Origin of the sequence: Geomicrobium sp. JCM 19039, from assembly GCF_000698145.1 — a bacterium.
Taxonomy (GTDB): Bacteria; Bacillota; Bacilli; order Bacillales; family Marinococcaceae; genus Geomicrobium_A.
On record NZ_BAXB01000029.1, the window covers coordinates 1 to 40592 of the forward strand.

41 protein-coding genes, 5 pseudogenes and 1 riboswitch are annotated in these 40592 nt (G+C 46.0%); of the genes and pseudogenes, 13 read left to right on the forward strand and 33 right to left on the reverse strand.

Annotation, left to right across the window (positions count from 1 at the left end; translation table 11 throughout):
• Window positions 1-458 precede the first annotated feature (458 nt).
• From JCM19039_RS18755 to JCM19039_RS18775, 5 genes and pseudogenes are all read right to left on the reverse strand, one after another.
• A complete protein-coding gene (locus tag JCM19039_RS18755; protein WP_238545143.1) occupies window positions 459-1250 on the reverse strand; it encodes an extradiol ring-cleavage dioxygenase in 792 nt (263 codons plus the stop codon).
• A complete protein-coding gene (locus JCM19039_RS18760) occupies window positions 1251-1454 on the reverse strand; it encodes a 4-oxalocrotonate tautomerase (protein WP_042430135.1) in 204 nt (67 codons plus the stop codon).
• A gap of 10 nt (window positions 1455-1464) precedes the next feature.
• A pseudogene (locus tag JCM19039_RS18765) lies at window positions 1465-2252 on the reverse strand (2-keto-4-pentenoate hydratase).
• Window positions 2253-2264: 12 nt separating this feature from the next.
• Complete coding sequence (locus JCM19039_RS18770) at window positions 2265-3041, reverse strand: 2-keto-4-pentenoate hydratase (protein WP_042430138.1); 777 nt, start codon at window positions 3039-3041, stop codon at window positions 2265-2267.
• A gap of 16 nt (window positions 3042-3057) precedes the next feature.
• A pseudogene (locus JCM19039_RS18775) lies at window positions 3058-4527 on the reverse strand (aldehyde dehydrogenase).
• 179 nt (window positions 4528-4706) lie between these two features.
• On the opposite strand from JCM19039_RS18775, the gene JCM19039_RS18780 reads away from it, so the two are divergent.
• The 3 genes from JCM19039_RS18780 to JCM19039_RS25965 are packed head-to-tail and all read left to right on the forward strand — an operon-like array spanning window position 4707 to window position 6440.
• Entirely contained in the window at window positions 4707-5495 is a 789-nt protein-coding gene (locus JCM19039_RS18780; protein WP_042403427.1) for an IclR family transcriptional regulator, read from the forward strand.
• A gap of 25 nt (window positions 5496-5520) precedes the next feature.
• Window positions 5521-5919, forward strand: a complete 399-nt coding sequence (locus tag JCM19039_RS25960; protein WP_052398940.1) for a hypothetical protein — start codon at window positions 5521-5523, stop codon at window positions 5917-5919.
• Window positions 5916-6440 carry an amidohydrolase family protein gene (locus JCM19039_RS25965; protein WP_052398941.1) on the forward strand — a complete coding sequence of 175 codons (525 nt, stop codon included), beginning with the start codon at window positions 5916-5918 and terminating at the stop codon, window positions 6438-6440. Before JCM19039_RS25960 ends, JCM19039_RS25965 begins: the two co-directional genes overlap by 4 nt.
• A gap of 48 nt (window positions 6441-6488) precedes the next feature.
• Here the strand turns inward: JCM19039_RS25965 and JCM19039_RS18790 are convergent, their stop codons facing one another.
• The 7 genes and pseudogenes from JCM19039_RS18790 to JCM19039_RS18820 form a co-directional block, all read right to left on the reverse strand.
• Entirely contained in the window at window positions 6489-7700 is a 1212-nt protein-coding gene (locus JCM19039_RS18790) for a 4-hydroxybenzoate 3-monooxygenase (RefSeq protein WP_042430144.1), read from the reverse strand.
• Between the two features lie 30 nt (window positions 7701-7730).
• Complete coding sequence (locus JCM19039_RS18795; protein WP_042430146.1) at window positions 7731-9191, reverse strand: aldehyde dehydrogenase family protein; 1461 nt, start codon at window positions 9189-9191, stop codon at window positions 7731-7733.
• 28 nt (window positions 9192-9219) lie between these two features.
• Window positions 9220-10523, reverse strand: a pseudogene (locus tag JCM19039_RS18800) (TRAP transporter large permease).
• On the reverse strand, window positions 10513-11016 hold the full coding sequence (locus JCM19039_RS18805; protein WP_052398942.1) for a TRAP transporter small permease subunit: 504 nt from the start codon (window positions 11014-11016) through the stop codon (window positions 10513-10515). The pseudogene JCM19039_RS18800 and the gene JCM19039_RS18805 overlap by 11 nt, the downstream one beginning before the upstream one ends.
• Before the next feature lies 1 nt (window position 11017).
• On the reverse strand, window positions 11018-11248 hold the full coding sequence (locus JCM19039_RS18810; protein ID WP_042430152.1) for a hypothetical protein: 231 nt from the start codon (window positions 11246-11248) through the stop codon (window positions 11018-11020).
• Complete coding sequence (locus JCM19039_RS18815; RefSeq protein ID WP_238545147.1) at window positions 11239-12060, reverse strand: TRAP transporter substrate-binding protein; 822 nt, start codon at window positions 12058-12060, stop codon at window positions 11239-11241. The genes JCM19039_RS18810 and JCM19039_RS18815 overlap by 10 nt, the downstream gene beginning before the upstream one ends.
• Before the next feature lie 102 nt (window positions 12061-12162).
• Window positions 12163-13899 carry a thiamine pyrophosphate-requiring protein gene (locus JCM19039_RS18820; RefSeq protein WP_042430156.1) on the reverse strand — a complete coding sequence of 579 codons (1737 nt, stop codon included), beginning with the start codon at window positions 13897-13899 and terminating at the stop codon, window positions 12163-12165.
• Between the two features lie 110 nt (window positions 13900-14009).
• Between JCM19039_RS18820 and JCM19039_RS23405 the strand changes: the two genes are divergently transcribed.
• Together JCM19039_RS23405 and JCM19039_RS18825 are read left to right on the forward strand one after the other, a co-directional pair.
• Window positions 14010-14402, forward strand: coding sequence for a LysR family transcriptional regulator (locus JCM19039_RS23405; protein WP_081834623.1), 393 nt, complete (start codon window positions 14010-14012; stop codon window positions 14400-14402).
• Window positions 14309-14890: a LysR family transcriptional regulator substrate-binding protein gene (locus tag JCM19039_RS18825; RefSeq protein ID WP_081834624.1), complete on the forward strand. Its 582-nt coding sequence runs from the start codon at window positions 14309-14311 to the stop codon at window positions 14888-14890. The genes JCM19039_RS23405 and JCM19039_RS18825 overlap by 94 nt, the downstream gene beginning before the upstream one ends.
• A gap of 929 nt (window positions 14891-15819) precedes the next feature.
• On the opposite strand, the gene JCM19039_RS18830 is transcribed toward JCM19039_RS18825, so the two are convergent.
• Window positions 15820-16818, reverse strand: coding sequence for an NADP-dependent oxidoreductase (locus JCM19039_RS18830; protein ID WP_042430157.1), 999 nt, complete (start codon window positions 16816-16818; stop codon window positions 15820-15822).
• A 1000-nt stretch (window positions 16819-17818) separates the two neighbouring features.
• Here JCM19039_RS18830 and JCM19039_RS18835 point away from each other — a divergent pair.
• Complete coding sequence (locus tag JCM19039_RS18835; protein ID WP_042430159.1) at window positions 17819-18235, forward strand: hypothetical protein; 417 nt, start codon at window positions 17819-17821, stop codon at window positions 18233-18235.
• Window positions 18236-18570: 335 nt separating this feature from the next.
• Here the strand turns inward: JCM19039_RS18835 and JCM19039_RS25970 are convergent, their stop codons facing one another.
• From JCM19039_RS25970 to JCM19039_RS22600, 10 genes are all read right to left on the reverse strand, one after another.
• Window positions 18571-19299 carry a hypothetical protein gene (locus tag JCM19039_RS25970; protein ID WP_238545144.1) on the reverse strand — a complete coding sequence of 243 codons (729 nt, stop codon included), beginning with the start codon at window positions 19297-19299 and terminating at the stop codon, window positions 18571-18573.
• Window positions 19300-19423: 124 nt separating this feature from the next.
• Complete coding sequence (locus tag JCM19039_RS25975; RefSeq protein ID WP_238545145.1) at window positions 19424-19798, reverse strand: hypothetical protein; 375 nt, start codon at window positions 19796-19798, stop codon at window positions 19424-19426.
• A gap of 21 nt (window positions 19799-19819) precedes the next feature.
• A complete protein-coding gene (murF, locus tag JCM19039_RS18850) occupies window positions 19820-20962 on the reverse strand; it encodes a UDP-N-acetylmuramoyl-tripeptide--D-alanyl-D-alanine ligase (RefSeq protein ID WP_307190302.1) in 1143 nt (380 codons plus the stop codon).
• Window positions 20866-21417 carry a hypothetical protein gene (locus tag JCM19039_RS25980; RefSeq protein WP_052398944.1) on the reverse strand — a complete coding sequence of 184 codons (552 nt, stop codon included), beginning with the start codon at window positions 21415-21417 and terminating at the stop codon, window positions 20866-20868. Before JCM19039_RS25980 ends, murF begins: the two co-directional genes overlap by 97 nt.
• 4 nt (window positions 21418-21421) lie before the next feature.
• Window positions 21422-21553 (reverse strand): alpha/beta fold hydrolase, encoded by a 132-nt coding sequence (locus JCM19039_RS26745; protein WP_255343704.1) that lies wholly within the window; start codon window positions 21551-21553, stop codon window positions 21422-21424.
• Complete coding sequence (locus JCM19039_RS18855) at window positions 21541-22191, reverse strand: alpha/beta fold hydrolase (RefSeq protein ID WP_238545146.1); 651 nt, start codon at window positions 22189-22191, stop codon at window positions 21541-21543. The genes JCM19039_RS26745 and JCM19039_RS18855 overlap by 13 nt, the downstream gene beginning before the upstream one ends.
• 231 nt (window positions 22192-22422) lie before the next feature.
• Window positions 22423-23142 carry a GntR family transcriptional regulator gene (locus JCM19039_RS18860; protein ID WP_042430163.1) on the reverse strand — a complete coding sequence of 240 codons (720 nt, stop codon included), beginning with the start codon at window positions 23140-23142 and terminating at the stop codon, window positions 22423-22425.
• Window positions 23142-23888 carry a glucosamine-6-phosphate deaminase gene (gene nagB / locus JCM19039_RS18865; RefSeq protein ID WP_042430165.1) on the reverse strand — a complete coding sequence of 249 codons (747 nt, stop codon included), beginning with the start codon at window positions 23886-23888 and terminating at the stop codon, window positions 23142-23144. Before nagB ends, JCM19039_RS18860 begins: the two co-directional genes overlap by 1 nt.
• On the reverse strand, window positions 23885-24274 hold the full coding sequence (locus JCM19039_RS22595) for an amidohydrolase family protein (protein WP_193744298.1): 390 nt from the start codon (window positions 24272-24274) through the stop codon (window positions 23885-23887). Before JCM19039_RS22595 ends, nagB begins: the two co-directional genes overlap by 4 nt.
• A gap of 44 nt (window positions 24275-24318) precedes the next feature.
• A complete protein-coding gene (locus JCM19039_RS22600) occupies window positions 24319-25053 on the reverse strand; it encodes an amidohydrolase family protein (RefSeq protein ID WP_052398946.1) in 735 nt (244 codons plus the stop codon).
• A gap of 126 nt (window positions 25054-25179) precedes the next feature.
• Here JCM19039_RS22600 and JCM19039_RS18875 point away from each other — a divergent pair, with 126 nt between their 5' ends.
• The 3 genes from JCM19039_RS18875 to JCM19039_RS26755 all read left to right on the forward strand — a co-directional run bounded on the left by JCM19039_RS18875 (window position 25180) and on the right by JCM19039_RS26755 (window position 28169).
• Entirely contained in the window at window positions 25180-25458 is a 279-nt protein-coding gene (locus JCM19039_RS18875; protein WP_042430166.1) for a hypothetical protein, read from the forward strand.
• Window positions 25459-26796: 1338 nt separating this feature from the next.
• Complete coding sequence (locus tag JCM19039_RS26750; protein ID WP_052398947.1) at window positions 26797-27585, forward strand: MFS transporter; 789 nt, start codon at window positions 26797-26799, stop codon at window positions 27583-27585.
• Window positions 27585-28169, forward strand: coding sequence for an MFS transporter (locus JCM19039_RS26755; RefSeq protein ID WP_052398948.1), 585 nt, complete (start codon window positions 27585-27587; stop codon window positions 28167-28169). Before JCM19039_RS26750 ends, JCM19039_RS26755 begins: the two co-directional genes overlap by 1 nt.
• On the opposite strand, the gene JCM19039_RS18885 is transcribed toward JCM19039_RS26755, so the two are convergent.
• Both JCM19039_RS18885 and thiD read right to left on the reverse strand, forming a co-directional pair.
• A complete protein-coding gene (locus tag JCM19039_RS18885) occupies window positions 28150-29301 on the reverse strand; it encodes a DNA glycosylase AlkZ-like family protein (protein WP_042430168.1) in 1152 nt (383 codons plus the stop codon). The two genes, JCM19039_RS26755 and JCM19039_RS18885, sit on opposite strands and share 20 nt — an antisense overlap.
• Complete coding sequence (thiD, locus tag JCM19039_RS18890) at window positions 29279-30106, reverse strand: bifunctional hydroxymethylpyrimidine kinase/phosphomethylpyrimidine kinase (protein ID WP_042430169.1); 828 nt, start codon at window positions 30104-30106, stop codon at window positions 29279-29281. The genes JCM19039_RS18885 and thiD overlap by 23 nt, the downstream gene beginning before the upstream one ends.
• A 74-nt stretch (window positions 30107-30180) precedes the next feature.
• Window positions 30181-30282, reverse strand: a riboswitch (TPP riboswitch).
• 89 nt (window positions 30283-30371) lie between these two features.
• Between thiD and cls the strand changes: the two genes are divergently transcribed.
• The gene (cls, locus tag JCM19039_RS18895) at window positions 30372-31820 is read left to right on the forward strand and encodes a cardiolipin synthase (RefSeq protein WP_042430170.1); all 1449 of its coding nucleotides are present in this window, start codon (window positions 30372-30374) and stop codon (window positions 31818-31820) included.
• Between the two features lie 9 nt (window positions 31821-31829).
• On the opposite strand, the gene JCM19039_RS18900 is transcribed toward cls, so the two are convergent.
• From JCM19039_RS18900 to JCM19039_RS18920, 4 genes are all read right to left on the reverse strand, one after another.
• Window positions 31830-33068, reverse strand: coding sequence for a DNA polymerase IV (locus JCM19039_RS18900; RefSeq protein WP_042430172.1), 1239 nt, complete (start codon window positions 33066-33068; stop codon window positions 31830-31832).
• An 856-nt stretch (window positions 33069-33924) separates the two neighbouring features.
• Window positions 33925-34524: an ABC transporter permease subunit gene (locus tag JCM19039_RS18910; RefSeq protein ID WP_042430176.1), complete on the reverse strand. Its 600-nt coding sequence runs from the start codon at window positions 34522-34524 to the stop codon at window positions 33925-33927.
• Window positions 34524-35042: a hypothetical protein gene (locus tag JCM19039_RS18915; RefSeq protein WP_042430179.1), complete on the reverse strand. Its 519-nt coding sequence runs from the start codon at window positions 35040-35042 to the stop codon at window positions 34524-34526. Before JCM19039_RS18915 ends, JCM19039_RS18910 begins: the two co-directional genes overlap by 1 nt.
• Complete coding sequence (locus tag JCM19039_RS18920; RefSeq protein ID WP_042430185.1) at window positions 35039-35788, reverse strand: ATP-binding cassette domain-containing protein; 750 nt, start codon at window positions 35786-35788, stop codon at window positions 35039-35041. Before JCM19039_RS18920 ends, JCM19039_RS18915 begins: the two co-directional genes overlap by 4 nt.
• Before the next feature lie 138 nt (window positions 35789-35926).
• Between JCM19039_RS18920 and JCM19039_RS18925 the strand changes: the two genes are divergently transcribed.
• Both JCM19039_RS18925 and JCM19039_RS18930 read left to right on the forward strand, forming a co-directional pair.
• A complete protein-coding gene (locus JCM19039_RS18925) occupies window positions 35927-36634 on the forward strand; it encodes a LytTR family DNA-binding domain-containing protein (protein WP_042430188.1) in 708 nt (235 codons plus the stop codon).
• Between the two features lie 10 nt (window positions 36635-36644).
• Window positions 36645-37355: a GHKL domain-containing protein gene (locus JCM19039_RS18930; RefSeq protein ID WP_042430191.1), complete on the forward strand. Its 711-nt coding sequence runs from the start codon at window positions 36645-36647 to the stop codon at window positions 37353-37355.
• Window positions 37356-37498: 143 nt separating this feature from the next.
• On the opposite strand, the gene JCM19039_RS26760 is transcribed toward JCM19039_RS18930, so the two are convergent.
• The 4 genes and pseudogenes from JCM19039_RS26760 to JCM19039_RS18945 form a co-directional block, all read right to left on the reverse strand.
• Entirely contained in the window at window positions 37499-37867 is a 369-nt protein-coding gene (locus JCM19039_RS26760; protein ID WP_255343706.1) for a glycine betaine ABC transporter substrate-binding protein, read from the reverse strand.
• A complete protein-coding gene (locus JCM19039_RS26765; RefSeq protein WP_255343707.1) occupies window positions 37864-38391 on the reverse strand; it encodes a glycine betaine ABC transporter substrate-binding protein in 528 nt (175 codons plus the stop codon). The genes JCM19039_RS26760 and JCM19039_RS26765 overlap by 4 nt, the downstream gene beginning before the upstream one ends.
• 22 nt (window positions 38392-38413) lie before the next feature.
• Window positions 38414-39060: pseudogene (locus JCM19039_RS18940) on the reverse strand (ABC transporter permease).
• Window positions 39060-40192, reverse strand: a pseudogene (locus tag JCM19039_RS18945) (ABC transporter ATP-binding protein). Before JCM19039_RS18945 ends, JCM19039_RS18940 begins: the two co-directional pseudogenes overlap by 1 nt.
• A 173-nt stretch (window positions 40193-40365) precedes the next feature.
• Here JCM19039_RS18945 and JCM19039_RS24000 point away from each other — a divergent pair.
• Window positions 40366-40592, forward strand: a 227-nt coding sequence (locus JCM19039_RS24000; RefSeq protein WP_152550283.1) for a hypothetical protein, incomplete at its 3' end; no start/stop codon positions are given.

A 40592-nucleotide genomic window follows, 5' to 3' on the forward strand; every position in this document is an offset into this window, starting at 1 on the left:
AAACAAACTGCGCAGGAGTTTGGTGATTTCGGCGCTAAAATCGGTGGAAAGCGCAAACTTGCGCGCAGATGGGGGAAACTTGCGCGTAGAATGTCACCTAGCACCGCGCTCCCCCTCCCACCCAACAGTGCAAGTCAAGAAAATGTTACGTTCATTCTATATAGATCGTTTTTCACGACTTTCGACATCGGAGATGAGGAGGGTAGCTTGATTTTGGGATTTTCTAGGAGATTGGCGATCTAGGTCGCCCCCCTACCCCGTACGATCTAGATCCCTCGATAAAACAGCTTTCCTACTTACGCTCGGGGCGAGGATACGGAGTGGGGGTGCCTTCTGTGGCAATCGGCGTTATTCATGATCGCTTTAAAAATCGCCTTGCCCCAATTATGCGATTGGGACAAGGCGATTTTTTTCAAATGCGTTACGTTCGTTATACTCTCGTGGCGCTCTTTTCTTTTTCAAAGGTGATGATGCGTTGCCACTACCTGAAGACTGAGCGTAGCTTTGAAGTCAGGCTTATACTCTTCGTCAATGATGCCGAGCATCATCGCTAAGTGTCGGCCACCCCCTTCGACGCCTGCGGTGTTTGCGTATTGTGGGAGCATCGTTTGCATAGATTGCAAGTCACGTTGCATCGTGTAATCGATAAATTGTTTATCCAACGCTTGCTCAGAGATGGTCGGCATGTTAATGCGCCCTCTCACGAGGTTGTGGGCAAGTGCTCCACTGAAGATGAATACGGTCTTCTTTCCAGATTCATCAATAACCGAGCGAATGACTTCTCCCCATTGCCTCGTTTCATCCAATCCAGCCGCTTCGGCAATGGACAAACTAATGACGGGTACGTCAAGCTTCGGCAACAAGTAGCGCAGCGGCACAACCGTGCCATAATCCCAGACGTACGTCGGGTCGTCGACTGCAGTAACAGGGATCCGTGCACTTTTCCCAGCACGAACCATCTCGTTTGCAATCTCTCGATCACCCTTATATTCATACGCCACATCTGAAATGATGTCCGGGCATTCAAAAGCGGTTAAAATCCCCTTATGCTCAGGTGCAACGTCTACATAATGGTTGAATGTTGAGATCCAATGGCAAGACACGATGCAAATGAGTTCAGGATTGATCTCTTCGATATCTTTTGCAATCTGATCCATTTCCTTAACGAGATTCTCTTGGAATGGAGGAATGTTTTCTCGATGGCAAATGCTAGGTACGTGAGCCGCGAGCACACCTAATTCAACTGACATCTAGTTCGCCTCCTTGGATTTCTTCTTGGCCACACTTTCACCCGCAATGCCCCAATGTGTCGTCGGCATCTCATTGACGAGAACCCGAACGTTTTCAATCGGAGACCCGAGTGTTTCGGCCGTTGTTTTCGTTAGTTCATGAATGAGCTTTTCGATTTTTTCTTCACTGCGCCCTTCCATGATCGATACTTGAATCAATGGCATATGATCCCTCCTAGTCTATGAAAGAGAACTTTACTTCACCTAGTTGATCAATGGATACACCAATTTGATCTCCGGTTTCGGCTAAGATGGCTTCAGTAATTGCCCTGATAGTATGATTTGGCCTTTTTTCAATTTCTCGCCTTTTTTCGCTAGCATGTTCACAAGCATAGCGATGGCATTCGCAGGATGACCTAATACCGCGGCGCCTGCTCCTCCTGCTTTCACTTCGTCATTGATCGTAATGGTTGCTCCTAGAAGATCAAGTTCCAAGTCTTGTTGATTCGGGACACGCTCCCCAAATACAACCTTTGATGACGATGCGTTATCCGCAATCACATCCGGAAGGGTGAATTCAAAATTTTTGTAGCGACTGTCGATAATTTCTACCGCAGGAATGAACGCGGCTGTCGCTCGCATAACGTCTGCAGCAGGTACACCTGGTCCTTCAATATCTTCTCCAAGTTCAAAGGCGATTTCTGCTTCGACTTTTGGATGGATGAGTTCTTTCATCGAGACTTCACTCTTGTTGTCATGAACCATATTGGAGAATACATACCCGTAAATCGGCTCGTCAACGTTCATTTGCGTCAATTTCGCCTTACTCGTCAGTCCCATTTTAGGACCGACAATGGTGAGTCCTTTGTCAAGTTTCATTTGTACAAGTTGTTCTTGTACAAGATAGGCCTCTTCAATCGTTAAATCAGGTGCCATCTCTTTTGTTACTTTTACTGTATCTTGAACATTCTCTTCACATGCCAACAGATGGCTTGCTAGATCTTTTTGTAAAGTTGTCGTCATCGTATGATCCTCCTAAGATTTCGCAAAGCGAACGTTTACCTCGCCTAGATGCGCTAGTTTCGCAGTGAAATGATCACCTGGAGCTGCTTCAACGGCCGCGGATAGGGCGCCCGATAAAATCGTTTCCCCAGCTTTTAGCTCTTCGCCATACTCTGAAAGTTTGTTTGCAAGCCAGGCAACACACGTTGCGGGGTCGCCCATTGCCAGTGCGCCGACACCCGTTCCAACAATTTCGCCATTTTTGTAGAGCACCATGCCTACAGATTTGGCATCCACATCACGTGGTGCTGTCACTTTATTGCCGAGCACATACAGACCCGAAGAAGCGTTATCCGCGATCGTGTCAGGAAGGGTAATCTTCCAATCTTTGATCCGGCTGTCGACAATTTCGATGGAAGGAACGAGATAATCTGTCGCTTCAATCACATCGGCTGCTGTAACATTTGGACCTTGCAAGTTTCGCTTCAGTACGAACGCAATTTCTGCTTCAACTTTCGGTTGCATCGTTTGATTGGTTTCGACTACACCATCATTTTGAATGAGCATATCTGAGAACAACACACCGTAATCTGGCTCATTCACACCGAGAAGCTGTTGCATTGGCTTGGAGGTAAGACCGATCTTGCGACCAGTCTGTCTCGTTTCTTTTGAATCTTTTAACTGAAGAAACTCGGTTTGAATTTGATACGCATCCTCAACCGTTAAGCCTTCATGAGTCGCGGTTAGAGGTGGGATCGACACTCTCGATGTGGCTGCTTGATGCAGATCCTTAGCAATTTGTGCATGCATGTTGACCCGTTCCTCTCTATAATTTAATCGTTACGTTCTTTAACTCTGAGTAGAATTCAAAGCTATGAATACCACCTTCACGACCGACACCACTTTGCTTCATGCCACCAAAAGGCGTTCGTAGGTCACGTAAGAACCACGTGTTCACCCAAATAATTCCAGCTTCCACAGCATCGGCAACCCGGTGGGCACGTCTTAAGTCATTCGTCCAAATGCTCGCCGCCAAACCGTAATGCGTATCATTCACTTGACCGATGACCTCATCTTCAAGATCAAATGGAATGACCGTCACGACCGGTCCGAAGATCTCTTCTCTTACACAACGTGAGCTACGGTCTAGACCGGTAATGATCGTCGGATTGATGTAATACCTTTATCCATTCCTTCAGTCACTTGCCCACCTGTCAAAAACTCGCCGCCTTCTTCTTTTGCAAGTTCGATATAAGAGAGCACACGCTCATAGTGCTCTTTCGAGATCATTGCACCGAGGTTCACGTCCGCGTCAAACGGATTACCGACTTTAAGCTCTTTCGTTTTCGCAGCGAACTTCTCTAAAAACTCATCGTACGCTCCGCGCTCCACATAAATTCTTGAACCACATAAACAAACTTGGCCTTGGTTAATGAAGCTTGATTTAATCGTTGTCTCCACGACTTCATCAAGATCAGAATCTGCAAAAATAATGTTCGGGTTCTTTCCACCAAGTTCATAGGACAACTTCTTCAACGTTGGTGCAGCTGCTTTCATAATTGCTGTTCCCGTTGATGTTTCCCCAGTGAACGTAATCGCATCGACATCTTCATGTGCCGAAATTGCTTCCCCTGCTGATCCTGGACCAAACCCATGAACGACGTTAACGACACCGTCTGGAACACCTGCTTCTTTGCAAATTTCTGCAAGTACTGTCGCGGTCATTGGCGTCCACTCTGCAGGCTTCATTACGGTTGTATTTCCTGCTGCAAGACAAGGCGCGAGCTTCCACGTCAATAACAGGAGTGGCAAGTTCCACGTTGATCATTCCGATCACACCGACTGGCTTACGCAAAGCATAATGCAACGCTTCCTGGTCTTGTTGGTAAGCTTCAGTCCCGAGCGTCGTCATATAATCTGCAAAAAAGTGGAAGTTGTACGCTGCACGCGGAATATCTATCTTATTCGCTAACCATAACGGTTTTCCTGTATCAAGCGCTTCCAATTTCGCCAATTCTTCTTGTCGTTCTAGAATTAAATCACCGATACGTCTTAAAATTGCTGAGCGCTCATTGGTGGTCATCTCTTTCCAACGACCATTTAACGCTCTTCTTGCTGATTGTACGGCTAGGTCTACATCTTCTTTCGTACCTTCGGCTACCGTGCCAATGACTTCTTCTGTTGCTGAATCTATATTGTTGAAAGTTTTGTTGGAAACGGACGGTTGATACTTGCCATTAATAAATAGCTGACAATCAATTCCTTGTACTTTTACATCTGTTGACGTTGTACTCATGTGATAACCTCCTAGTTATTCTCTTCTTACTTCGTAGGTTACGTTATAAAAGTACCTTATAAAACATCTTTGTTCTTTCTATGCGGAACTATTTTTAATTTTTTTGAATTTCTTGCCTTTATTCTTTAAACTTCTATGCTATAGTCTAGTTACAATTACTCGAGGAAGGAGTTCACCCGATGGAAACGGTTATAAATAAAAAGCGAGATTACACACTTTCTTCTGTGCGCAACGCGTTGCGTATTATGCATTGCTTTTCCATGGATGAGCCAGAACTTAAACTTACTGACATTTCGAAACGTTTGAATCTTGGGAAGAGTACCGTGAGTCGGATGATGGCCACATTGCAGCAAGAAGGATTTATTGAAAAAAATCCAGACAACCAACGCTTTCGTCTCGGATTGTCGATCCTCTCTCTTGCGAGCGTATGTACGTCAACGTATGACATCCATCAAGAGGCAGGACCTGTTTTGCATGAATTGACCGAGCGGACGCAAGAGACCTCTCATCTCGCGATTTTGGACCAGCATGAGGTGATCTATTTGCAAAAGGTCGAAAGCAAACATCAAGTCCGAGCGTTCACCCATATCGGAAAGAGAAACCCGGCCTATTGCACAAGCTCAGGAAAAATCTTGCTCGCGTATCACGATCATGAAGAACGTCTATTACAAGCTGTTGAAGGTGACGGTTTTGTCGCCCATACAAAAAATACAATCACAACAGTTGATGAACTCCGCGACGAGCTTCGTGATGTCCGCGCTAAAGGCTACGCAATTAGTTTGGAGGAACTGTCTGAAGGCGTTGCTACAATCGCTGCGCCGATTCGAGATTATACAGGCAAAGTGATTGCTTCAGTCAATCTCATCGGACCGGTTCAACGTGTGAACCAATATACGATTCATACGCATACACGCAGAGTGGTTGACGCCGGCAAACAGATTAGTCGAAAACTAGGATTTAGACAATAACCATTACATTTAGGAGCTGTCCGTCATGATTGATTCTCATACACATTTTATACCAGAACAAGTACAACAATGGATTGAAGAGAACAAAACACTCATCAATGCGAAGTGGATCAAAAAAAACGAACAAACAACCTTACTTTCCATTAACGACAAATGGGCATTTCCATTAAATGAAAATTTCACACGCACACAGTCGTTTACAGCGGCGTACTCATCCTTTCGTAAAGCACTCGTTTCCCCTGTACCTCAACTGTTTCTTTATGATCAACCCGTTGATGTGACGAGTGAGCTTGTTCAAGTGTACAACGACGCGCTCGTTCATTTAAAAGCGAAAGATGCCACGTTCGAAGGATTGGCTACGTTATCTTTACAGTCACCTGAGCAAGCGGCCAAAGAATTGGAACAAGCGATCCAACAAGGTTGAAGGGAGCCATTGTCGGCCCAGGGTTTGGGGAACGAACGTTGGCTGACTCTTTCTTTGATCCATTGTTCGAAGCGGCGAATGCAACTCAAGCTGTTCTGTTCGTTCACCCCCTTCTGCATAGCGATCCACGTCTTAACCATTCAAAACTGCCGAACCTCATCGGCGTGCCGTGGGAAACGACCATTGCTGCTGCGAACCTTATTGTGCAAGGCGTTCTTGACCGCTATCCGAACATCACCTTTCTATTGGCTCACGGTGGTGGGTTTCTTCCTTACCAAATCGGGAGAATGTCCAAAGGGTTCCAATCATGGGAAAATGAATTCGCAAAGCTCCAGCGAACACCACTTGAATATGCGGCTTCCTTCTATTATGACAGCGTCCTTTGGGATGAGCGCACATTAGACTATTTGCTCGAAATTGCCGGAAAAAACCAAGTGATCCCTGGTTCAGACTTTCCGTTTGAATTGAATGATTGGAAAATCGATCAACATAAATTAAATCAAACACCAAGTTTCCTTTAACAAAAGCTGGGTTGTTACGCACATAACATGCATAACAACCCTTTTTAGTTATGAATATTGCGGAGCTAGCGCGCGACCCCATTCAATCGGCAAACCTGTATAGTTTTCCGCTAATGAGCGTTTCGCGGCTTCCGATGATACTAAATAATGAAATTCACTCTCTTGAATTTTTCGTTCAAACTTCGTCTTTTTCACGTCTGTATGAAGAAGGGTCGTCATGAACGATGAGAAACGTTGAGCTTTCCAAATTCTTTGCAAAGCGATTTCTTCATAACGATCCAATAAATTTTCACTGCCATTGTGATACCGCTCTTTTAAACCTTCGGCAAGAATTTGGATATCACTAATCGCTAGATTCAAGCCCTTTGCACCGGTAGGAGGAACGATGTGCGCAGCATCACCAGCAAGGAACAAATTGCCTTTGCGCATCGTCTCGCACACATAACTTCTCATGGAAACGATGTTTTTCGAAACGATTGGACCATCCTTTAATTCTTTTCCGTCACCAATATCTGAACGCTTCTTCAGTTCTGTCCAAATCCGATCATCTGACCAAAGATTGATGTCGTCTTTTCGATCCACTTGCAAATAAAAACGTTGCAGTGTAGGCGTGCGGGTACTTAATAGCGCAAACCCATTTTCATGATTCGCATACACCAGTTCATCACTTGCGACCTCTGTTTCGGCTAGAACGCCTAGCCAACCGTAATCATACAGCTTCTCATACTCTGAACAGTCCGACTCGGTTACCGTTTCACGGCACGGTCCGTGAAAACCATCACACCCTGCAATATAGTCACACGTAATGGTTTCTTCTGAAGCACCCTTTTCCGGAGTGTATGTTACGTACGGTTCATTTGAATGAATGGCGTGGGTTTTCACTTCATCGACTTCAAAATGAATCGCTGCCCCATCTTCAATCCGCGCTTTGAGCAGATCTTTCAATACTTCGTGCTGCGGATAAACAACGACCTTCTTCCCACCCGTCAACGACGGAAAGTCAATGCGTTCGCGTTTTTGACCGAACTGTAGATAAATGCCTTCATGCTCAAATCCTTCATGCTCAATTCGGGTACCCACACCGGTTTCTTTCAATAAATCAACGGTCCCTTGTTCTAAAACGCCCGCTCTGACCGTCTCCTCAATTTCTTTGCGTGATCGTTTTTCCAATATGATGGAGTCAATTCCATTTTGAGATAATAAATGTGAGAGCATTAACCCTGCCGGGCCCGCACCAATAATGACAACATTCGTATGCATCCTTCTACACTCCTATCTTTTTTATCTGTTTTAGAATGGATATTTACGCGTTTCTTCTTGAACGGTGACCCATTTTGGGTTTGTGTACTCTTCAACAACCCATGGGTTTCCAAATCTCCCAAGGCCACTTGCTTTGTTCCCACCAAACGGTACATTTGGGGCATCGTTCACTGTTTGATCGTTAATGTGGGTCATCCCCGCATCCAGTTCTAGTGCAAGTGTTTCTGCTCGTTCAAAATCACTCGTAAAGATGGCTGAACTTAAGCCGTACGACGTATCGTTTGCCAAAGAAATCGCCTCTTCATCAGACTTGGCGCGAATCATCGTAGCAACAGGGCCGAACACTTCGCTTTGGGCGAGTTCAGAGTCGTTTTGAACGTCAGTAAACACATAAGGAGTGATGACATTTCCAATCTGCTCTCCTTCTAAAGCGAGTGTAGCTCCTTCTTTTTTCCCTTGTTCAATAAGTGCATTCACTTTCTTTAACTGATCTTTATTAATGATTGGCCCGATAATCGTCTCAGGGTTCGTTTGGTCACCGTATGGAATCTTTTTCGCCCGCTCGACAAACTTCTCAACAAACGAATCGTAGACCGCGTCGTGAATGATCATACGGTTAATGATCATGCAAATCTGTCCTTGGTGAATGAACTTCCCAAAAATTGCGGCATTCACTGCTTGGTCAACATCTGCATCTTCGAGAACGACGAATGGGCTATTTCCACCTAGTTCTAATGCGACTTTTTTCAAATTGCGTCCAGCCGTTTCGCCAATTTTCTTACCTACTGCCGTTGAACCGGTGAAGCTAACCAACTCAGCAAGGGGATGGTCAATCATCCCGTTCCCTATTTCCTCGATATCTGTGAGCAACATGTTAAAAACACCTTTAGGTAATCCAGCATAATCAAACGCTTTTGCAATCATAACACCACCGCTAAAAGCAACTTGAATATCCGGCTTGTGAACAACCGTATTTCCAAGGGCAATTGCTGGAATGATGCTTCTCATCGACAAATTCATTGGGAAATTAAACGGTGAAATGGACGCCACAACACCGAGAGGTGTCCGGTATATTTTGCTCTTTTTTCCCGGTACATGATTAGACACTTCGTGCACATGCTCCAATTCGTGTACATAGTTTAATGACTCTTCGAGAATTTCCATCGTGAGGCCGAATTCTACATTCGCTTTTAAGACAGAACCTCCGGTATCCTTGGAAAGCATAAGTACAATTTCGTCTTTATTGTCTTTGAAGTATTCAATTGCCTTTTCGATGTATGCTTTTCGTTCGTCTGCTGGCGTTTTGGCCCAAGATTTTTGTGCATGTTTCGCCGCCTCAAAAGCTTGCTCTAGTTGTTGTTTTGTTGCTAGTGGAATGCTAGCAATCACTTCATCGTTATAAGGGTTTACGTTATCAAACGAGCGGTCACTACCCCCGACTATCCATTCTCCGTTCGTGTAAGTTTTCGCATACTGTTCGTAATTTTCCATTGGCTAATCCCGCCTCTCTTTTCATTAGCTACTGCATTAGATTCGGTAGTGTAAGTACTATTTGTGGGAACATAACGAGAACCGCTGTAAATATAACCATCGCAATTAACATCGGTACGACACCTCGGAAGATTGTTTGCACAGGAATATCGCGAACGACACCGTTAATGACAAACACGCTAATTCCAAGCGGTGGTGTGATGACACCCATGTTAAAGACCATCACCATAATGATGCCAAACCAAACCCCGTCAAACCCAAGTCCCGTCACGATTGGATACACAATCGGCAACGTCAAAACGAGGATCGCAATACCTTCAAGAAATAACCCGAGCAAGAAATAGACAACGAGCAATATCGCGATAATGACAAATGGGGAAACGTCTAGTCCGGTTACGAATGACGTTGCCGCTGCAGGGATTTGACTCATTGCTAGAAACTGACTAAACAAGCCCGCGCCAATCAAAATTAAGAAAATCATCGCCGTTAATCGTAACGTCTCATCAACAGACTCTAGCAATTTTTTAAAGTTTAACTTTCTTGTAAGTAAAGCGACAACGAGTGCACTAATGGCCCCAACGCCACCAGCTTCGGTCGGCGTAAAGAACCCCATATAGATCCCGCCCATACTAATGAGGAAAATAATCGCAAACGGCCAGATTTCTGAAAGTGAGAGAAACTTTTCTTTCCAGCTCACCTCATGGTCCGTACTCGGAGCAAGTTCTGGTTTTCTTTTCACTTGAATGTAGACGACTGCCATAAACGTAATTGTGAGCAGAAGCCCCGGTACGACGCCCGCGATGAGTAATTCACCGACCGGCTCCATCGTTAAGATGCCATATAATATGAGAATGACACTTGGCGGAATTAGAACACCGAGCGTCCCGCCTGCTGCGACACATGCGGAGGCTAACCCCGGATGATACTTATACGATTTCATTTCAGGGATGGCGACTTTTGCGAGTGTTGCGGTTGTCGCATTCACCGAACCGGAAATGGAGGAGAAGATCGCCGATGCGCCGATCGTCGCCATGCCAAGCCCGCCGTTCACTTTCCCGCCCCAATTGTTTACTGCTTTGAAAAGTCTTTCGCCAAACCACTATAGGAAAGAAACATTCCCATCAAAATAAACATCGGCATCACACTTAAGCCGTAGTTGCTTGCCGTACCGAATGCACTCATGCCTAATTGCGCTAGGGCAACATCCAAGTCGAGTAACTGCCAAAATCCGAAGAATCCGACAAGAAGTAGCGAAACCCCTACCGGTACGCGCAACAATAACAAGACGAACAAACCAACGATGGCAATCACACCAATAAACTCAGGACTCATCTTGACCGACCACCTCTCGGACAGATTTCAAGAAATCAAGAACGATGGTGAGCACAAATATCGCAAGTCCTATGCCCCCGGTAATAATAAAGACAGATACCTTCAACCCTAGATCCCCCGTAACTGTAGAAGAAATTTGCACAGAGTACGTGAACGTCTTCCACGTCATCAACGCTAAAATGACGAGCATCACGCCGTAAGTAATGAGTGATAACCATGCTTGAAATCGTCTCGGGAAACGCTCCACGAGAAAATCTATAGAAATATGTCCTTTTTTCACTTGCGTAAACCCAAGGCTCAAAAATACGATCAATGCTAGTGCCATATACGTTAACTCATGTGCACCAGTAATCGGTTGCCAAAAGAACCTGCCTACAACATCTAAAAACGTGAGCGTCATCATCGCAAGCAGGATCACGCCTGCGATGATCGCTGCAAATTTATTAATTTGTAATACTACGGTTTCAAAACTAGAAATTGTCCGGTTGAGCACCTTACTCTGCCCCCTCATCTCTTAAACGAATCGCATCATCAAGAATTCCTTGACCATCATATCCGTCCGCTTCCATATCTTCGACCCATGCTTCATAGAGCGGAAGCACTGGTTCTTCCCAGACACCCATTTCCTCTTCTGGTATGGTATAAATCTCAACACCCGCTTCCTCTGCGGCAATAAAGCCTTCAACTCCATCATGGTCATACACTTCAGCCGCTTTCATCGCCATGTTTTCTCCCATAATTTCGTCGAGCGAGTCCTGATCTTCAGCTGACAGTTCATCCATGTTCCAGGGTTAATGACGACAAACAAACTGCTCGTGTAGAAGTTCCCTTCCGTAATGTATCCGGTTACATCTGCAAGCTGAAAGTTTGTCACAACCGAGGCCGGTGCCAACGCACCATCAATGACCCCACGCTGCATGCCTTCATATACATCACCCATCGGCATAGACACTGGAATGGCACCGTACGCCTCCAGAATATCCCGAGCCGCCGGGGACGGTGTCCGTATTTTTAACCCTTTAAGGTCTTCAGGTGAATGGATGGGTGTATCGGTCGTAAAAATCTGCGCAGGATCATTTTTGAAAAGCCAACCTACCCGCGCCCCTTCATGCTCAGCTTCGATTTCAGGGTACTTTTCATACAGTGACCACAAAATCTCTGTTCCTTTTGTACCATCCTCACCCATGAATGGAAGTTCAGTGACACCGGTTACAGGAAACCGCCCTGGCGTATAGCCGTGCAGGGCAATGGACATATCAGCCACACCATTGACAACTAAGTCATAATGATGATCCGCTTTCGACAACGCATTGCCCGCGTACAACGTGCCCGTCACCCTGCCGTCGGTAGCTTCTTCTACTTCTTCAATAAATGGATAAAACACATCCGTATGCTGCGGGTGAGGACCTGGCATAAATGATGAAAACGCAAGATCAACCTCATTCACCGTCTCCCCACTCGTTTCTGCTGTTTGACAGCCAGCTAACAAAACAAGTGATGCAAAACTAGAAATAGCTAGTAAGCGGTTACATTTCATACCCTTCACCTGAATGCCCCCTTTCTTCGTTGATTTTAGTGTAGCGAAGTCTTGTACAACATCAAACACTATTGTTCCCCTATGCGCAACAATCTGAATTTTTTAACGTCCCGTCACACGCACATCGACAACGGCTGACCTTCCACCCTTCACAACGTTAATCGCTTCAGTTAATGCTTGGCTTAGTTCGTCTGCATCGTTGACACATACCGCATAGGCGCCTCCAGCTGCTTCTGCAACTCCTGATAAATTGGAACTCGGGTCGAACATCGTCCAGAATTGATTTGTTTCATGAGCAACACCTTCAGGATGAACACCTAATGTGGAGAACTTCGGTGCATTCCACTGTTCATTGTTGAAAATAACCGTCAAAAACGGCGCGTCATACTTTCTCGACATCCAATGCACTGGCGTTGGATTGCTAAATACATACGAACCATCTCCAGTTAAGCTCACGACGAGACGGTTTGGTGAAGCAAGTTTCGCACCGACTGCCGCACCACCGTTCCAACCTAAAGAACTGGCGCCTAGGCTATAGTACGACCCAGGGAGTGAACGTGGAATATGCTGATTCACAGTCGTAAAGTTGGTAATCGCTTCACTCATGACGATGGCATCGTCATCTAGAGCTTCGCGCAGCTTTGCTGATAAGAGTTCAGGTGTAATTCTTCCATCATTTGAAACGACTTCTTTTTGTTTCCAAGTCTCGCGCGTTGTCTCATGGTGTTTCATAACGGCTTCATGTCGAGCAGTGATTCTATCATAGTTTAATTCTATCCGTGCAATTTGCTCATTCAACTGCTTTAAGAATACAAGACTGTCCGCTTTGATAAATTCATTGGACGGAAAATACCATAAAGGTGTCGTTTCCTTTAGCGGATCCATATCAATATAATAAATATCAGCTTCTTTTTGAGGACGGTTCGTTAAAGGAATCCACGGTACGTCGCTATCAATAACGAGAATCACATCCGCTGTCGTAACATAAGGGTCTTCAAAACTTTCATTCCAACGATAACCTACGTGTAGCGGGTGCTCTGCTGGAAAATTCATACGACTCGGTGCAGATTCAAGAACAGGAATGCTAAGCGCTTCTGCTAGTTTCACGAGTTCATGCACTGACTCTTCTTGTCGACCAATATAAGAAGTTACAATAAGCGGCCGTTCTGCGGCCGTTAATTTCTCTATTATGTCATTGAGCTTTTCTTTAGCGACTGCTTGGGGAGCGAGTCCCTTCCACTTTGAATGATTAAGGCTCACCGGTTCGCTTGATTCTTCTAATACTTCTCTCGCCGCTGTTAGGTAGACTGGACCTTGCGGATCACTCACAGCCAACTGCTTCGCACGGTGCATCACTTGTTTAATATTTTTCCCAGTGCGAATTTCGTAAGCGTGCTTTGCATAGTTTCGCACAATCCCTGACTGATCATGGGCATCTTGGAGCCAATGAATGTATTCATTGCGGCTACCAGGCAACTCGCCTTCTTGTGTAAGCGGTGACATTCCCGCAAAAATAATGACCGGTATTCTTCCTTTAGCTGCATTATGTACGGCTCCACCAAGATTTTGTGTCCCGCAATCCACATGTATAATGACGGCTTGTGGCTCACCTGTCACTTGGGCGTACCCATGAGCGGCACTGAGTGCCACCATCTCATGCTGACAGATAATGACTTCAGGCATTGAGATGCCTTGTTGCTTAAAATGAGCAAGACTTTCAATAATGGCTGGATGATCGCTTCCAAAGTTTCCAAAAATATAGGAAACACCCATCTCTTTGAACGCTTCGAGCATTGCATCCGCACTCGTATATAATTTTTCTGTTTTCGTAATTTCCATCGTGGAATCTCCTCCTTACGTTTGTGTTCAGAATTGTATCACAGCTATACAAACTTTTATAATATAATTATAATAATCAAATATATTAATAACATATAGGATGGGATAATATGGAAATTAGGCACGTCCGCTATTTCGTCACTGTCGTCCAAGAAGGCCAAATTACGACCGCTGCACAAAAACTCAACATGGCGCAACCGCCCCTTAGTCAACAAATCCGACGTTTAGAAAAAGAATTGGGCACACAACTGCTCGTCCGTGTCGGGAAAAAATTTCTGCCAACAGAGGCAGGGGAACTATTGTACGAGCGGGGCATTGAACTGCTCAAAGAATTCGATGACGTCGTCGACATCGTCAAAGATACAGGCGAAGGATTACGAGGTACACTTCAAATTGGGTGCGTAAAATCATGCTTCATCATTTACCAGCGACCATTCGCTCCTTTCATGAACAGTGGCCAAATGTACATATTCAGATCCTGTCAGGAGATCCTTTTCAGTTAGCCGCTTCCATACATGATCGAGAGATCGACGTCGCTCTCGTCCGTTCTCCTCATCCACAAGACCAGCTACATTTCACCTCATTGGATGAAGAAGAACCCTTTTATTTTATCACAGCAAAGCATCAATGGATTGCGACAAACAGACAAACCGTGACAATGAAAGAAATTGCCGGATTGCCGCTTTTCGCCCTGCATCGCGTAAAAGGCATTGGCATATATGAGCTCGTACACGAAGCCTTCAAACATCACGGACTCACTCCAAATTACATTTGCGAATCCCCCGATGCGACAACATTACTCACGCTCGTCGAAAGTGGATTAGGCGGAATCATGCTTCCAGAAGCTGTCTTGTCCACATTTTCAAAAGAGAACTTCTCCATCTACCGAATTACAGATTGCCATGTGACGACCACCACCGCATTAATCACCCCGAAAGATCGCCACATCTCCCGGGCCGCGCAACACTTTAAAGACCTTTTAGTGCAGTGAGTTAGGTTGAAGCGATGGGGGCAGAAAACGGTCTATATGATTACTTACCAATATATGACAATAGTGCGCGGCGAAAGAAAGTCACTCACCCTTCACATTCAAATGACAATTATGCAGTCGCATGAGTCATGCCGATGCGAGTTCGGTTTATCTTCGGAACCTCGGGAGCCGATGGTTGCTAGCTCTTGAGGTTTATTTGGGTAAACAGGGGGGAGTTCGGTGGAGAAACGAACGTTCATAGATTGGCTAGTCTGAGGTAAACTGCGGTGTTCTAAAGCGATTTAGATCGTTTGGGGCGTGGTCTAGATAAGTTGACCGAAAGAATTTCTTCAAGAACTAATGGTACGCTTAGAAAAGTGGAAACTGTGCTCGAGTTGCGACCGAACTGTTCTGGAGTTGGGGGAAATCGTAGGATAAGCGATCTATTCTCATAAACGAGGGAACAGAATGAGCAAACTCGGGAACTGATTACAAGGTACCTGTACATCCTCGCCCTGAAGTACCCACAAGACGTCGGCGCGAGCCGCGCCGAACCGAGTACGGTTTCGTTTCGGCCCCGGCCGGGCCGACGTGTCGTTGGCACTACAGCTTGGAATCTGCGCGCAAGTTGGAACAAACTGCGCAGAAGTTTGGTGATATCAGCGCTAAAATCGGTGAAAAGCGCAAACTTGCGCGCAGAATGGCACCCAGCACCACGCTACCCTCCAACCCAACAGTGCAAGTCAAGAGAATGTTACGTTCATTCTATATAGAACGCGAATCTCCTAGGTATTACCAAAAATGATGCAACGTAATGTTCGGGTGAGCAATCTCCACCTCAACCTCGGATGAAAACAGATGCAAACTTCTTTGTATTTTTACATGTCCAGGCTCCCCTAATCTAAAAAACGGATGTCCATGATTGGACATCCGTTAGATGGTCAACTTTACTACTTGGCCACTTTGACGAGTTGTTTCCCGATGTTCTCGCCTTCAAAGAGACCGAGGAAGGCGCGGGGTACGTTTTCGAAACCTTCATGAATGGTCTCTTCAAACTGGATATCCCCGTTTTTTAGCCCTTCGGCTAGTGCTTGGTAAGCTTCTTTATATTTGTCAGCGAAGTCAGCAACGAGGAATCCTTGCATCTTCACTCTCGACTTAATTAGGAAGGGTTGGACACGAGGTCCGAAGTTTTCTTCTTTTTTTGTGTTGTTGTAGGCGGATATAGCACCGCAAACGGGTACTCTGGCAAAGGGGTTTAATCTTGGCCAGATATGATCACTGATTTCTCCACCGACATTTTCAAAGTAGACGTCAATGCCATCTGGACATTGTTCATCGAGCGCGTGCTCCAAGTTGTCTTCTTTATAATTGATGGTCGCATCAAAACCGATGGAGCTTAGGTAGTCTTGCTTCTTTTTGGAACCGGTAATGCCAATGACGCGAGCGCCTTTTTTCTTGGCTAATTGGCCAGCTACAGAGCCGACTGCCCCAGCAGCACCAGAGATGACGACGGTTTCGCCAGATTTGGGTGCGCCGATTTCATACATGCCAAAATAGGCGGTGAGTCCTGGCATCCCGAGCACGCCAAGGGCATGTGAAGCAGGGGCGCCGGCAAGTTGTAGCTTGCGTACATTCTTTCCTGCTGTTGTGTTGTATTCTGCCCAATCGAGGGAACCTGTGACGACGTCACCTTCGGCTAACCCTTCTGACTTTGACTCCACGACTTCAGCTACGATGCCACCGTTAAGCGGTTCGTCAACTTGAAAAGGTTCAACGTAAGACTTGGCTGACGACATTCTTCCACGCATATATGGATCGACGGAAAGATACAGTGTTTTGAGTAACACTTCTCCGTCCTTTGGCTTTGGAACGTCCGCTTCATGAAAATAAAATGTATCTTCGGTTGGAACACCAACCGGTCGTTCTTTTAGTCGTATTTGTTTCATTGTGAGCACCTCCGTCCAATCACTATTCCTTCAAATACGTAAGTTTAAACCATACCTACTTGTTGGGTTATGCTTGGATGCTTCTTGTCATACATTTTGTAATGCAATAGTATAAAAAGTAATAAAAGATGTACGGTGATCTCGCTAAACTTACCACATATTAATATCTATATAAGTTGAACGGAAAAATTCACTGAATGCGATGACCGAGATCGATCTATACAGGCAAACGCCTACCGATTGTCTGTTGAGGTGCATCTCACTTCGACAACGTCGTTGCCGATCGTTGTTCATCACTGGAAAGGTTGCGGGCTACACGGAAAACGTTTGCCGAAGGGTAAAAAGTCATGACCTAGGGTCACCACCTTCCACAACCATGTGAAGACCTCTTACTTATGTGACAATCCATCCCTCAAACCGGGCACTTTTGGTCCTCAACGGTCACATATATCGCGATTTGTGACCGTTGACTCCGTTTATGTGCGCATCCACATTTAAAACGATGACTTTCCTTTCCAAATTGTCACAAATATGAACTTATGAGGCATTTGGGCTTCTTTTTCTACACCCTAGCCAGTAGGCAGAAAGTTAACCGCGTCGCCTTATGCTCTGGAGTGTCAAGAAAACACGGTGGCTGTCTTTTGGCCACCGATGTTGCACTTGTGCTCTGGAGTGCATAGAAAACACGGTGAGCGTACTTTGGCCACCGATGTTGCACTTGTGCTCTGGAGTGCATAGAAAACACGGTGGGCGTACTTTGACCATCGATGTTGCACTTGTGCTCTGGAGTACAATCATCCGCATGAAGTGGAAAGCAAAAGATACTGCGCAATTAGGAAAATGTTAAGTTCATTTTATATCGTTCTGAATATAACTGAATTAAGGGAATGTTTTAATAATGCTAATTGGTAGAAAGCCCATGGTTTTTATACTCAGTATGTCCCTTTTATTAATCTTGATAGTAGGTTACTTTGTCGTAACACACCAGGATGAACCATCCTTGTCTGAATTAAATGTAGACATCTACAATGTTGAACAAACTGATGAGGGAACGTACACGTTTAATGTATTAATAAAGAATGAAACAAACTTCACAATTCATAGACCTAGTTTAATTTTGTTTGAGGAAAAGATTCTAACTGAACCCTCAGGGAGTTCACATCGTGTTGGAAATAAGACCTGGGCAAGCTCTACAGTGAGTCAAAGCGATTTAATTCAGCATACGACAGAGCTTAAGTCAGATGAATTTGACATTATTAATCATGGTCAAACCATCAAGCCTGAGTTCTCATATTCCTTAGAAGAAGAGGATAGCGACGAGCTTTATATCCTATTTACATTTGAGTCTTTTAGCCATCCACATACAGGGGAAGAGTTCAACACCATCTATTTAAAGGAAGAATATGTGAAACAATAGTGTCTAATCGTAAATGAGAAAAATGTTTTTCAATGGCCTTATCCGACGGCGTCTAGGGTGAAAATCTCACCATTGAATCAATTGTGGTAAGATTTCTCTCTGTTTATGAGGGATATGACTGCAAATCATACCATAGAAACTCGAAAATCTTACCATAGAAACCCCAATGGTACGATTTCAGACTAACATGCGGGCAATGAGGAGAGAATCTTACCATAGAACGCGCCTTCCTAATTGAACCCCCGCCCGTCCGTGTTAAATGACATCGTACAAAAGCGACACCCCCATTCATGAACAATGAATGGGGGTGTCGCTTTTGATATTTTCCATCGTGCTTATTTCTTACTTCCACCTTTGCTTCCGCCTTTTCCACCACCGCCGCCTTGTAAGGAGAACAGGTTGGAATCAATAGAAAAGGTAAGGCGTTCGCGATCGCGCTGGCGCTTTAATGCTAGCTGGATCATGTCATGTGTGAGTGTCTGAAAGTCTTTGCCGGCAGGTTCCCATAAGTAGAAGGAAAGGGACCCTGGAATCGTATTAATTTCATTCACGTAGACGGAGTCGTTCGTTTCATCAATCATGAAATCGATGCGCGAGACGCCACCACAACCGAGGGCTTTGAATGTGCGCACTCCTAGTGATTGGATTTCTTCTGTGCGTTCATCAGAAACCGGAGCAGGGATGATGCGATCGGTGCTTTCCATTCCGCCACTCGTCCCTTTTGAACCTCCACTTGATTTGCTGCCGCCGTTTGAACTGCCTTGATATTTATCGGCATAGCTAAGGATTTCTTCTGTCTTTAATACTTCTTCGAGTACAGATGCTTCAGCGTGCTCTGTGTCTCCGAGAACTGAGCAGTTAATCTCCTTTAGTTCCCCGATGAGTGGTTCAATGACGAGCTTACTAGCGTATTCTAACGCTTCTTCTACGGCAGTCTCTAGCGATGTGCGGTTTCTAGCAATTCCAATGCCAACACTGGAACCGAGGTTCGCGGGTTTGACAATCGCCGGGTATCCCAACTTCTCTTCGACTTGGGTAACAACAGCCTCCATGTCTTCATCCATTCGCGCCCATAAAACCATACGTCATCGAGCACAGGCAATCCTTCATTACGAAGAACTTGCTTCATCGTGATTTTGTCCATACCCGCGGCAGAAGCCCCAACGTCACAACCGGTATATGGGATGTTCATGAGTTCAAATAACCCTTGCAAACCCCATCTTCGCCGAAGGTTCCGTGGAGAACTGGAAACGCGACATCAATTTGACCAGCTTCGCGTTTGCCAAATCGTGGTACAGGCAACTTTTGCAAAATGATGCCACCATTTTCTGCGGCAATCGGTGTGACGACCGTTGATTCTTGCAAAAGGTTCTTCAAGTCTTTGTACGCTTCAATATCAAGCAGTGATTCCCCTGTGTACCACGTGCGGTCTTTACTAATATAGATCGGAACCGGTTCATAACGGTCCGTGTCCATCGCATGAATGGCCTGGAGTCCTGAAATGACCGACACTTCATGCTCTACAGAAATCCCGCCGAAAAAAACACCTACTCTAGTTTTCATCGCATTCATCTCCGTTCAGTCTTACTCCTCAAATGTGTCCGGCAAGTCATTCTCTAACAGAACGACGGAAGGTTCCGTGGCCGTCACGTCTCGCATCTTCGCGAGTGCATCTTGCAAATTCGACGCGACATAATACTTGTCTTCTGAATACCCCGCTTCTTCAAGTCCATCTTGTAGCGGGATGGTCTGCTTTTTACCGACAAGTATAATGTAATCACACACTTCTGCAGCATGCGTTGCCAAACGTTTATTCAATTCATATTCACGATCGCCAAGTTCGATCATCCCTGGCGTAATCAATATTTTCTTCTCCGGCATGTATCCGAGAACTTCTACTGCCATCTTTGATCCTGATGGGTTCGAGTTGAAACTGTCATCAATAATCGTGAGTGTATCGCTCGTTCGTTTCAGTTCAAGTCGATGCGCAACAGGGGCAACACCTTTAATCGCGCGGGCAATGACGTCAAGCGGAATATTCTTCTCCGCACCAATGGCAACCGCAGCAAGGATATTATAAATGTTGTGACGACCGAGCAGTTTCGTTTGAATCTCAACACTCGTGCCGTCATATTTTTCGACAGTAAACGTCGTTCCTTTACCTGAATACGTGATATTCGTCGCCCGGTAGTGTAAGTCTTCAGCATCGATTCCGTAATACATCGTGCGTACACTATTCACTTGCGGATAGGCACGAATGTTGTCGTCGTCCTTGTTTAAGAACGCCGTCCCGTCGTGCGGCAGTGTTTCAACAAGCTCAAACTTCGTTTTCTTAATTGTTTCCAACGTCTTAAATGTCTCAAGATGCTGTTCACCGATCGCCGTCACAATCCCGTATTTCTGGTTAACGAGTGTACAGATTTCTTCAATATCGTGCTCTTGCTTGGCACCCATCTCAGCAATAAAAAGGTCGTGGTATGGCTTTAATTGTTCACGAATGGTCCGCGTGACGCCCATCTTCGTGTTGTAACTTTCAGGTGTCATTAACACATTATATTTGCTTGCGAGCACCGCTTTTAGGATATGCTTCGTACTCGTTTTCCCGTAACTTCCAGTGACCCCAATGACTTCTAAGCTCGGCATGTCACGTACGATCCGCTCGGCATCGTGGAAGTAATATTGGTTAATTTGTAACTCAATCGGCATCGTAATGACGTTTGCGACCATGACGATAAAGTACGTAAGAAATGTTGCAGCCGCAAGGATTGCAATGAATAGACCATCGCAAACGTGCCACCAGCGCTCCACCAGAACGCACCTAAAAAGATGAGCAAGTAAACGAGACCAATGGTCGTTAACAGTCGCTTCACTCTTGACGTATAAACGAGCTTCTTTTTCTCTTCCGTCTGAGGGCGCAGTGCAGTCAATGATGCAAACACGATAATTGCCCAAGCAGCAATCACGTAGAAGGATATGTTTTCAGAGAGCGGCAGTGCGATCAAAGACAAGAATGGCAACAAATCCCATAAGCGAAATGCTTTCTTTGTATTTCCTTTCATCCAGCGGAAATAACGTTCATTACGATATGAGTTGAGCTGCAACATATGGACATTCCGTTTCACACGGATGATTGTGTATAATGCCCAGGCAATGGCAAGTAGTAGGATGAGCAGACTTTCCATATGTTTAGATGGCCTCCTTGTCTTTTTCGAGGAAATGATTAATGACAATCAAAAATTCTTGGAGGTTATCGAGGTATGAAAAATGCCCTGCACCTTTAAGGACGACCAGTCCAGCATTAGGAATTAACTTCTCCATCTTTTCACCGTCGGAAACAGGAGTGTCATCATCCTCCTCCCCCATACGAGTAGAGTTGGGACCGTGACCTTTGGCATAAGATGCTGCAAATCTTCATTGACAACCCGCACGAGTGTCTGTTGCATCACCCCGGATGCGTTTTGATAATCTGTTGAGCCGACCTTTTTCTTCATATTAGAAAGAATTTCTTCTTTACGTGATCGAAGACCCGGTAAGCTCAGTATTTTCTTTGCCGTTTTAAATGAATAGACTTTCATATAGTAGTTCAGTTTACGTTTCGGTTTCACACCGGCACTGTCAACGAGAATGACTTTGTTTACCGGATGTTCAGACGCATAGCGAATCGATACACGCCCACCATTGGAATGACCGATCAAAATTGGATCTTCTATGTTTTGTTTCAGTATAAATTCTCTAAGCATTTTCGCAAAGTCATCTGAACCCCAAGGCTTTGGTGGCTCTTCACTTTCTCCAAATCCGGGAAGGTCGATGGACCATACTTTAAAATGTTGTTCAAGGTTTCGATGAACTGGGCCAAAGGCTTGAATATTGGCTCCCCAACCGTGAAGGAGCAGGACGTCTTTTCCTTCGCCCGAGCAATGGAAATGAACCTGCTTTCCATGAATATCTATAAACACGTTAATACGCCCCATTCTATTGTTAAAGCATGCGTGCAGACGACGCTCATTCTCCTATCATAACACAGCACACACTTCGTTGGCTTTTTATTTTATTTTACATGATGCCAGTGAGTAAAAAAAGAAAATTTGACTTACTTTCAGCGTATGTCACGAATCGTTCACTGTTGAACGATTGTGATTCACTTTATCAAAAAAATAAGCCCCGCCAAAGATGCGGAAGGCTTATTTCTATCGGGATAGTGTCTGGAAAAACGTATAACGGTCGCCTCTGTACACAGAATCGACAAACTCAAAAGCTTCCCCTGTTCCAAGATATGACGTTTGTTTCATTCTCATCACGACGCTGCCTTCAGAAATACCGAGCCGTTTCGCTTCCTGTTTTGTAGCTACACTCGCTTCGAACGATTGCTCTGCAGAGACAATTTCGAAACCTGCACGCTCTACCGCCGAATAAAATGACGACTCGACGTCGGTTTTTTTTAGTGTAGGAAAGAGGGATCGCGGAATCCACACCGTTTCGATGCACATCGGTTCTTCATTTGCGAGGCGGACCCGTTTAATTTGAACAACTTTTGCATCTTCTGACACACTAAGTTGTGTGGCCACCTCGCTCGGAGCGCTCACCTCTTCAAAAGCAAGAAAGTGGCTGCCTGGTGAGAAGCCCCGTTCGCGCATCTCTTCGGTAAAACTCGTTAAATCCTTCATCACGTGCGTCATTTTTTTGGCACTCACAAACGTGCCTTTTCCTTGTTGCCGGTACAAGATGCCTTCTTGGACGAGGTTGTTTAACGCTTGGCGAACGGTCATGCGACTAATGCTATAACGCTCAGCGATCTCTCTTTCAGGAGGTAAAACTTCGTGTTCTTCTAACTCACCTTCCTGAATTTGCTCTTTCATGCTTTGTTCGAGTTGATAATAGATGGGGATTTTCGACTGTTTATCAATCATCACTTCGTTGCCATACTTTCATCCAACTCCACAGCGGCTGCTTCGTCAATAAATAGCGTCACATTAGGGTGGTTTTGCAATACTGTCGCTGGGTGGTTTGGATTTGGCGCCTCGCTGATCATTTTTCGCACTGCTTCTGCTTTATCCGACCCAGAGACGAGAACGAGAATTTCTTTTGCTTCTAATATTGTCGAGATTCCCATCGTAATTGCTTCGCTTGGCACCTCTTCTAATGTGTTAAAATAACGGGCATTCGCTTCTCGCGTCTGTTCATCGAGTTCGATGCGATGCGTACGGGAATTAAAAGACGTATTCGGTTCATTAAAACCGATATGTCCGTTGTGACCGAGACCGAGTATTTGCAAGTCAATCCCTCCACTCAACTGAATCTGCTGCTCATAGTTCAGACATTCTTGTTCAATGTCGCAAGCCTCTCCATTTGGCAGATGGGTGTTGTGTGCACGCACATCCACATGGTCAAACAAGTGCTTCTTCATATACGCATGATAGCTTAGTGGGTGGTCGTCGTTAAGACCGATATACTCATCGAGATTAAACGTCATCGCATGTTGAAAAGATAACTCTTTCCGGTTATATTTTTCAACTAAATAGCGGTACATCCCTTCAGGTGTGCCGCCAGTGGCTAAACCTAAAACAATTTCAGGATTGTGGAGCATTTTGTTTGCGATTTGTTCGGCAGCTGCTCCGCTCATTTCTTCATAATCTTTCATCACACAAACTTTCATTTTGACCCCTCCTCAAATCGCAATTGTCCCGCGCACCAAGTTTCTTGCAGCACGTCTTGCCCAAACAGCACGACATCGGCATCAAAGCCCGCCGCAACGTTTCCTTTTCGATCCGAGATGTTCAGCGCTTTTGCTTGGTTCCAAGACGTCATCTTGGCAACGTCTTCCCACGATGCATCTGTAAACGTGCGCATGAGCCGAACGGCATCGTTCATTCGCAGAACACTGCCTGCCAACGTACCATCTTCAAGCGTCGCTTTCTCCCCGTGCACACGAACCGTTTGCCCCCCTAAATCATAATCGCCGTCTGGCATTCCTTTCGCGCGCATCGAATCGGTAATTAAGAGCAAACGGTCCGAGCCGATCGCTTGAAATGCGCTCCTCACCGCTCCTGCCTTGCTATGCATCCCGTCAACAATCAATTCACTTTTTAATGAAGGGATCGTAAATGCTGCCCCGACGACACCGGGCGCCGGTGGTGCAGTCCTGGCATGGCATTGTACAAATGAGTCACGTGCATCGGTTCATCTTGAACAAGTTGCTCCAACGTTTCGTACTCAACGGTCGTATGTCCAATGGATGTGATCACTCGTTCATCGATGCATTTTTGCAAAAGTTTGTTTGCGCCTTCGATTTCGGGGGCGAGCGTAACGATCCGGATTGTACCGTCGGCAGCTCGTTGGAACTCTGCAAACATCTCTACGTTTGCAGGTTCTATATGCTCGAGCGGTTGAGCGCCACGCTTGTCAGGGTGAATAAACGGGCCCTCTAAATGCACACCCAGTAATTCAGCAGACCCAAGCTTTTTCACCGACTGAGCACACTGCTGGAGCGCTTGTACAGTTCGATCCTTACTGCTCGTTATCGTTGTCGCTAAATAGGCGGTCGTTCCTTCCGTCGGCAATTTCTCTCCGAGGGTTGTGAACACGTCTTCGTTGGCGTCCATCACATCCACACCGTAGCCACCGTGAATGTGTACGTCAATGAATCCTGGCAACGCTGTCGTATCCTTATCATACGTGCGGATCGGGACATGTGCAGGGAAACTCGTGTTGTCATTCTTACCGACAGCAACAATCTTGCCGTTACGCATGTGAATATACGCGTTATCCATAAACAAACCATCCGAAACAACATTCAATCCAGCTAGAATTACCTCCCGCAACGCTCTCACCTCTTTTCTTGTAACATATCACTATGACCTCTAGTTGTCTAGACCAATATTTTTATGTTTTAACGATGGACATGCCGGGAACACTCCTTGTAGCGACAATGAAGGAGGAAACAATTTATGAAAGTAGATGAACTATATATGGATGGTGGCAAAGCCATTACATTTCGCACAGGAGAATTAAACGTAACAGAAAATGATCAATGGAACGGCGTATTTCACGCAGTTGATGAGCAGAATTTGATCTTTGATGCCGTCAGCTCTAAGAAAACCTTTGATTTTCATTTTGAAACGAGCGAAGGTACGTTCGAAGGACCTGCCTTTGTTTCTGATATTGATAGTGAGAAAACAGAGAACATCGTTTATATTCAAAGCACAGGCAACCTGAAACAGAAATAATGATGAACCCCGTCAACGCAAGCGTTTGGACGGGGTTTTTGTATGGAACAGGGCAAATCTCTGCTCTAGTTGAACAAACCTGCGCTAAACCTTTTCCTGATTTGCACAGTTGATTGTTGCTTCCCACTGCAGGCGGATGGTTGCACTCCAGAGCACAAGGGCAACATCGGTGGTCAAATGACAGCCACCGTGTTTTCTATGCACTCCAGAGCACAAGGGCAACATCGGTGGTCTAAAGACGCCCACCGTGTTTTCTATGCACTCCAGAGCACAAGGGCAACATCGGTGGTCTAAAGACGCCCACCGTGTTTTCTATGCAGTCCCGATCATAAGAGCATTACGGTTCACGTTTCTGGCTACTGTTTACGGTGTATGGAAAGAAGTCCAAATGCCCCATATATTCATTTTTGTGACACTTGGGAAAGAAAAATCATCATTTTAAACGTGGATGCGCACATAAACGGAGTCAATGGTCACAAAACGCGATATATGTGACCGTTGAGGGCCGAAAGTGCCCGTTTTGAGGGCTGGATTGTCACATAAGTAAGAGGTCATCACATACTTAAACCAGGTGGTGACCATCAGTCACGTCTTTTTACTTTTGGCAAACGTTTTCCGTGTTGCCCGCAACCCTTGCAGTGTCGAAGTGAGATGAACTTCAACAGACGATAGGTAGGCGTTTGCCGGTAAAGACCGATCTCGGTTATCGGATTCAGTGAATTTCTTTAAGAACCAATGGTAAACTTGGTGAAGTGGAAACTGTGCTCGAATTGCGATCGAACGGTTCTCAAGTTAGGGAAAATCGCCGGAAAAGCGGTCTATTCTCATAAACTTGGTAACAGATTGCCGGGTCACGTGTACAATCCCCGCCCCGAAGTACCTGCAAGACGTCGGCGCGGTTCGCGCCGAACCAGGGCCGACTTGGTTTCGACCCCGCCGGGGCCGACAAGTTGCTCGCTTATAGGCATTCAATCTGCGCTCCAGTTGGAGCAAACTGCGCGCAAGTTTAGTGGAATGAGCACCAAAATCGTTAAACTAGACAAACTTGCGCGCAGAACGTGGAAACTTGCGCGCAAAATGGCACCCAACAATGGGCTCCCCCTCCCACCCAACGCCCAACAGCGCAAATCAAGAAAATCTTACGTTCATTCTATATAGTTTCATTAAATCCACTGTTTTTAAGCGTAAAAACGAGGAACTAAAGCGCAGATCGGGCACACTTGCGCGCAGACGACAGGGCGGGCATAGCAACGCTTCTGTGTTTTATTTTGGTTTACGAAATGTTTTCCGTGTTCTTCTCTTCAGAAAGCGGTATCATGATGATGGAGAGGTGGAATTATGGATAGTCAAAGAAAGAAAAAACTTGTACTCTTACTCGCGATTTTACTTACATTTACTGTAATTAATGGAACGATGTTTAACGTAACCATTCCCGATATAGCCGAAACGTTCGGGCTCTTGCCTTCGCAAGTCAGTTGGGTAATGACTGGTTACATTCTCGTATATGCGATTGGGTCGGTCATGTACGGAAAGCTTGCGGACATGGTGCCGTTAAAGACGTTACTTACGGTTGGAATTCTTCTATTCTCGCTCGGATCCGTCCTCGGGTTTTTATCGCCCAACTACGGAACACTACTCGCCGCTCGCATTCTCCAAGCTCTAGGTGGCGCCGCTATCCCAGCCCTTGGCTTTATCATTCCGTCTCGCTATTTTGATACCGATCGAGGGAAAGTGTTCGGGATTATTTCGTCAACGGTGGCCTTCGCTTCAGGGGTTGGTCCCATTGCTGGTGGCATGATTGGCGGGGTGCTTGAATGGCGATACTTGTTCCTCGTGCCGGCGACTGCCTGCTTGGCCATCCCGTTATTCCGCAAATGGTTGCCTGACGAGCGTGTACACTTCCAAAAAATTGATTACATTGGCGCGATCCTCGTCTCGGTATTTGTCTCGACGTTATTGCTATTTGTCACGTTGTTCGTCTGGTCATTACTGTTTGTATCGATCTTGTCTTTTTGGTACTCGCTTTTCATCTTAATCGAAGCGACGTGCCGTTTATCGACCCGGCATTACTCAAAAATCGAAAATACGCCATTACCATACTCACAAGTTTTTTCGGTACGAGTGTGATGTTTGGCCTCATCTTTGTATTGCCAATTATGATGCGTGACCTTTACGACACAACTACGATTGGCATCGGCATGGTGCTGTTCCCAGGGGCAATGGCTGCAGGAATTCTCGGTCGCTACGGAGGTATGGTCATTGACCGGCGCGGAAGTGTGTATGTACTAAGGATCGCCCTCATCGTCATTTCCATCGGCGTATTTCTAATCAGCGTGTTTACCGGCTTCTCATTATGGCTCGTTGCAGCAGCTGTATTTGTCGCATACATCGGTTTTCCACTGCTGCAAAGTGCAACCGCAAACCTACTATCCACATTGCTTGATCGGCAAACGACAGGCATTGGCATGGGGTTGTTCAACTTATGTAACTTCATATCTGGTGCGTTTAGCAGTGCAATTTTCGGGAGCTTGCTTGACACAACGAGCGTGACGTATTCAATTAACCCGTTGAATCCTCACGGACCTCATTCGATTTATAGCAACCTTTACTTTGCGCTCTCCCTCATTGCCGTCGTTGCACTCGTCTTGTTTCTTTGGATTTATTATTATCGATCTAAAAAAACGACTACGACTAGCGCTCCGCTGTCGTAATCGTCAATTCCCGTGCACCGAGCGATTGGGCGAATTTCTCAAGGGCGGAAACGACCATGTCGTTTTCGCCCACACCTTCATACGTCGTCATATAAAGTCGACCGTTTTCCCGGTCAAAATAAGGATCAACCTTGCCAATGAGCGCGTCTCCGACGAGAACCGGCATCGTATAGGGACCGTACATTCTTTTCGTTTTCGGAACATAGATTTCCCATCGGTAGAAAAAGTCAAATAACTCCTCCACCCGTTCCCTTCGCCACAACAAGTTGTCCAATGGGGATAGGAAACTTACTTGTTCATGAACGTCCGCGTGTTCACAAGCGACAAGTTGCTCAGCGTCTGCTTCCAGCACATAATACGGGCGGTCTACCCCCTCGATCTGCACTTCAAAGAGCTCACGCTTTCTTTTGCGTTCGGCTAACGTTTCTTTACGCGCCTGCGCATTTAACTTTTGCCAACCTAGTCGCGGATCTCTCGCGTCAAACAACCGGTACGCCCGCAAATATTTGTCCATAAGTAAGGCGTCTGCTTCTTCGATGTTTATCATGTCTGCTTCTTTTTGAATCGCTTCGGGAATCCACTGATCTGTTCGGGCATAATGCCGAATTGACTTTTCCCGGCCACTCACTTGAATGTCACCACATTCAAATAAAATGCGTAACGCATGGGTCGTTTCTTTCGTTGACGCACGTGTTGGATGGTCCCAACCGCCGACGACTTTTCGCTCCGCCAAAAATGCCGTTGCGGGAAGAGGCCCTTCCTGCTGGAGTCGATCCAAAATATCTGCAATCGCTTCGCGGTAGTTTCCCCGCTCTCCCCGCCACTGTTCTTGTAAACGCACCCGCTTGCCTTTTAACAACGGGTAATCTTTCATCGGTAAAAGGCACGCTGCATTTGCGAAGTATTCAAACGCACGCTTTTCACTCAAAGCATCTGTATAATTCGTCACACTGTATTCTTTTATTCGATTCATTAATACAAGATGATGGTTCTTTTCAACGACACTGACAGGGTCCAATTGTACCGCTTCGAGTTGATCCAATACGTCATTAACGCTTTCGAGTGGTTTCGGAAGAAGCGACTGTACTAAAAAACGCCTTGCTGCGCGCTTACTTACTCCAATGTCTGCCATCACGCTTCCTCATTTCTTCCCAGCGATGTCCCCAATGATTGGTCGGCCCTTGACCTTGTCCGAGCTCCAACGGATTGGAAATAGCACTCGTAATAAAGGTTTTCCCACGAGTGATACTCTCTTCCATGTCTAAGCCTTCAGCAAGGCCAGCTGCAATCGCAGCTGCATACGTACAGCCACTTCCGTGTGTATGCACCGTATCAAACCGTTTCGCCGTATATTTTTTGAATGCGTGCCCATCATACAAATAGTCATCGGCTTCTCCTTTATAGTGCCCCCCTTTAATGAGAGCAGCGCGACAGCCGTATTCTTCAACGAGCATTTTCCCTGCTCGCTTCATGTCTTCTACGGTTGTAATTGTAAGTCCTGTTAACGCTTCAGCTTCTGGCAAGTTCGGAGTCACAACTGTTGCAAGAGGCAATAGCTGTTCTCTAACCGCCTTTCTGGCGTCTTGAGAAATAAGCTCATGGCCACTTGAAGCAACCATGACGGGATCAAGCACGAAATGATTGACATCATATTCTTGGAGCTTCTTTGCGACAAGCGCGATCACCTCTGGGTTTGATAGCATTCCTGTTTTCACAGCGTCAGGGCGAATATCGTCAAACACGACATCAATTTGGCTTTCGACGAAATCAAGATCCATATCGACAAATGAAAACACACCGGTCGTATTTTGGCTCACAACGGACGTAATGACGCTCATGCCAAATACACCAAGCTCCTGAAAGGTTTTCAGGTCCGCTTGAATCCCCGCTCCACCTGTTGGGTCTGTTCCTGCAATCGTTAATGCTTTTGAAATCATTCGTTATCCTCCAATACTATAGATGCGCAAAAAAGAAAAAGCCCCTGAACGCACAGGAGGCTTGACACATACTACACAATCGTCAGCCACTTTCCTCCGCCGTTTTTCGGATCAGGTTCAAAGGGTTTCCGTTTAAACATCTCTCAGCGCTTACTCGCGCACCCCTAGTGGTATATTTTCATCCATTTTAGCATACATCTTTTAGGATGTGGCAATCATTACATGGTACGATATGGATGAACATTGGCTCATAAGGAGGTTGTTAATGGATATACTGCCGATTATTCTTAGTTTACTCGTTTTTTTGAATATGATTCTTGCAGCAATCATTGTATTTATGGAGCGCAAAGACATCCATGCAACATGGGCCTGGTTATTAATCTTGATGTTTCTTCCTTTTATCGGATTTGTTCTCTACCTTATACTCGGCCAAAACTTGAGCCGAAAACGGCTTTTCAATTGGGATGGCATTGAGAAGATTGGCCTTAAAGACAGTATCGATGCACAGCTTCGCACACTTGAGGACAACACGTTTGCCTTTCGTAATGAAACCGAACAAAACAACAGCAACTTAATTACGATGCTCTTGCGCAGTGACGGGGCATTGCTTACACAAAACAATGATATTGACGTATTTACTGATGGCGTTGACAAGTTCTCTGAACTTCTAGCAGACATTGCGACCGCCAAAAACCATGTGCACATGCAGTATTACATCTTCCGAAATGACCTGATCGGGAAGCGGATCATTCATTTGCTCACCGAAAAGGCTCAAGCTGGCGTGCGTGTGCGCATTCTGTACGACGATATGGGTTCAAGAAAATTAGCACGAAAACATTTTCAGGAACTGATCGACGCAGGTGGCGAAGTTGGGGTATTCTTTCCTTCGCGTATTCCCTATATGAATTCCCGCCTAAATTATAGAAATCACCGAAAAATCGTGGTCATTGACGGGAGTATCGGTTACGTCGGTGGATTTAACGTTGGTGACGAATACCTAGGCCGCACGAAAAAATTCGGGTATTGGCGTGACAGTCATCTTCGGATCCGAGGCTCCTCAGTTAAAGCCTTGCAGACCCGGTTCATTCTTGACTGGAACCAAGCATCAAAGGCTCATGAAATTCATTATGATGATCTTTATTTTCCTCCCGTCAAATCAAGGGGTGACATTGCCGCACAAATTGTTTCTAGCGGTCCAGATACAGAAGCTGAGGAGATTAAAAATGGTTACATTAAGCTCATCACTTCTGCACGAGAATCGGTTTACATTCAGACGCCTTACTTAATCCCTGATTCAAGCCTGCTTGATGCGCTTCGGATTGCGGCTCTTGCTGGGAAAGACGTTCGCATTATGATCCCAAATAAGCCGGACCATATCTTCGTCTATTGGGCAACGTACTCTTACATGGGTGAACTATTAAAAACAGGCGTCCGCTTTTTCATCTACGATGCTGGGTTTATTCATGCCAAGATGATTGTCGTTGACCGAAGTGTCGGCTCAATCGGAACCGCAAACATCGATGTGCGCAGCTTCCGATTGAATTTCGAAGTGAATGCTTTCATGTATCACGCAGCTTTAGGTGAGAAACTGGCCGCCATCTTTGAGAACGACCTCCTTCACTGCTCAGAAATGACCGCTCAACGTTATCATGATCGTAGCCTTTATATTCGCTTTAAAGAATCTGTCAGTCGTCTGTTGTCTCCAATTCTTTAAAACGCTTCTTTATTTATAGTGACCGCCCAGTTTTTGTGAACGAATTAATGCTTGCCCGCCTTCGGTCAACGATACTGCCCGTAATACAGTCGCGGACCCGTAGCGGTTTTTCAACCCGTCGATCGTGAAGTTCAAACGTTCGCGGTCGACATCGTCGGTAAACAAGCTGAGCTGTCTCGCCTCATCGCTCACGAGCCCATCTAACCCAATACCTAAGCTACGAATGGCGTCACGATTCCAATGGGTCAAAAACAGTTGTTTGGCGGCCCGGTAAATGACACCTCCGTCATTCGTAAGCTCAGGCAACTTCACTTGACGGTGAAATCCAGACGGCATTTGAAAATGGTTGTGCCCACGGGCACCCATCGTCACCGTTCCTCCAAGACACCCGTTCGCCCTCACGCGCCGCGCGACTTCATCCGCAAGTTCCATAAGCACCGTATTGATATCATCCCAACTTCGATAGTCTTTCGGCAACGTCATATGATGACCAATCGCCTTTCTTCGGACGTGCGTATCCAGCTTGACCGGTGATTCGTCTTCACCATGCGCGGTGCGCCAAAGGAGCTCCCCATTAATGCCCCACCGTTTCTTCATATCCGTAAGCTCAGCACTCGCAAGCTGCCCAATTGTGCGGATGCCTATATCGCGAAAGTGCTTCCCCATTCGCTTTCCTACGCCAAATAGTGAATCGATTGGTAGCGGCCACAGCCGTTGCTGCAAGTTCTCAGTATGCAAAAAGAAAATTCCGCCCGGTTGCTTTTTGGAAAAATGGTCGCACGCCATCTTCGCCATCACTTTATTCGGACCGATTCCTACTCTTGCAACCATTCCGGATTCTCTCCTCACCTTTGTGATCACTTCTTCGGCAAGATCTTCCGGGCTGCAATTGTGACGGTGAATCGCATCCGTCATATCGACAAAAATCTCGTCAATGCTGTACGGTTCCACTAAATCTGTGTACATTTCAAGCGAACTGGCGATGGCGACGGACACATCTAAGTACAGTTGCATGCGTGGCTTGAGCACAACTAAATGAGGACATTTCATCTCCGCCTCCCAGAGCGCCTCGGCAGTCTGAACGCCCCATTTCTTCGCAATCGGACAGGCCGCAAGAATAACCCCACTGCGGATCTTCGGGTCACCAGCAACGACGACCGGCTTGTCATCCAAATCTGGGCGAGACAGCTTCTCCATGTTGGCAAAAAACGATTGCATATCGATGAGAAATACGACACGATCTTTCATGATGACTCACCCCACCTTTGATATACACAGTATACCAAACGTACGTTCTTATCACACTAGAAAATTTTATGCGATCATACACCGACAAATTGGGGGGGGAGAAGGCGTTCGGGCGGAGGGAGCGGGTGCACATCGGTTGACCTGCGCGCAAGTTTGCTACGGATGGCAGGGAAAGAATAAAGAAAACGAAAGCTGGAGAGCTGATCACAGACTGGGCGGAAGGGCGAACGACTGATCTCGCCACGCGCATGGAGAGCCAGCTTTGGAGCTTTGAAACTGTTACCGAGTTCAGGCGAAACGGCAATAATTGTAGTTGAAATGAGATATTTGAGCACAGGTGGCACAAACTAGGGCACAGATTCCGGGCGTGTGAAGCGACGCTGAAAGGGTGACGTGCAATCGAGCTGACGACCGTCGCACCAAAGGTGCCGAAGCCGGACCGCCGTGAGCAAAGTGTACGGTCGGTTGGGCAATAAATCTGCGCGCAAGTTGAAGCAAACTGCGATCAAGTTTGCGAGAAACGATAGAAATTGACCTGAAAACGAGTAAACTTGCGCGCAAAATGTAAAAACTAGCGCGCAGTTTGCGCGTCCAGACGTAGTGATGCCGCCCGCCTCCTAGCAGGCAACCGAACGCCCTCATCCTGGAAATGCCAAACCCCATCATAAGGCGGGCTACGGGGGAGTTTCTAAGCAAAAGTGGCCACGATACTACTTGAATCCCCACATAGAAGTCCAAAAATCCAACATAGGCGGGTTTATGTTGGATTTTGGTACGTTTCGACTTATCATCCTTTAAAAAACCCACATACAAAGCAAGCCCACCCTCTTGGTCGGGTGGACTTGCTTCATTAACGTTACACATGACCAAGAGCGTACCGGTCTTTTTGAAACATTTTAATTGCGATCCATAGCACAATTACGGTTGCCACCAAGTTCGAGCCAATTGTGGCCGCGTACTCTGGCAAACCAATGACAGATGTGCCCGCCGTGATGCCGTAAATTAAGGCACTCACGTTCAATGCAGGTACGAAGAACATCCAGATCGACCAGCTAGACAACGGCGCTGTGAGTAAATAGATCGGTGCGGCAAGCCAGGCGAATGTCACAGGTGTAGACATGTTTTGCGCATCTTTGTACGAAGCAGTCGACACGCTGATGACGATGAGCAAGGCGGCATTAAGTGCAGCAAAAGTTAGCAATGATAACGTAAAGAAAAGACCAATCTTCAGCAGTTGATCATCTGCAATGATGACCCCGCTTTGGTGAAATGCGTTTGCGAATAGCAACGACCCCGCAAACACAATCACACCACTAACAAAATTTATAATGGTGATAACCACCCATTTTGATATGACGATTTGTGACCTGCGTAGCGGTGCCATGAGCAGTGATTCCATTGTCTGCTTCTCTTTTTCGCCAGCAAACAAATCAACCGCTGCTGGAAAACCTGCCATCAAAACTGTAATAAGCAAAATGAAAGTGAAAAAGTAAGCAACGGAAGGAACCGAACGCTCATCAACCCGATCGGCTCACTGTTCCAATTGTAGACCGTCAACTGCTCCTCACTTAGCCCGGCAGACTGCAGAACGTCACTCCGATGAGTTGCTTCATACTGTTCCCAAACATCCATCAGCTCTCGTTCCACATGAGAAACAAGCGGACTCGCATAATCCCCTTTCGCGGTGAGCTGCTCATCATCGGCTTCAACCCACAGGTCAATATCCCCATCTTCTAGCAACGCTTCACCACGCGCTGTTTGTAAGAAGTGCCAATCTTCATGGGACTGCTGCAAAGCTTCAGAAAGTTCATCATCCAACTCCGGATCGAGACCGACAATCACATCATCTGACCCTGCGCCACCTAAAAAAAAGATCATGACAAATACGAGAAGTACCGGGGCAAAAACACTCAGCAGCAACGTACGCTGATCGCGGAGCGCATCCTTCATTTCTTTTTTTATAATCGCGATCATTTCACACGCCCCCCTCTAGCCAAGGTCGCCATCATGATCATATTCAAATTATCTGTTTCTTCGTGAGCGTATAATTCCTCCATCGATCCGTGGAAAAGCAACGACCCTCGATGTAGAATCATGACACGATCACAAAGCATTTGTACTTCTTCCATGAGATGGGTGGAAAACACGATCGTCCGTTGCTCACTTTTAAGCTGTAGCACCTTCTCACGGAACATGTTTGCGGACGTGATGTCCAGCCCTGTCGTCGGTTCATCAAACAGATAGATAGACGGGCTGTGTATCATTGCCCGGGCAATCGCCACTTTCTGACGCATGCCTTTGGATAGCTTTTCCACACGCACATCAAGAAAATCGCGCATTCCAAGTTCATTGCTCAACTTCTCAATTCGTTGCTTTGTTTCTTGGTTCGGGATTTTGAAAAGAGCCGCATAGTATTCTAAATGCTCACGGGCGGTCATGCGGTTGTATAAGCCTGTGTCACTTCCAAAGTGGACACCGATTGATTTACGCAACTCGATATGGTCCGGCGATTGCACGTGACCGTCAATTTTCACTTCGCCATTCGAAGGCACATAAAGACCCGATATTATCCGAAGCAACGTCGTCTTTCCAGCCCCGTTTTCACCAAGTAAAGCGGTCACTTTGCCAGGTTCAATAGTAGCTGTAATTTCCCGAAGTGCTCGGTAACTTTGTCGTTTTCGTTCTTGAAACACTTTATCGACTGATGACAACTCAATCATATGAAAGCTCCTTTAGGTTCTACTTTCTTTATTCTAGTATATCCGAAAACAGGTTGCACTCTGCAATTCCGTCGTTAAACGGGCATATGATGTCATGTTTCTGCTATACTAATGAAAAAAAGATAAAGTAGGGGTAGCATGATTCGAATCGGCCTGCTTGACGATAATCCGAATGACCTACAAAAGGTTGAGGATTGGCTGAAAACACAACCAGACTGTCACGTCGAGTGGCGTTGCCATACAGCTTTGGAAGCGTATCAATTGTTGAAACATTCCAGCATTGATCTTCTCATTGCCGATATTGAAATGGAAGGATTGACCGGATACGAACTCGCCGAACGTTTGCGGGCTCGCGGGGTAAAAGTTGAAATTATTTTCGTCACCGGTCACTCAGGCTTTGCCGTTCATGCCTTTGATTTGGACGTGTGTGATTATGTACTGAAGCCTCTCACACCTACGAGAATGGAGAAAGCGTTGAATCGTTATCGTAGCCTTTCCCACCAAACCGACGGTCACCGAATGACCATTCAATTACAAGGGGAGATCCGTGTCGTAAACGAAAATGACATTTTGTTTATCGAACGGACCGGTCGGTCTTCGACCGTACACCTTACCGATGATGAGATTGTCACCTACCAATCATTGCAGGAACTAGAGGCCGAATTGCAAAGCTCTACCTTTTTTAGAACACATCGTTCCTTTATTACGAACCTCTCAAAGATTACTCAATTCGTACCTTATACGAAGCATTCACTAGAAATTCAATTTCAGAACAGTGACAAGCATGCACTCGTCACGAAAAAAAATCTAAAAACGATTCAAGATCAATTTCCGATCTTATCCTGAGGTGTCGACGATGGCTGCTATTTTAAGTATACTTCTCGTTGCGGCTTTGCTACTCATCGTATTCCTTTGGCGACAAAAGAAACGCATCTTCCAAGATGCAACCGAGTTTCAACAGCACGTCCAAGCTTTGCACGAGTCATTAAAGCAAGAACAGCATGACCAACGCACGCACCTTGAAGTGCTGGCGAGACTTGCGAAAGAACATGAGTTCCAACAGATCGTTGATTACCTTCACCTACTCCAAAATAATGACGAGGACCGTGCCAGTGCGTCTGCGGGTGGGGCCATCGGTGCCGCCCTCGCTTATGTGAAAACGAAAGGAAACGAAGATAACATTCGCGTAAACGCGTCCATCAAGGCGGATCTCTCGCAAACACTGCTGAGCCCAGGCAAGGAAATGCAACTCATGGTCAACATCTTCAGCAATGCGTTGGAAGGGGCGCGACTAAGTAAAGAATACGTGAGCGAGCCCTACATTGAGATCGAAGTACGCAAGCAGTTTGGCATTATCATCGTTGATGTGAGCAACAGCTCTGCCCCGATTCCCATTGATGTTCGGGAACAATTATTTCCTAAAAGGCATCCGACCATCAAAAAGCGGGGACTAGGTACATACTTAATCCAAAACGCTGTCAAAACTGCAGAAGGTTCCCTCCATTTTCATGTCGACGATCACACCTTTCATCTCGCCATCCGCCTGCCGAGTGTGCAATCAAAGTAACCTTTCTTCAGTAAGAGTCGGCACGGTGGCGCTTCTTTTAGCGTAGGAGCATGACCAGGCTTAATGGTTACTGAAGATTCAAATGCCACCATTATACACTCTCCAAAAAAGCCTTCTGGGACAGGTCCCAGAAGGCTTTGCACTTACTCATCGATGAGTCCATTTTCAATTAAGAAGTCACGTGCGACAACTTCTTCAAGTTCTGCGTTAATGTCTACTTCGGCGTTTAGTTCAGCCATTGTTTCTTCCGTTAACAATGGACCGAGTTGAGCCAATAAGTCTTCTAATTCAGGGTGAGCTTCAAGCGTGTCGTTCATAATGATCGGTGCCGCATAATATGGCGGGAAGTAGTTGAGGTCATCAGCAATAACTTCAAGGTCATAAGCCGGAATACGCCCGTCTGTTGTGAATGCGGCAATTACGTCAACTTCTTCGTTACGCAAAGCATCGTACATGAGACCGTCATCCATCTGCGCTGTGTCTCCCCATGAATACCCGTACATGTCGTTCATCGGTCCAATCCGTCCGGACGTTCACCGAAATTGGCGTTATGTCCAAGGGTTAGCTCATCCGTTTGATCAGCAAGGGCGCTCATATCCGCGACATCCGCAGCGTCTGCACCACGCATGACTAAGGAATAACGATTTTCAAAATCAAACTCATCCAACCAAGCGATATCGTACTCCGCGTCATATTCTTCTTGAACCGTGTTGTAAACTTCCTCTGCAGTTGGCGGGTTTTCTGGGTCGATTTCATGGTTTAAGACAGTGATGTACGACGTCCCTGTGTATTCAATATACAAGTCAATGTCCCCGTCCATCATGCCTTGCGTAAGAATTTCCGTATTGCCGAGATTCTCTTCTCGCTCAACGTTCAACTCTGTATTCTCTTCAATCAGTTCTGCAACCATATGCGTGAGAATGATCTGCTCGGTAAAGTCCTTACCGCCGACAACGACTGTGTCTTCATCACTGCCCCCTCCGCAAGCGGCCAAAACGAGTGTGGAGCCTAAAACGACTGGAAAAAACTTTTTCATAGATGAAACATCCTTTCACTGGTTATTTTTTCAAGCCTTTTGGTGTGGCTAGAATTTCAATTCGTTTAAGAATGAAGTCTGCGATAATCGCAAGAATTGCCGCCGGGATTGCTCCGAGTAGGGTAAGGCACTATTTTGCATTGCAAGTCCACGCATAATAATGTCTCCGAGCCCTCCGGCCCCAACAAAGGTCGCAAGCGTCGCGACACCAATGACGATAACAGTCGACGTACGGATCCCCGCCATAATAACTGGCAGTGCAAGTGGCAATTGGATTTTTGTTAAGATTTGACTTCTTGTCATCCCAAGCCCCCGCCCGGCATCAACGGTGGCTTTGTCCACTTCTAAAATTCCGGTGTACGTATTTCTAAGAATCGGCAATAAAGCGTAAACAGTTAACGCAAAGATGGCGTTGTTCGTACCAATCCCGAGCACCGGCAACATAAATCCTAAGAGCGCGAGACTTGGAATCGTTTGTGCAACGGCAGCAATACCAATGATTGGTTCAGATAATCGCTTCAAACTCGTCAGAAGAACCCCAAGTGGAACCGCGATTAAGACGGCGAGTGTCATCGAAACGGCGACGAGGAAAAAATGTTCTTGCAAGGCGTCCCATACTGCGCCTTGTCGGACTTGGAACAGTTCCCATAGATCAAGAAAAAGTTGCATCACCCTTCGCCTCCTTCTTGATGATTCACTTCTGCAATGCCGCGAATCATGCTCGTCCTCGTAACAACACCGACAAGTTTTCCATCATCAATGACCGGCAATGTAAATACGTCTTGCTGACTGAGCAGTCCAGCAACTTCTGTTAGTGATGTCGTTGGATTTACGGTGTGCTTGATCTCGGTTTGCATCACGTCGGCAACCGTTTTCGACTCATCGTCATAATGCTTTTCAATCAGTTCAAGCGTCACCATACCGACAAGCGCACCTTCACGATCGCGAACAAACAACTGATCTACCCGGTCTTTTTTCATGTAATTAAATGCTTCTGCAAGCCCGCGGCTACCACGAACCATTGCGGTCTCTTTCGTCATGAGTTGCTTTGCGACAGGCTGATCCGCATTTTGATTTAACCGTTCCGTTCCAATAAAGTCACGGACAAAGTCATCTTTCGGGTTTCTAAGAATCCGATCAGGGGTATCCACTTGAACAATCTCCCGTCGCGCATGATGACGATACGATTGGCAATCTTAATCGCCTCATCCATGTCATGGGTAACAAAGACAATTGTCTTCTTAATCTCTTCTTGCAACTTAATCAATTCGTCTTGAAGCTGCTCACGACTAATCGGATCAAGAGCACTAAAAGGCTCATCCATAAGAATAACCGGTGGGTCAGCTGCCAATCCTCGGATCACACCGATTCGTTGCTGCTGTCCACCGGAAAGTTCAGACGGGTACCGCTTTCTAAACGTATCAGGATCTAACCCGACGAGTTTCAATAGCTCATCCACTCGCGTGAGATAACGTTGTTTTTCCCATTTTTTGAGCTTCGGCACAATAGATATGTTATCTTGGATGGTCATGTGCGGAAGCAGACCGATTTGTTGGATCACATACCCGCTGTTTCGCCGTAATTGAACAGGGTCTTTTTTCTTTATATTTTCACCATCAATGAGAATTTCGCCTTCGGACGGATCAATTAAGCGATTGATCATCCGCATCGTCGTCGTTTTCCCACAACCTGAAGGACCGATCAGCGCAATGAGTTCGCCTTCTTCAATCTTTAAGTTTATGTTTTTCAGCGCTTGAAATCCGTCAGCATATGTTTTACTTACATTTTTGAATTCAATCACAACTACATCACCTTCTTAACTAAAATGCTTTACGCTAAATATATAAGAATAGGAGTACAGACTTACATTACATGATTTCTCACACAAAATAAAGATTTTTAGACAATACCCATGAAAATCCAGCTTATTTTTCCCACGAATGTTTGGTTCTGTAGTTCACGAGAAAGCTTTAAATGCGTGGCTCCATTGCACTGTCGGTTCCTACAGCTGTCGCACTCGCTTGTAACTACTGTGCAGTTTTTGTTCCGGACAGCACTCCTAGCCGGAACAAAAACGAGGGAAGTGGGCATGCTGTTCCGGACAGCGCCCTAGCCGGAACGGAAACGGGGGAAGAATGGGTTTTGTTCCGGACAACGCTTCTAGCCGGAACAAAAACGAGGGAAGAGCGCATGTTGTTCCG

Bases quoted from the DNA above. Each gene is read 5' to 3' on its own strand.
- JCM19039_RS18755 (WP_238545143.1), bottom strand. From the start codon at position 1,250: ATGTCAGTTGAATTAGGTGTGCTCGCGGCTCACGTACCTAGCATTTGC.
- JCM19039_RS18760 (WP_042430135.1), bottom strand. From the start codon at position 1,454: ATGCCATTGATTCAAGTATCGATCATGGAAGGGCGCAGTGAAGAAAAA.
- JCM19039_RS18770 (WP_042430138.1), bottom strand. From the start codon at position 3,041: ATGCATGCACAAATTGCTAAGGATCTGCATCAAGCAGCCACATCGAGA.
- JCM19039_RS18780 (WP_042403427.1), top strand. From the start codon at position 4,707: ATGGAAACGGTTATAAATAAAAAGCGAGATTACACACTTTCTTCTGTG.
- JCM19039_RS25960 (WP_052398940.1), top strand. From the start codon at position 5,521: ATGATTGATTCTCATACACATTTTATACCAGAACAAGTACAACAATGG.
- JCM19039_RS18790 (WP_042430144.1), bottom strand. From the start codon at position 7,700: ATGCATACGAATGTTGTCATTATTGGTGCGGGCCCGGCAGGGTTAATG.
- JCM19039_RS18795 (WP_042430146.1), bottom strand. From the start codon at position 9,191: ATGGAAAATTACGAACAGTATGCGAAAACTTACACGAACGGAGAATGG.
- JCM19039_RS18810 (WP_042430152.1), bottom strand. From the start codon at position 11,248: ATGGCGATGAAAGCGGCTGAAGTGTATGACCATGATGGAGTTGAAGGC.
- JCM19039_RS18815 (WP_238545147.1), bottom strand. From the start codon at position 12,060: ATGAAATGTAACCGCTTACTAGCTATTTCTAGTTTTGCATCACTTGTT.
- JCM19039_RS18820 (WP_042430156.1), bottom strand. From the start codon at position 13,899: ATGGAAATTACGAAAACAGAAAAATTATATACGAGTGCGGATGCAATG.
- JCM19039_RS23405 (WP_081834623.1), top strand. From the start codon at position 14,010: ATGGAAATTAGGCACGTCCGCTATTTCGTCACTGTCGTCCAAGAAGGC.
- JCM19039_RS18825 (WP_081834624.1), top strand. From the start codon at position 14,309: ATGCTTCATCATTTACCAGCGACCATTCGCTCCTTTCATGAACAGTGG.
- JCM19039_RS18830 (WP_042430157.1), bottom strand. From the start codon at position 16,818: ATGAAACAAATACGACTAAAAGAACGACCGGTTGGTGTTCCAACCGAA.
- JCM19039_RS25970 (WP_238545144.1), bottom strand. From the start codon at position 19,299: ATGGATGAAGACATGGAGGCTGTTGTTACCCAAGTCGAAGAGAAGTTG.
- JCM19039_RS25975 (WP_238545145.1), bottom strand. From the start codon at position 19,798: ATGAAAACTAGAGTAGGTGTTTTTTTCGGCGGGATTTCTGTAGAGCAT.
- murF (WP_307190302.1), bottom strand. From the start codon at position 20,962: ATGGTCGCAAACGTCATTACGATGCCGATTGAGTTACAAATTAACCAA.
- JCM19039_RS25980 (WP_052398944.1), bottom strand. From the start codon at position 21,417: ATGGAAAGTCTGCTCATCCTACTACTTGCCATTGCCTGGGCATTATAC.
- JCM19039_RS26745 (WP_255343704.1), bottom strand. From the start codon at position 21,553: ATGGAGAAGTTAATTCCTAATGCTGGACTGGTCGTCCTTAAAGGTGCA.
- JCM19039_RS18860 (WP_042430163.1), bottom strand. From the start codon at position 23,142: ATGATTGATAAACAGTCGAAAATCCCCATCTATTATCAACTCGAACAA.
- nagB (WP_042430165.1), bottom strand. From the start codon at position 23,888: ATGAAAGTTTGTGTGATGAAAGATTATGAAGAAATGAGCGGAGCAGCT.
- JCM19039_RS18875 (WP_042430166.1), top strand. From the start codon at position 25,180: ATGAAAGTAGATGAACTATATATGGATGGTGGCAAAGCCATTACATTT.
- JCM19039_RS26750 (WP_052398947.1), top strand. From the start codon at position 26,797: ATGGATAGTCAAAGAAAGAAAAAACTTGTACTCTTACTCGCGATTTTA.
- JCM19039_RS26755 (WP_052398948.1), top strand. From the start codon at position 27,585: ATGTTTGGCCTCATCTTTGTATTGCCAATTATGATGCGTGACCTTTAC.
- JCM19039_RS18885 (WP_042430168.1), bottom strand. From the start codon at position 29,301: ATGGCAGACATTGGAGTAAGTAAGCGCGCAGCAAGGCGTTTTTTAGTA.
- thiD (WP_042430169.1), bottom strand. From the start codon at position 30,106: ATGATTTCAAAAGCATTAACGATTGCAGGAACAGACCCAACAGGTGGA.
- cls (WP_042430170.1), top strand. From the start codon at position 30,372: ATGGATATACTGCCGATTATTCTTAGTTTACTCGTTTTTTTGAATATG.
- JCM19039_RS18900 (WP_042430172.1), bottom strand. From the start codon at position 33,068: ATGAAAGATCGTGTCGTATTTCTCATCGATATGCAATCGTTTTTTGCC.
- JCM19039_RS18910 (WP_042430176.1), bottom strand. From the start codon at position 34,524: ATGGCAGGTTTTCCAGCAGCGGTTGATTTGTTTGCTGGCGAAAAAGAG.
- JCM19039_RS18915 (WP_042430179.1), bottom strand. From the start codon at position 35,042: ATGATCGCGATTATAAAAAAAGAAATGAAGGATGCGCTCCGCGATCAG.
- JCM19039_RS18920 (WP_042430185.1), bottom strand. From the start codon at position 35,788: ATGATTGAGTTGTCATCAGTCGATAAAGTGTTTCAAGAACGAAAACGA.
- JCM19039_RS18925 (WP_042430188.1), top strand. From the start codon at position 35,927: ATGATTCGAATCGGCCTGCTTGACGATAATCCGAATGACCTACAAAAG.
- JCM19039_RS18930 (WP_042430191.1), top strand. From the start codon at position 36,645: ATGGCTGCTATTTTAAGTATACTTCTCGTTGCGGCTTTGCTACTCATC.
- JCM19039_RS26760 (WP_255343706.1), bottom strand. From the start codon at position 37,867: ATGAACGACATGTACGGGTATTCATGGGGAGACACAGCGCAGATGGAT.
- JCM19039_RS26765 (WP_255343707.1), bottom strand. From the start codon at position 38,391: ATGAAAAAGTTTTTTCCAGTCGTTTTAGGCTCCACACTCGTTTTGGCC.